Below are 54,975 nucleotides of genomic sequence, written 5' to 3'. Positions count from 1 at the left end.
GCAGGGCGCATCGATCAGGATGCCGTCAAAACCCTCGGCAGGGCCGGTCCATTCCACGGCGTCGGCGACGACAGTCTCGGCCTGGAACGACAGCCGCGTCAGATTCTCGCGCAGACGCGCCACCCGGGCGGGTGAGCGGTCAATCGCCGTGACATGCGCGCCGGCCTGTGCCAGTTGCGCGGTCTTGCCGCCGGGGGCAGCGCAGAGATCGGCAACGGCCTTGCCCTTGATGTCGCCGAACAGCCGCGCCGGCAGCGCGGCGGCGGCGTCCTGCACCCACCATTGTCCCTCGGCAAAGCCCGGCAGCACCGTCACCGAGCCGTGCAGCAGCATCCGCACCGTCCCGGTCGGCAACGTTTCGCCATGCAGGCGGCTTGCCCATTGCGCGGCATCCGACTTGACGGTGAGGTCGAGCGAGGGCTCGTGGCCGAGCGCCAGCGCCATGTCCCTCGCGGTCGCCTCGCCGTAATGCGCGCTCCAGCGCGCGAGCAGCCAGGGCGGCAGGTCCAGCGATTGGTTGGCAACTTCATCCACCAGCGCCTTGCCCTCGCGCGCGCAGCGGCGCAGCACGGCATTGACGAGGCCGGCATAACGCGCGGCACGCCGGTCGGATTGCACGAGACGGACGGAGAGATCGACCGCGGCGTGATCGGGCACGTCCATCCAGAGGATCTGGGCGGCGCCGATCAGGAGTGCGCTCTGCGCGCGCGGCGCTTCTGAGGGAATGCCCTTGTCGAGCAGCCGGGACAGCACGTGGCCGAGGGTGCCGAGCCGGCGCAGCACAGTCGCGACCAGGCGGCGCATCAGCGCGCGGTCGCGGTCGGCAAGCGTCTTCAATCCGGGATGGGCACCGCCGCCGTCGAGCTGATCGTCAAGCGTGCGGTGCTTGTGCAGGACGCCGTCGACGATGTCGGCGGCAATCCGCCGCGCCGCGAGACCGGGCACTTCGGACGGAGGGGCAAAACGTTGAGAGGGCATGCGGAGGCAAGGTTCTGTGCGAGCGGCAGTTCCGCCGCAATGGGCGCATGCCTCGAGAAACCGATCTCTGGCACGCGAATATGCCAAATGTAAGAATGGCCTCTCGCCTTTACAGCCCGTCACGACCATTTCAGCAATGCGATATTGGACCTCGCACGCCCCGTGATCCTGCGCTAGGAACCGCCGAGATGAGTGACCAGCCGCCCGTTCCCGATCGCAAGCAGCTCACGCCGGCCGCCCGGCGTGCGCTGGCCGAAGCCGAAGCGCGCCGGCAGGCTGCGGCGGCCCATGCCGAGGCGGCCCCCAAGGAATTGCAGGGACCGAAGGGACCCGAGCCCACCCGCTACGGCGATTGGGAGCGCAAAGGTATCGCTTCGGACTTTTGAGGCGCCTCTCTCTCGAGGCGCCCTTGCCGGTTCAGCCGACTCAGCCCTAGCGTGCGCCGATGCCGCGCTTCGATCCCAGCCATCCATACCGGCCCTCATACAGTGGCTCGCCGTTCGGCCGCCGCTTCTCCGGGTTGTTGCCGTGGATGTTCGTGGTCGGCGTCGTGGTGGCGGCCGTGCTCACCTTTCGCCACGGGACCAACTGGCCCATTCCGCATGCGGATGACGGACAATCGCGCGATGCTGAAATCATCCTGCAGCAGTCCGGCAATTCCGACAGCCGTCAACCGGTCGACGTCGTCCGCACCGTTGACGGCGACACTTTCCTCGCCCGCGTGCATCAGCGCGACGGGCGCGATCTCGTCGCGCGGGTTCGCCTGCGCGGCATCGACGCGCCTGAAATGAAAGCGTCCTGCCAGGCCGAGCTGGACAAGGCCGAAGCCGCCAGCGACGCGCTGCGCAACCTGCTCGGCCAGGGCGGCGTCACGATCTATAATCTTGGCCAGGACAAATATGGCCGCGTTCTCGCCGACGTCGCGACCAAACGTACCGCCAATGTGTCGGCAGCGCTGCTCGCGGGCGGCTATGTGCGCAGCTACAAGGGCGGCCATCGCGACGGCTGGTGCGCGCGCAGCTGGCGCTTCTGGTAACAAAAAGCCGCGTCGTAAGACGCGGCTCTCGCCGTCCTGCCCTGATCCCGGCGATCAGCGCGTTACGACCACCGTCGTGCCGATCGAGACGCGGCCGTAGAGATCGGTGATGTCGTCGTTGAGCATGCGGATGCAGCCGTAGGACACGAAGCCGCCGACCGAGCCCGGCACGTTGGTGCCGTGGATTGCGTATTCGCCGCCGGCCAGCGTCATGGCGGCGACGCCCATCGGATTGCGCGGCGAGCCGCCCGGAATGACGTCGGGGATGTTGGGCTTGTCGCGCTTCACTTCCGCAGGCGGCGACCAGGCCGGGTTGCGATATTTGCCGTCGATGCGGGTGGTGCCGGACCATTGCTTGCCGGACTTGCCGACGCCGACCGGATAGCGCACGGCGTGGCCGTTATCGAGGATGAAATAGAGCCGCCGCTCGTTGGTCTTGACCACGATGGTGCCCGGCGAATAGTCGGCCAAATGCGCCCCCACCATTTCCGGCCGCGCCTGCGCCGCCGTCGACATCAAGACCCCTGCCCCGATGGTGGCGGCGAGCGCCACAGCAATCCTTATCGACATCAATTTTCCCCTACCCCGAACGGATCGTCCAAAATTACGCAGAACCGGCAATTGCCCGCTTGCCCGGATATTCTTAACCGCGCCCGTTAACCGGATGGTTTCCACGCACCGTCACCAGGGGCCAGCCAGCACGGGAACAAAGAAAATGTTCAAAATAAAGTAAATGACAAGAAAACAACACTCGACTGGAAAGATGCGGGCGCCCCGCCGTGCGTCCTGACAAGTGCGTGAGAGTGTGAACGGCTGTTATTTCGGGGAGACGTCAGCGCGTGACGCGATCTCATGTTCCGGCCGCGGGCTAAACGGCCGCCGCTCACTCTCCCGCTCCGGCTGGGATAATTTGGCCGCACAACTGTCGAAAAGTGCTCGCCGCCCTATATTGTCGGTAACCGCTCTCGCCGTAAGCCCGAGGTGTCCATGACAAGCGATGGCTCGCGTACCCCAAGCGGGGGAATCGTCATCATCGGGTCGCTCTCGCCCGAGACCCAGGAACAGCTTGCGAAGGTCGCCGACGGCAAGATCGCAACCGTCTCGGGCGCACCGCAAACCCACGTCCTGGAAACGACCGGGGTCGATCTCCGCCGGTTGTCCGAACGCGTCAACAAGGTGGTCGGCACGGAGGGGGTGGTCGCCCCGATCCTCGCCGACGACGAAGGTAACCAGTTGCTGCCCACCGGCCGGATGCAAGTCCGATTCAAGGAAGCGCCGACGGACAAGGTTTTGCAGTCCTTTGCCAGGAAGCACAAGGTTGCGCCCGGCGAACGCAACAAATGGTCGCCTCAACAGGCCGAATTCGCCGTGCGCACGGACGACACGCGCTATTTCCCGGACGTTGCCGCGGAGATGGAGAAGGACAGCAAGGTTGCGACAGCATGGCCTGATGTCCGGGCGGCGTTCCGGCGTGAAAGCACGTGACTATCGAAAGTCGCGGGCTATGATCCCCTCAACCGTTGGACGATCGGGAGGGGTCCATGAAATTGCGATTTGGAAAGGACGACTGGCTCGAGCTGGAGCCGGTGTCGCTGGATTCGCATGTTCAACGCGGCATGCGGACGTTCTCGCTTGGGCCGGAGGTGGCGATGGCATCGCCGACGGAGCGCGCGGCCGCGAGCCGCGCCGCCGTAGTCGCCAATCGTGTCGTGCAACAGGTCTTTCAAAAGAGCGTTCCCGCCTACGCGTCGCCGGCTCAACGCGCGGCAGCCGATCTGGACAAGGTCCAGACCGCCGTATTCTCCGATCCGCGCGGCACGCTGCGCGTGGTCTACCGCGAAGTCGTGCTCAGGTTCGAGCCGAATCTCGCGGAGGCGAAACAGAAAGCGCTGCTCGACAAATACGGGCTGCAAATCCGCGTCCGCAACGCATTCCAGTCGGATCAGTTGATCGCATTCGATCCCACGCGCAAGTACATTGCCGAAAGGATGGTCGAGCTCGCCAACGAGCTGACGGAAACCGACGAAGTCGTGTTTGCCTTTCCGAACTTCGTTTCCGAGTTCAAGCGCGGATTGCAAGCTCCCAAGCCAATCGCTGCGCAATGGCATCTCGCCACGGTCAACGCGCGCAGGGCCTGGAGCAAGTCGCAAGGAGGCGGCATCGTGATTGCTGTCCTCGATGATGGTGTCGACGTCGACCATCCGAATCTCGCGGCCAACATCAAGCGCAAGCCCGATTCCAGTGAACCGCGTGACCGATTCGGACGTGATTTCTTCGTCGGAGAAGCTGCGCCCGATCATTTCGATCCGACACCAAAACGGTTTCGCGCACCGTTCGACATGATGGCGGGGAATGACATTCACGGGACCTGCTGTGCCGGTGTCGCGGCGGCATCGGGCAAGAAGGGCGTTTTCGGTATCGCGCCGAGAGCAAGCATCCTTCCAGTCAAGATTTTCCATGCGGATGACCTCGCCACGGAATCGCAAGTCGCAAATGCCATCCGGTATGCTTCGCGCTTTGCCGACATCCTGTCCTGCTCGTGGAGCGGACCGGCCTCGCCCGATATCCGGTTCGCGCTCGAAGAGGCAGGTGCCGGCCGCGGCGGAAAGGGCTGTCCGATATTTTGCGCGACTGGCAATGATTTCCGGGATCAGGTCGGATTTCCGGCCCAATCCCCCTTCTCGATCGGTGTTGGCGCATCGACCGACCAGGGAGACCTCGCAGATTATTCCAATCGGGGCCCCCAGGTCTCCGTGGTTGCACCGTCAAGCGGCGGCGCGAAAGGAATCTTCACGACCGATGTGAGCAACCCCGGCCGCGGATTCAATATCGGCAACGCCGCGGCCGGCGGCGCCGACGGACTCAACACCAACGTCTTCGGCGGGACCTCGTCAGCAACACCCCTGGCGGCAGGAATCGCGGCCCTCGTCCTGGCGGCGAATTCCAGTCTCAGCCGCGACGACGTTCGCAATATTCTCCAGAGCACGGCGGAGAAGATCGGGCCGGCCGCATCATACGACGCCAACGGCCACAGCGACCGTTTCGGCTTCGGCCAGGTCGATGCCGCGGCCGCCGTCGACGCGGCGCTGGCGGCGGCCGCCGCCGCCAAGGTGTCGCCGGATGCGCAGAAGCCGGTCAAGAAAGCCGCAAAGAAGACTTCGAAAAGCAAGAAGGGGTCGAAGAAAAAGTCTCCGAAGAAGGCGGCCAAAAAGAGCGGCCGCAACACCGCCAAGAAGAGCGCCAAGAAAGCGGTCAAGAAAGCCGCGAGAAAATCCGGCTAGACCTCTGCTCTGGACCGGTGCGGCCGACAGCCTTGGCTATCGACCGCGTGTTGTGTGCCTCAGGCGCTCTTGGTCCGGTTCTGCCGGTTCTTCACGAGGTCGTCGACCACGGCGGGATCGGCGAGCGTCGAGGTATCACCGAGGCTGCCCGGCTCGTCCTCGGCGATCTTGCGCAGGATGCGGCGCATGATCTTGCCGGAGCGGGTCTTGGGCAGGCCGGGCGCGAACTGGATCTGGTCGGGCGAGGCGATCGGGCCGATCTCCCTGCGCACCCAGGTGACGAGCTCCTTGCGCAGATCCTCGGTCGGCTCGACGCCGGCCATCAGGGTCACATAGGCGTAGATGCCCTGGCCCTTGATGTCGTGCGGGAAGCCGACCACGGCCGCTTCCGACACCTTCTCATGCGCGACGAGCGCGCTCTCGACTTCCGCAGTGCCCATGCGGTGGCCGGAGACGTTGATGACGTCGTCGACACGGCCGGTGATCCAGTAATAGCCGTCGGCATCGCGCCGGCAGCCGTCGCCGGTGAAATACTTGCCCTTGTAGGTCGAGAAATAGGTCTGCTCGAAGCGGGCGTGATCGCCATAGACCGTGCGCATCTGGCCCGGCCATGACCGCGTCAGGCAGAGATTGCCTGATGTCTCACCGTCCAGCACCTTGCCGTCGGCATCGACGATCTCGGGCACCACGCCGAAGAACGGCTGCGTCGCCGAGCCCGGCTTCAGTTTGGTTGCGCCCGGCAGCGGCGTGATCAAGATGCCGCCGGTCTCGGTCTGCCACCAGGTGTCGACGATCGGGCAGCGGTCATCGCCGACGACGCGGTGATACCACTCCCAGGCTTCGGGATTGATGGGCTCGCCGACCGAGCCGAGCAGTCGGAGCGAAGCGCGCGAGGTCTTCTTCACGGGCTCGTCGCCGCTCTGCATCAGCGCGCGGATTGCGGTCGGCGCGGTGTAGAAGATGTTGACCTTGTGCTTGTCGATGACGTTCCAGAAACGGGAATTGTCCGGATAGTTCGGCACGCCTTCGAACATCAGCGTGGTCGCGCCATTCGCCAGCGGCCCGTAGAGGATATAGCTATGTCCGGTGACCCAGCCGACGTCGGCGGTGCACCAGTAGATGTCGCCGTCGTGATAGTCGAACACGTATTGATGCGTCATCGCGGCGAATACGAGATAGCCGCCCGAGGTGTGCAGCACGCCCTTGGGCTGGCCGGTCGAGCCTGACGTATAGAGGATGAACAGCGGATCCTCGGCGTGCATGTGCTCGGCCGGGCATTCCGTCGTCACCATCTTGGCGGCGTCGTGATACCAGAGATCGCGTGACGGATTCATCTCGACCGTGCCGCCGGTGCGCTTGACCACGACGACCCAGTCGACGCCGTCGGCCTTGGCGAGCGCCGCGTCGACATTGGCCTTCAGCGGCACCTTCTTGCCGCCGCGCAGACCTTCGTCCGCGGTGATGATCACCTTGGACTGGCAGTCGTTGATGCGCTGGGCAAGGCTGTCCGGCGAGAAGCCGGCGAACACCACGGAGTGGATCGCGCCGATCCGCGCACAGGCCAGCATCGCGTAGGCCGCTTCCGGAATCATCGGCAGGTAGATGGTGACGCGGTCGCCCTTCTTGACGTTGCGGGTGCGCAGGATGTTGGCCATCCGGCAGACCTCGTCGTGCAGCTCCTTGTAGGTGATGTGCCGGGACTGCGAGGGATCGTCGCCCTCCCAGATGATCGCGGTCTGGTTGGCGCGCTTGTGCAGATGCCGGTCGATGCAATTATGGGCGACGTTGAGGACGCCGTCCTCGAACCATTTGATCGAGATGTTGCCTGGCGCGAAGGAGACGTTCTCGATTTTCGTCGGCGCCTTCATCCAGTCGATGCGCTTGGCCTGCTCGGCCCAGAAGGCGTTCGGGTCCGAGATCGAGCGGGCGTACATGTCCTTGTACTTGGCCTGGTCGACCCAGGCGCGCTTGGCCCATTCCGCGGGGACGTCGTAGATCTTCTCGGACATGCTTCCCTCCAGATACGGCAAGCCGAGCCCAGGTGACTGGCGAGCCGACGTCGTCGTTGAACCGATTATGCGTCGGGCTAACCGGACCCGACAAGGAGCACAAGCTGGACCTTCGGCGAGCGGCCGGCCATGCGGAGGATCAAGACCAGTTGAGGCGACTGTCGCAGATCTGAAACAGGCCGGGGCGGCTTTCCAAGTCTTTACCTAGATCCTCGGAACGGGCTGCGCAGGCCCCCCATGCATATCATGGAGGTATTTAGAGACCGCCTTTCACTGATTCGGGACTCGCAATACGGTTCGGAACACCCTAAATGGCCAACCCGGGGTCCAACGAGGCCCCTGGAACAAAAATCAGAACAATTGCATTGACCGGTAACAGGCAGGGCTAAGGCATAAGACTATGATGGATCAGCAGAATCTCGGGACGATGCGGCCCGCTTCAGCCGATCCTTCAGCCGTTGCACTGGCCAAAGCCCTCGGACAATGGCCGAAACCGGCCCCTTTCAGGCGTTCGAGCCCGAAAAGGGCCTTCGACACGGCGCCCGCGGCGACGGTCGAGGCGCTCGCCAAGGAACTCGGCCTGCGGCTCGGCGACCAGAACGAGCTGACCATCCGCCGTATCAGGCGCGGCAAGGGCTATTCCTTCGTCCGCCCCAATGGCGCGCATATCCGCGACGCCCGCATCATCCGCCGGCTGCACGCCATGGCGGTGCCGCCGGCCTATCGCGAGGTGCGTTACTCGGCCGATCCGAGCTCGCATCTCCAGGCGGTGGGACGCGATGCCGCGGGCCGGCTGCAATACCGCTATCACGCCGATTGGGAGAAGGTCCGCGAGCACCGCAAGGCGCACCGGCTGGAAAAGCTCGTCGGCGCGCTGCCCAAGATCCGGCGCAAGGTCTCGGCGTTCCTGTCGGGCGACGAGCCGACGCGTGAATTCGCACTCTCGGCCGTGATCGAGCTGATCGCGCGCACCGCGATCCGTCCCGGCAACGAATCCTATGCCCGCCTCAACGGCACCCGGGGCGCCACCACGCTCCTGAAATCGAACGTCACGCTGGAAGACGACTGCTTCGTGCTGACCTTCAAGGCGAAGGGCGGCAAGGCGGTGCGCAAGGAGTGCGACGCGGCCAAGCTGGTGCGTGCCATCGGCATCCTGAACGGGGTTCCCGGCAAGCGCATGTTCCAGTATCGCGACGCCTACGGCATCGTGCGTGCGGTCAGCACCACGCAGGTCAACGCGTTTCTGCGCGAGATCGCCGGCATCAAGATTTCGCTGAAGGACTTTCGCACGCTGATGGCGTCCGCCGTCGTGGTGGAATCGCTGTCGCGGATCACGCCGGCCACCAGCCAGCGCGGCCGCAAGAAGCAGGTGCTGGACGCGATCCGCGCCGCCGCAGACAAGCTCTCCAACACGCCGGCGATCTGCCGCAAGAGCTACGTCCACGACACCATCGTCACCGCCTTCGAGGACGGTATCCTCGAACGCTTCGCGGCCACCATGAAGGGCCAGCGTTCGCAGGCCAGGCGCGAGCAACTTTTGCAGCAGGTGGTGGCGACCGCGGCGGTGTGATCCGCCCGCATCGCTACGTCTTCTCTGACACACCCTTGTCCGGACCGGGATCGCTGCCCGCGGCTGCGGTGGTTAGCCGTTCCAGATAGTGCCCCCACCCTTTTGCGTGCGCGGCCGCCTGTTCCTCGGTCGGCAGTCCGCTATGGGTCATGCGCAGCAGCGTGCCGCCGTCGCGCTCGATCAGGTCGATCTCGATCAGGCTCGAGCCGGGCGGCACTTCCTGGCCGCCCTCCCAGCCGAACGTATAGGCCAGACGGTGCACCGGCACGACCTCGCGGAAGGCGCCGCGGGCGACGCCGCCGCGCGGGCCGATGCCCTTGAGGAGATAGAGCCCGCCGGGATGCGGCTCCGTGGTCGCATCGGAGCCCATCCAGCTCAGGATTTTCTCGGGGTCGGTCAAATAGGCGAAGACGGTGGCGCGCGGGGCTGCGATCTGGGTTTCGCGTCGCACTACGAACGGCTCGGTCATCGGCGATCATCCCTGGGCTGACACTGGCACATGGCGGCGGTGGAGCGGTGCGTCAAGGATTGCCCGTGACAAAGACGGCCCACCTTCGCCATCATCGGACCATGCAACTCTCCCGGACCCTGACCTGGCTCGTCGATGCTGCCTCAGATTGTTCCGGGGCTGACCGTCTGCTCGCGGAACTCGGCGCTCATCTGGTTGCCGATGGCGTGCCGGTTGCGGCAGGCAGCCTGACGCTGGAGGTGCCGCATCCGCTGATCGCGAAGCGGACCTGGCTGTGGCGCGCGGAGACCGGCCGGGTCATCGAAGCGCTCGGCTTCGCACCAAGTGGGCTGGCGCCCGACCCGCCCCATGATGCCGGTCGCCGCTGGCTGCGCGACATCGCGGGTGGCGCGGTGCACGAAGAGGTCGTCGGACGACAAGATGGGCCGCAGCTCGGTTGGATCGGGCCGCGTCCGTTCACCTCAGACGAGATCGAGCAATTGCGCCAGGCCGCGCGCTTCGCCGCGACGCCCCTTGCCGTGCTCGCTGCGCGCGCCACATTGCGCGCAACGCTCGATGCCTATCTCGGCAAGCGCAGCGCGGAGCGGGTGCTGGCGGCGCCCCTGCGGCGCGATCTCGGCGAGACCATTCAAGCCGCCCTGCTCTATGCGGATCTGCGCAACTTCACGTCCTTGTCCGAGACCAGTTCGCCGGCCGACGTCATCGCGGCGCTCGACGCCTGGTTCGATCGCATCGCCGGTGCCGTTCATGCCTTCGGCGGCGAGGTGCTGAAATTCATCGGCGACGGCGTGCTCGCGATCTTCCCGGTGGTCGAGGCGTCACCGCGCCGCGCCTGCGATGCCGCTCTGCGCGCCGCAGGCGCTGCCGAAGCCGGCATGGCATATCTCAACGGGGAGCGCCGGGCCCAGGCGCTTCCGCCGCTCGCGTTCGGTGCGGCCCTTCATCTCGGCGAAATACTCTGGGGCAATATCGGCGCCGCCAACCGGCTCGATTTCACGGCGATCGGTCCCGCCGTCAATCTCGCCAGCCGCCTCGAGGGACTGTGCAAGCCCTTGGGACGGACCGTGCTGGTGTCGGGGGCGCTTGCCGCGGAGACCGACATGGCTCTCGTCGCGCTTGGATCGCATTCGCTGCGCGGCATCGTCGCGCCTTGCGAGGTGTTTACGCTGCCGGAGGCGCAAGCTCGGACATCGTAGTCCGGATGGCGCGAATCGTTACCGGGGTCGTCCCCCAATCCAGACTTTCCCGGATTGCGCTTCGCGCGACAGCACCTGCAACTAAACCCCGCCCATCTTGCAGACGAGCTTCCATTCCTCCGCCGTCACTGGCTGCACCGACAGGCGCGAATATTTCACCAGCGCCATGTCAGCGAGCTTCTTCTCGGCCTTGATCGCGGCCATCGTCACCGGCGTCTTCAACGGCTTGTCCGCCTTGATGTCGACGCAGACGAATTTTTCGGTCTTGTCGGTCGGGTCAGGATAGGCCTCCTTGATGATCTCCGCGATGCCGACGATCTCCTTGCCTTCGTTGGAATGATAGAAGAACGCCTTGTCGCCCTTCTTCATGTTCACGAGGTTTATGCGCGCGGTGTAATTGCGTACGCCGGTCCAGGCTTCGCCCTTGGCGCCCTTCGCGACCTGCTGGTCCCAGGACCACACCGACGGTTCGGATTTCACCAGCCAGTACGCCATGTTCATTCCTCTGCCTTGAAGGGGCGCGTCAACAGCCCCGAGATCGCGGCGTCGATCGTGCTTCGGCCGCTCAGGATCGAAGCGACCGCTTCTGATACCGGCATCTCGATGTTTTGCGAAGCTGCGAGTTCGATCAGCACCGGCGCGGTGAACTCGCCCTCGGCAAGCTTGCCCGCGGGCGGCTGCTCGCCGCGGCCCAGCGCAAGGCCGTGCGCGAGATTGCGCGATTGCGGGCTCGAGCAGGTCAGGATCAGGTCGCCGAGGCCGGACAGGCCCGCAAGCGTCTCGCTGCGCGCGCCGAGGGCGCGGCCGAGGCGCGTGAGTTCGGCAAAGCCGCGGGTCGTCAGGGCAGCCTGGGCGGAGGCGCCGAGCTTGCGTCCGACCGCGATGCCAACTGCGATCGCCAATACGTTCTTGGCAGCACCACCGATCTCGACGCCGCGGATGTCGGTGGTGTGATAGGGCCGGAAGGTCGCCGAGCCCAGCGCCTGCACCAGCGCGCTCGCCAGCGCTTCATCCTTCGCCGCCAGCGTCACCGCGGTCGGCAGACCGCGCGCGACGTCGTCGGCAAAGCTCGGGCCGGACAGGATTGCCGGCTGCGTGTGAGGTGCGGCCTCCGCGATGATTTCGGTCATGAATTTATGGGTGCCGTGCTCGATGCCTTTGGCGCAGGCGACGATCGGCACCGGCTTTGACAGATGCGAGGCCAGCATGTTGACCGCGCCGCGCAAATGCTGCGCGGGCGTCGCGATCAGCACCATGTCGGCGCGCGCGGCCTCCGCAAGCTCGTGCGTGACGACGATCTCCGGCGGCAGCCGCACACCGGGCAGCCGCGGATTGTCACGGGTCGAGGCGATTCGCGCGACATGCTCGTTATTGCGTGCCCAGAGCGTCACGTTGCGTCCGGCGCGCGCCGCCACTGTCGCCAGTGCCGTTCCCCATGCGCCCGCACCAATCACCGCGACGGACCGGAACGCCGTCATGGCTAAAATCCCGCCCGTGTTTTGCCGTAACCGGCCGGCGCCGTGGCGTTGGCATCGAGCAGCCAGCGTGCGCGGGGTTGGGCTTCCATCGTGTCGGTCATGCCAAGCGCCAGGCGCTCGGCGCCGGCCCAGGCGATCATCGCGCCGTTGTCGGTGCAGAGCGCGGGCGGCGGCATGATCAGTTGCGTCCTGGCCTGCCGCGCGACGTCATGCAGGGCGCCGCGGATCGCCTGGTTGGCGGCGACACCGCCGGCGGCGACAAGGGCACGCGGTGCGCCGAACTGCTCGCGGAAAAGCTTGAGACCAACGCTCAGCCGGTCAGCCGTCGAGTCGAGCACGGCGGCCTGAAAACTCGCGCAGAGATCGCTGATATCCTGTGGCGCGATCTCAGCCAACCGGCTCGCCTCGCTGCGCACCGCCGTCTTCAATCCCGACAGCGAGAAATTGGCATCGGGCCGTCCCTGCATCGGGCGCGGGAAGGCGAAGCGCGTGGCATCTCCGCTTGCCGCGGCGCGTTCGACCTGCGGTCCGCCCGGATAAGGCAGGCCCAGCATCTTCGCGACCTTGTCGAAGGCTTCGCCGATCGCGTCGTCGACGGTGGTGCCGAGCCGCACATATTGGCCGACACCGGTGACGGCGACGATCTGGGTATGCCCGCCCGAGGCGAGGAACAGGCAGTAGGGAAATTCAATTCCGTCGGTGAGGCGCGGCGTCAGTGCATGCGCTTCGAGATGGTTGACCGCGACCAGCGGCGTGTCATGCACGATCGCGATCGCCTTCGCGGTGGTGAGCCCGACGATGACGCCCCCGATCAGCCCGGGCCCCGCCGCGGCCGCGACGCCGTCGAGCTGTGCGTAGTCGATGCCGGCGTCGTGCATGGCGCGGTCGATGATGCCGTCGAGCAGGTCGACATGCGCGCGCGCGGCGATCTCCGGCACCACGCCGCCGAAACGGGCATGCTCCTCGACCTGAGACCGCACGATGTCGGACAGGATCTTGCCGGTGCCGTCGGGCGCGCGCTCGACGACGGCCGCGGCGGTCTCGTCGCAGGTGGTTTCGATGCCCAGTACCAGCATTGGCGAATTGTTATCCAATTTGCGCCCTTGCGCTCATCCGTAAAGCAGAGTTCTGGTACGTCGGGTAGCATTCCGGGGTCGACTTGCGCAATCGTCACGCGCAGCCGCCCTCGCAAATGCGTCACCGCCACGTGGTTCGGGAACACAAGCGATGTCCATTCTTGTCACACGGCCGCATCCCGACAATGAGGCGACGGCGGAAAATTTGCGGGCGCGGGGTCATGTGGTGCTGCTCGCCCCGATGCTCAAGTTCGAGCCGGTCGCCTTCCATGACGAGAGTGAGGCGGGCTACGGCGCCATCATCGTCACGTCGGCCAATGCGATCCGCGCCGTCGCACCGCAATTGCAGGATCTTGGCCTAAAGAACCTTGGCCTGCTGGAGCTGCCGCTGTTTGCGGTCGGCGAGCACACGGCTGCCGCGGCGCGCGACGCCGGCTTCGCCGAGGTGATCGTCGCCGGCGGCGATGCCGCGGCCTTGCGCGACAAGGTGATGCAGAGTGCGCGCGATAAGGTGCTGAAGAAGAACAGCACGCTGCTTTATCTCGCTGGCGCGGATCTGTCGCGCGATCTCGGCGGCGAGCTCGGCGCGGAGGGCTTTAGCGTGTTGACGCAGACCACCTATCGTATGGCTCCGGTCAAGATCCTGCCGCGCGATGTCTGCGATGGCTTTGCCGCGCATGGTATCGAGGCGGTGCTGCATTACTCCCGTCGCAGCGCGCGAGCCTTCCTGGATGCGGCGCGGGACGAAGGCGTCGAAATCTCGGCGCTGGCGATCCCGCAATGCTGCCTGTCCGAGACGGTCGCCAGCGTGCTGCGCGATGCCGGCGCGTCACAGGTTCTGGGGGCCGCGACGCCGGACGAAAATGCCCTATTTGATACCTTGGAGCGTGCTTTGCGGACCCGTTTGGCGTAAGAGGTCGGGCCGAATCCGACGCGATCGGGTCCGTTTAGGACATGTAAGTGTGAGGAACCGTCACGATGGCCGACGACAAGCCTGAAGACGCAGGATTGGCTCCCGAGTCCGGCCGTGCCAAGCGCACCCCGCCCACCATCGACCTCGAGGCAACCGAAGTCTCCACGCAGCCGCAGGAGGTGCCGGCCGAGCCCGAGGCTCAGCCGGCTCCGGAGCAGGCCACGGCCGAAGAGTCCAAATCCGAAGAGGCCCAGCCCGACCCGCAGCCCGAACATGCGGAAGCCGCGGCTGCTTCCGCTCCGACGTCGGCGCCGATTTCGCCCTGGGTCATTGCGCCGTTCTCCGGCGTGGTCGCAGCCGCGATCGTGATTGGGGTCGGTTGGATGCTGGGCTGGCCCGCCGTGCAGGCGCCGCCGGCCGCTCCCCAAGTGACGAGCGCGACGGTCGATGCGCTGAGCGGGCGCGTCGCCGCGGTCGAGGCCAGGGCGGGCAAGCCCGCGGCCGACCCGGCCATGGCGGCACGGATCGACGCGCTGGAGAAATCCGTCAGCGCCTTGCGTGGCGACGTGGCCAATCTGCGCGCGCAGTCCGACAAGACCGCGAGCGCGTTGAACGACGCGAAATCCGCGCCGCGCGACGTCGCGGCATCGTCCGATCTCGCCAACCGCGTCGCGCAGCTCGAGCGCGCAAGCAAGGCAGAACGCGCCGAACTCGCGCAGCAGGGCGAGAAAATTGCCGACGACAAGCCGCTGCGCCAGGTCGTGGCGGCGTCGCTGCTCGACGTCGCCGTTCGCCATGGCGATCCCTATCAATCGCAGCTGTCCGCAGCGCGGTCGCTCGCCGCCAAGCCCGATGTGCTGAAGCCGCTCGACGCCTTTGCATCATCAGGTATCCCGACGCCGGTCGCGCTGAGCCGCGAGCTGCTCAACATCGTGCCAAAGCTCTCTCCGCCGGCGGAAGTCCCGGCGGCCGGTGCCGGCATCGTCGAGCGTCTCCAGGCGGGGGCCTCAAAACTCGTTCGTATCGAGCGTACCGACGGCGTCGGCAATGATCGCGGTGCCATCGTCGCACGGGTGACGGCGGCGGCGCTCCGCAACGATTTCGCGGAAGCGCGGCGCGAGCTGAAGACGCTGCCCGAGGCCGATCGCGCACCGGCGCAGGCCTGGCTCGACAAGACCGATGCCCGCGAGGCTGCGCTCGCGGCCTCCCGCAAATTCGCAGATGATGCCATGGCGGATCTCGCCAAGCCTGCTCAATAAGGTTCGCGCAATAATCAGCGCGTAATAGGGATCGCCATGCTTCGCATCGTCCTCTTCCTCGTCCTGATTGCGCTGGCGGCGGCCGGCGCGGCCTGGGTTGCCGATCAGCCCGGCGATCTCGTCCTGACCGCGGGCGGTTTCCGCGCCTCGACGACATTGCCGAGGTTCGTGTTTCTGCTCGGTGTCTTTGCAGCAGCGGTCGTGCTTGTCTGGAGCATCCTGACGATGGTCTGGCGCGCGCCGGGACGCCTGCGCCGCCGCCGTCATGAGAAACGCCATGCGCGCGGCCGTCACGCCATCACCCACGGCCTGCTCGCGATCGGTCATGGCGACATGGCGCTTGCCCGCCGTCACGCCGATACCGCGCGGCGGCTTGCGGCAAACGATCCGCTCGCGATGCTCTTGCACGCGCAGTCGGCGCAGCTCGAAGGCAATCGCGACGAGGCCCAGCGCGTCTTCCGTGCCATGGCCGAGCGCGAGGATACTCGCCTGCTCGGCCTGCGCGGCCTGTTCATCGAGGCGCAGCGTGCCGACGATGCGGTCGGCGCCGTGATGATCGCAGAGGAAGCGATCAAGCAGTCGCCGTCATCGACCTGGGCCTCGCATGCGGTGCTCGGCTTCCGGTGCGCGCGCGGCGACTGGAGCGGCGCGCTCGCGATCCTCGATTCGAATCTGTCCGCGGGCCTGATCGACAAGGCGGCCTATCGCCGGCAGCGCGGCGTGCTGCTTACTGCGCGCGCGCTGGAATTGGAAACCATGGACCGCGACGTCGCGCGCGAGAGCGTGGTGGAGGCGATCAAGCTCGCGCCGACGCTGGTGCCGGCCGCGGTGCTCGCCGCCAAGTTCGAGAGCGAAGCGCATCAGGTGCGCCGTGCCATGAAGCTGGTCGAGGCCGCGTGGCTCGCCAATCCGCATCCGGATCTTGCCGACGCCTACGCGCATGTGAAGCTGGGCGATTCCGCGCGGCAGCGCTTGCAGCGGGTCGAGACGCTCGCGGCCAAGACGCCGGCCGACAAGGCGGGCCATGTCGAGGGCCAGCTCGCGATCGCGCGTGCCGCGATCGACGCCTCCGAGTTCGCCCGCGCGCGCGCGGTGCTGGCGCCTTACGTCAATGATCCGACCCAGCGCGTCGCGCTGCTGATGGCCGAGATCGAGCGCACCGAGCACGGCGACGGCGGCCGTGCCCGCGCCTGGACCTTGCGCGCGGTGCGCGCCCGCCACGATCCGGCCTGGACCGCGGACGGCTATGTCAGCGACCGCTGGCGTCCGGTTTCGCCGGTCACCGGCCGTCTCGATGCCTTCCAGTGGCAAACGCCGGTCGCGAGCCTGCCCTCCGACAAGGGCGCCACGATCGAATCCTCGGCCTTCGAGGAAGCCATGCTGGCCGCTCCGCCGCCGAAGCGGGTGGCGGCAGCGCCGAGCGAAGCCCCGGTGGAACCGACCGTGGTCGCACCGGATCCCGTCCCCGCCGCACAGGACAATTCGCCCCCTGAGGCCAAGGAGGCTGTCAACGAAGCTGCCAAAGAGACCGTCAAGGAGACCGTCAAGGAAGAGCCCGCGGACACGCCTGCCGAGCCGGCCAAGACGGTCCCTGAGGCCGCCGAATCGTCGCCGGTGGCGGCAACCCCGGTGTTCCGGACCCGCGCCGACCTCGGCAAGCCGGCGCAGGCGCCGATCCAGGCCGTCATCCCGATCGTCCGCGCCCCCGATGATCCCGGGATCGATGACGAGGGTCCGAGCGATGAATTTACGGAACAAATCGGCACGCCCAAGGCCCATGCAAAGGCCCAGGCCGGCGGCTGGCGTGGATTCTGGTCCCGCTGGGGCGCGTGAGGCGCATTTCGGCACCCGCTCCACCTTGCCAATTCGGGCCATGCCCGATATCAGGGGCGCGCGTATCGGGACCGGCATTGCGCGGGTTCCGGCAGGGTTCGCCGCAATAGCTCAGTCGGTAGAGCACGTCATTCGTAATGACGGGGTCGGGGGTTCGAATCCCTCTTGCGGCACCAGCGCTCCCCATCCATCCGATCGTCATAAGTCAGCGTTTTGACCGAGGCATCCGGCCGGCATGAGCGAGCGCAGGTTCGAAATCGCGCGGCAGCCTGAGTGACCCCGGTCACATCATCTCCAACGTGAACTCCCCTAGTGTCCCGGTCTCGCAAACACGGGGAGATTTCACATGCGCAAGATCATTCTGGTTGCCGCCATGGTCCTTGCTTCTGCATCTGCCCATGCTGGCGACCGCAGCCTGTCGCTGTCTACGGCAACGGCCGCTCCGCAAGCCGCCACGACCACGCAAATCAGCGAAGTCGCGCCAGCCACGGAAGCTCCGAGATACGTCGAACGTCCACCGGCAGTCTCGGCCCCCGCTCCTGCCGTGGCGACGGATCCTGCCGTGACCGCGACAAGCAAGCCCGCCACGAAGACGGCAAAGGCGGGCAAGCCGAAGCACAAGCGCAGCTGGACCGAAGGCCGCATCATCAGTGAGCTGCATCGCCACGGCATCTACTGGTAAGCCGCTGCTCGCTACAAAAGCAAATGGCCGGGCAAGAGCCCGGCCATGCGCGTATTGAGGAAACGTTTCGGGCTTACTGCGACACCGTCTGCACCACGCTCGAGATCGGACGCGTGTTCGTGCTTGCGGTCGGCACCTTCATATCCTTCAGCAGCGCTTCGTCATATTCCGGCAGCGTCTGGAGCGTCGTCTTCGCCTTCATCTGCACGACCTTGTATCCGCCGGCCTTCAGCCGCGCGAGCAGCGCCGGCATCGCTTCGCCGGTGTGCTTCTGGAAGTCGTGCATCAGGATGATGCCCTTGCCGAGCTTGTCGAGCCGCGTCATCACCGTCTCGATGATCTTCTCTGGCGTCGCGCCCTTCCGGAAGTCGAAGGAGTCGATATCGGTCGAGAACATCGCGACATTGCGGGTGCCGAAATAGCTCACGATCGCCGGATTGTGCTGCAGCTGCGGGAAGCGGAAGAACGGCGCCGGGTTGGCACCGAGTGCGAATTTCACCGCACTGATACCCTTTTCGACCTCGTCCTTGGCCTGCTGCTCCGTCATCTTCTTGCCGTTCAGGTTGACATGCGACCAGGTGTGGGTGCCGACCGTGTGGCCCTGGGCCAGCACCTGGCGCAGGATTTCCGGATGATAGGTCGCGTGCTTGCCGACCGAGAAGAACAGACCCTTGGTGCATTCATCCGCGAGCGCCTTCAGCACCGCGGGCGTGTTCACCGGCCAGGGACCGTCGTCGAAGGTCAGCACGACCTCCTTGTCGGTGAGGAAGTCGAACTGCTTGAAATGGTCGAAGCCGAAGCCGGGTCCGCCGGTGGTGTCGATCTCGACCACGCGGGCAACGCCCAGCGCGTTCGGATTGGCACAGGCCTGTTTCGGCTGCACGGGCATGGCCGGAGCGGGCGCAGGCGCCGCTGCCTGAGCAAGTGCCGCCGGCTTGCCGGCGATCGCAGCGGTGGTCTCGACGTCATCCTTGGCGGCGAGCTTCGCCTGTGCCGGCAATGGATCGGCGGCACGGGCGGCCGTTGTTTTGGGAGCGCCCTGATCGGCGCGCGAAGAATAATAAAACCAACCGCCGGCGGCAATCACGACCGCCGCAACTACACTGGCCAGCATCAGGCCCAACGCATTACGCATCGCTGTTCTTTCCAATTACGCAACCAACCCGGCGGAATCTCCCGCGCGACGAGCCATTAATGCGAAGGAACAGTTAACGTGACACCAACACGACAGCGTTTGCTCCGGATTTTCAGCGAGGTGCAGCAAAGTGACGGAAGTCACAGAGGGCGAGCCGCCCGTGACCGTCATCACGGTGGAAACTGTTTTGCCGGAGCATCGTAGTTCCCATCAACAACGGGCTCCGCTGCCGCGGTGCCAATCGGAGCTTCAAATGACCAGGTCGTTCTCTGCCAAGTCCTTGACGAGTAAGATCCGCGACACCAGCCTGGCGCTGGGCATCGCCGCCATCGTCTCGATCGTCTCGACGACCTCGAGCTTCGCCTTCTCGGCCGAGGCGCAGCAGCAGTGCACTGGCGATGCCTTCCGCCTGTGCTCGTCGGAAATCCCCAACATCCCGAAGATCACGGCGTGCATGATGAAGCATCGCTCCGACCTGAGCGCCGGTTGCCGCGCGGTGATGGACAAGGACCTCGCCAAGGGCGCCTCACGCAAAGTCGCTGACGCCCAGGACAGCCGGTAACAGCAACGCAGCGATCGTTGCGTCGGTCAGCTCCCCTCGCGATGTGCCCCGGCGTCAAGCCGGGGCCACGCGGCGGCGTCATGCAGCCTGCCAATAAAGCCGTTGCGGCTCCGGGATCGTCGCACTAGCTTCGCCCGCACATCCTTGGGGCAAGAGGCATTACGCGATGACCAGATTTCTTTTCATTGTTTCTTTGATCCTGGGCGCATCGGGTGCCTCCGCGCAACAGCAGCCCGGACACGACGCCTGCGCGCGCGACGTCACGCGCTTCTGCCGGGCCGTGATGAACAATGGCGATGGCGTCGTGCTCGCTTGCCTCAAGCAGAACCGCACCCGCCTCAGCAAAGCCTGCGACAAGGTATTGACGGATCACGGGCAGTGATCGTCATTCCGGGCTCGCGCCTAACGGCACGCCCCGGAATGACAAGAGTTACGTGCTGCTCCCCGCCGCCGTGGCGACCACCGGCAGCACCTCGGCGCCGGCACGATCCGGCGTCTCCTCCTTCCAGCGCACCGAGCCGAACGGACGCTCCAGCATGCGGCGGATCCGCACCGGATCGGGACCGATGTGGAAGGCGATCGCCTCCTGATGCAGCGCGCGTTCGGACTGCGTCGAGCGGTTGCGCTGGCGCAGATAATCGAGCCAGGTCGGACAGTGGTAGCGCTCGGTCCACAATTCGGGGTCGGCGATGTCGCGCGCGATCGACCAGCCATAGGCGCCGTTGCGCTGCCGGGAGAGCTGCACGTCCTGCATCACATTGTGGAAGGCGCGCGCGTTCTCCTGGCTCACCCTGTATTCGATCTCGACCACCAACGGCCCGCTGCGCGCCGTGAGCGACAGTTTCACTTCCGGATCGGCGAGCACGTCCGCGTCCTCGTTGCGGGCGCCGACGCGCGGCATCGCCAGCCAAATGCCCAGCACCGGCGAGATCAACATCAGGCCGGCGGCCGTCAGCAGCGCGACCTCGACGCCGGCATAGTCGGTGAGATGGCCCCAGCCCCAGGCGCCGATCGCGATGCCGCCGGAAATCGAGGCCTGGAACGCCGCGAGCGAACGGCCCGCGACCCAGCGCGGCGCCGAGAGCTGCACGCCGATGTTGAACAGCGCGACGGCGGCCATCCAGACCGCGCCGGCGAGCACAAGTGCAGCCGCGGTCAGCACCGGCTCCGTGCTCACCGCAAGCGCGGCCATCGCGAATGCCATCGAGATGGTGCAGGCGCGGATCGCGGCCTCGCCGCTCATGCGCTTGCGCAATTCATGGATGTTGAGCGCACCGACGACGGCGCCCATGCCGAAGGCACCCAGCATGATGCCGTAGGTCTGCGCGCCGCCATGCAGCAAATCGCGCGCGATCAGCGGCATCAGCGCCATGATGGCACCGCCAATCAGGCCCATCACCAATGTGCGCAACAGCACGATCTTGATCGGCGGCGAATTGGTGATGTAGCGGAAGCCCGAGACCATCGCGCGGTTGAGCTTCTCCCGCGGCAGGCGCGAGGGCTCGGTGCTGCGCCGCCAGAGCAGCAGCACCACCAGCAGCGGCAGATAGAGGATCGCGTTGCAGGCAAACGCCGCCACCGCGCCGAGCGAGGCGACGATGACGCCGCCGACCGCGGGGCCGAAGCTGCGTGCAATATTGTAGCTGATGCCGTTCAGTGCGACGGCTGACGGCAGCGCTTCGGGCGGCACCTGCTCGCTGACCGAGGATTGCCATGCCGGTCCAAACAGCGCATTGCCGCTGCCCACCACGAAGCAGAAGACGAGCAGCGTTTCCGGGGTGATCAGCTTGAGCCAGGCCAGCACCGTCAGCGCAGTCGCGCCCATCAGCGCGATCGCGAGCGAAATCAAGGTGACGATGCGGCGGTCATACATGTCGGCGATGGCGCCGGCCGGCATCGAGATCAGCATGATCGGCAGCATCAGCGCGGTCTGCACCAGGGCCACCTTGTCGGCCGAGGCCGCCATCTGCGTCATCGCCCAGGCCGCGCCCACGCCCTGGATCAAGAGGCCAAGATTGGAGAGCAGGCTGGCGAGCCAGATGCGTCGGAATACGGTGTACCGCAGCGGTGCGGCGATGCCGTCGCCGGCGAATTTCTGACGGTTCGGCTGCTCGGTCATATCCCCTTCCATATGGGCTGGCAGAAGTGGTCTCGGGTGATTCCGGCATATTCAGTGATGCCTGCGAAAGTCCTTCGCTGTCCAGTGGTTAGGCCGGTATAAGCGATACAAAGACGTGGTTTTGCCGGAGAAACATATGAAGCTGTCGCGACGGTCGATCTTGCTGGGGACAGGCAGCTTGCCGTTCGCAATTGCGAGCTTGAGGACAGGCGCGCTGGCCCAGACCGCGCCTGCGGCGCAGAATGCCGAGGTGCCGCCGGTCCTGTTCGTCCACGGCAATGGCGACTACGACGCGCTCTGGATGACGACGCTTTGGCGGATGGAGTCCAACGGCGTCGCGCGGGATCGCATGGCGGCAATCAATTTCACGGATCCGCTCGCGCGCAGCGACGACAAGGTCGAGCAGGCGGGCCGCTCCTCGACCGAGGACCAGCGCCGTGAGCTTGCCGCAGCTATCGCGGAATTGAAGCGCCGCACCGGTGCGGCCCGCGTGGCGCTGGTCGGCAGCTCGCGCGGCGGTTACGCCATCCGCAACGTCATCAGGAACGGCGGTGCCGGCGATGTCAGCCACGCCGTCTTGTGCGGCACCCCCAATCACGGCGTGTTCGCAACCGACGATCAGCTCGGCAACGAGTTCAACGGCCGCGGAGCATTCCTGCGTGGCTTGAACGAGGGCGAGAGCGAGGTGACACCGGGCGCGGCCTTCCTCACCTTGCGCAGCGACGGCATGGACAAATACGCGCAAGCCGACGGCCGCTTCATCGGCAAGCCTGGCACGCCGACCGGTGTCACCAATGAGGGGCCCGAGCTGAAGGGCGCGACCAACCTCGTGCTCGGCGCGCTCGACCATCGCGAGGTGGCGTTTCACCCGCGCGCCTTCCGCGAGATCTACAAATTCATCGCGGGACGCGAGCCCGCACGCATCGCAATTGTGCCGGCGCGGAGCGTCTCGTTAAGCGGGCGCGTCACTGGCACGCCGGGCGGTGTGCCGACCAACCGACCGGTGGTGGGCGCAACGGTCGAGATTTTTCGCATCGATTCCGAGACCGGCGAGCGCTGGGGTGAGGCGGTGCACAAGTCGCAGACCGGTGCCGGCGGTCGCTGGGGGCGCGCGCATGTCGACCCGGACTGGTCGCTCGAATTCGTCCTGACGACGCCGGACGCGCCCACGACGCATATCTACCGCTCGCCTTTCCCGCGTTCGTCCGACGTCGTGCATTTGCGGCCTGCGCGCCCGCTTGGAGCGGCGGACAAGGACGCTGGGGCTGTCGTGATCATGTCGCGTCCGCGTGGCTATTTCGGCCTGCCGCGGGACGTGGTGCTGCTCGACGGCAAGGAGCCCGCCGACGTCAAGCCGGGGGTGCCCACGGATTCGGCAGCAACCTTGCGGCTTCCGGCCGCCGAGGTCGGACGTAACGTCGTGGCCGAGTTCGGCGAAGAACGAATTGTGGCTCGCGCCTGGCCCGCCTCCGAGAACAGGATTGCGATTGCCGAACTGACTTACTAGCTATTTGCCTGCGTCACATCTGCGGGAGAGAGCCATGAATATCGCCAGTGTGCGTCGGCCCATCATCCCTCCGACCCCGCCGCGTGCGCCCGACGACATGTCGTTTCTCGGTCGTGTTGCGGTGATCCGCCGGAACATGATCGCGACCTGGGGTCAGCGCGCCTATGAAGAAGAGGTCATCAAGGGCCGCTTCTTCCTCCGCAACAGTTTCATCCTGAATCAGCCGGATGCAATCCGGCATGTCCTGCTCAGCAATTATGAAAATTACACGCGCACGCCAGCGGGCATCCGCATGCTGCGTCCCGTGCTCGGCGAAGGACTTCTGATCGCGGAAGGCCATGCCTGGACGCATCAGCGCCGTACGCTCGCGCCGGCCTTTACGCCGCGTGCGACTGCAAATCTCGTCCCACACATGACCGCGGTGCTCGACGAGACCATCGCAAAGCTCAATGCGCGAACAAGCGAGCCGGTCGACCTGCGCGAGGTCATGCAGCGCATGACGCTCGAGATCGCCGGGCGCACGATGTTCTCGTTCGGCATGGATCAGCATGGCGCCACCTTGCGCAACTTCGTCATGGAATATGGCGAGCGGCTCGGGCGTCCTTATTTCCTCGACATGCTGCTGCCGGTGTCCTGGCCGACCCCGATGGACCGGGCTCGCGCTCGTTTCCGCAAGCGCTGGACCGAATTCGTTTCGATGCTGATCGCTGAGCGGCGCCAAATGGGCAAGAAGGACGGGGCACCGCCGCGCGATCTGTTCGATCTCATGGACGAGGCGCGCGATCCCGAAACGGGTAAGGGCTTTTCCGACGCGCAGCTCATCGACGAGGTCGCGACCATGATCCTCGCCGGCCACGAGACCACGGCGACGGCGCTGTTCTGGGCGCTCTATCTGCTCGCGCTCGATCCGGAGACGCAGGAGGAGGTGGCGTCCGAGACGCACGGCGAGCATCTCGACAGCATGGCCGACATCGATCGCCAGAAATTCACCCGCGCGGTGATCGAGGAGACCATGCGGCTCTATCCGCCGGCCTTCCTGGTCGCGCGTGCCGCGCGCGAGAAGGACAATGCGGCCGGCGTCGAGATCGGCAAGGGCGACATCATCATGATTGCGCCCTGGCTGCTGCACCGGCATGAGAAGCTGTGGGATCAGCCGAACGCCTTCATTCCAAAACGCTTCATGTCGAAAGATGCGCCCGATCGTTTCGCTTATTTGCCGTTCGGCGCGGGTCCGCGCGTCTGCATTGGCGCGCCATTCGCGCAAGCCGAATCCGTGCTGGCGCTGGCCCGGTTGATCGGCGCGTTCCGCATCGAGCTTGCCGACAGGGTTCCGGTGATCCCGCTCGGCGTCGTGACGACCCAGCCGGACCACTCACCCTTGTTCCGCATCACGCGTCGGTGACAGACATTCGTCTGCCCGATGGCGCAATCCACCCCAGATAGAGCCTCCGCCATGAGCGACATCCAGGCCCAGTTTTCCGTTCTGAAGCAGACCGCCGATGCCAAGGTGGTCGACGCGATCGCGCGCCTCATCGAGGACGGTGAGGATCACGAGCTCAACCGCGTCAATGTCCTCGATTTCTCCAGGCAGCATGGCCTCGACGAAGAGCACACGATCTCCACCTTCCTGCATTCGGCGCGGCTCGGACTGTTCGATCTCGGCTGGAACGTGCTCTGTCCGGGCTGCGGCGGCGTGCTGGGCGCCCACTCGACGCTGAAGGCGCTCAAGCCGGACGATTATCACTGCGCGCTCTGTGCCTGCGGCTACAAGGCGTCGGTCGATGATCAGGTCGAGGTCTCCTTCACCGTGAATCCGCGCGTGCGTCGCATCGCAGCGCACGATCCCGATACGCTTCCGGTGTGGGAATATTTCAAGCAGGTGTTCTGGAGCTCCGGCGTCGACTTCAACAAGGAATCGTTTGCGACACTCGCCAACGAGGTGACGCTGGATACCATGGAGCTGCCGGCCGGCGAGAAGGCGACCATGTCGCTGCAACTGCCGGGCGACTTCATCATCATCTTCGAGCCGGTGACGCACGCCGCCCATTTCATCGACGTCCAGGGCGAGCCGACCAAGGAGCGCCAGCAGCTCGCGATCATGTACAACAAGGTGCAGGCCCCGACGGGGACGACGACCATGCGGCCGGGTCCGCTGCGGCTGTCGCTGGAGAACCAGGCCGGGGTGCGCGTGTTGCCGTCGGTGTTCATCGCGGCCGAGGCGCTCCATCATCTCATCGGCAAGCGCAAGCCGTTCCTCACCGCCAAGCGCATGCTGTCGAACCAGACGTTTCGCGATGTCTTCAAGGCGGACAATCTCAGTCTCGACCAGCGGCTCCAGATCACGTCGCTGACCTTCCTGTTCACCGATCTGAAGGGCTCGACCGCGCTCTACGAGCGCGTCGGCGATCTCGCCGCCTTCGATCTGGTGCGCGCGCATTTCCACGCGCTGCTCGAGATCATCTCCTCCGAGAGGGGCGCGGTGGTGAAGACGATCGGCGACGCCGTGATGGCGACCTTCGTCCGCCCCGAGCATGCCATCGTCGCGGGCCTGCGGATGCGGGCCGCGATGGACGAGCTCAACAGGCAGCGCGGCACCGACGATCTCATCGTCAAGATCGGCATCCATGAAGGCCCGTGTCTTGCGGTGATGCTCAACGAACGTCAGGATTATTTCGGCCAGACCGTCAACATCGCCGCCCGCGTGCAGAGCCTGTCGACGGCGCAGGAGATCCACATCACAGGCCCCGTGCTCGATGCGCCCGCAGTCGCCGAGGTGCTCGAGCAGCGCGCGATCAAGCCGATCCAGAAGCAGGCGGCGCTCCGCGGTATCGCCGACAAGATGGTGGTGTACGAGATACCGTGAGGACGGCAGCCGGGCACCATTGTCTCACGCCATCACGGTGGGTCCGAAACGGACAGATTGCCGAAAGGTAATGCGCGCGCGAAACTGACGCACGTTGCGGCGATAGAGTTTCCTGCTCATATAATGCTGGTAGCGGCCGCGCCCCGCGGCTTCATCGATTTCGGTAGGATCTAATGCTCGACGGCCTGCGCCAATTCATCGCCGACATTGTTGCTCCCCATGCCGGGGACCGTGCATTCGGCGATGGCGATTACCGGCTTGCGGCCACCGCGCTGCTGGTTCACGTGGTCTCACTGGACGGCCAGCCGACGGTAACCGAGCAGCGCAAGCTGCACAGCCTGATCGAAAGCCATTTCGGGCTGGATCGCGGCACTGCGGATCGCCTGATCGCAGACGCCACCCAGGTCGAGGGCGAGGCCGTCGACCTCTATCACTTCACCAGCGTCATCATGCGCTCGCTCGACGAAGAGGGCCGCAAGCGCATCGTCCAGATGATGTGGGAGCTGGTCTATGCCGATGGCCAGGTGTCCGAGTTCGAGGACAACGTCGTCTGGCGGGCCTCCGACCTGCTCGGGATCGCCCAGCGCGACCGGATCGACCTCAAGCATGCGGTCGCAAATCGCGCCGGTGGTCAGGTCAAGGACGGTGTCGTCGGGGGGTGAGCCGTCCCGACGCGGTATTATCGCCGGTTGTGCGGACCACATGACGAAACTTTAATATACCCGCGTCGGCCACCCCGGCCCCGGATTTCCCCGTAAAATCCGTGGTTTTCCCGCTTCCCTGTTGCCTGCTCAAGCAGCCATGCTGCCGGTGACGCTTGCCTGTCGCGCTCGGCCTATGCTCTCGTTCCGCCATTGCGGGGCCAAAAAACTTCAATTCAAGAGACTTCGATCGTGACTGAGCGGGTAACGTTGATCACCGGTGCGTCGGCGGGCATCGGCACGGAGCTGGCGCGTGTGTTCGCCGCCAACGGGCATCGCCTCGCGCTAACGGCGCGACGCGTGGACCGGCTGGAGGCGCTTGCGAACGAGCTCGCCGCCAAGGGCGGCAAGAAGCCGATCGTGATCGCCTGCGACCTGCAGGAGGCAGATGCCGGCGAGAAGATCGCCGCCGCGCTCGCCGCCGAGGGCGTCGAACTCGACCATCTCGTCAACAATGCCGGCTTCGGTGTGTTCGGCGATGCGATCGAGCGCGACCGCGTCGAGCAGGTCGGCATCGTCGATGTCAACGTCCGGGCTCTGACGGATCTGTCGCTGCGCTTTGCCGATCAGCTCATCAGGAACAAGGGCGGTCTTCTCAATGTCGGATCGGTCGCGGGCTTTCTACCCGGCCCCGGCATGGCCGTGTACTACGCGTCCAAAGCCTATGTGATTTCCCTCACCGAGGCCTTGCGGGCGGAACTCGCGCCGCGCGGCGTTCGCGTCACCGTACTTTGCCCGGGTCCGGTGCCCACCGAATTCCAGGCGCGCGCCGGCGTCGGGTCCGGGCATGACACGGCTCTTCTCAATGTGTCTGCCGCCGATGTCGCGCAACAGGCCTATCGTGGCCTGATGGCCAACAAACGGGCAGTGCTGCCTGGTCTCGGCATCAAGATCGTGCCATTCGCGCTGCGCTTCTTCCCGCGCGGCTTCATCCTGTCCGCCACCAGCCGGTTCCAGAGGCAGAGGCAATAGATTTCCTGTTTTGACGCGTTTTGCTTGCGCGAACCGGTATCCCCTTCGCTCGAAAACGCTTTGAAGAGGGTTCGAAGTGCCCGTAGTGGCCCGGAGCTTGCTTCAATATCGGGGCGTGTGTGCGCAAACTCACGCGAAATTAACGATCGCTTAGTTATGCTGGCGGTCTGAACCGATAGCACTCGCAGAGGCCATGTTGTTCCGGACGGACAGGTTTGGTGGCGCAGAGGTGGTGCCCTTCCCCAGAAGGACGCCGAGCGTCGCCGCCTCCGAAACCCGGTTGCCGGTTCTGATCGTCCTGCATCAGGAATCCTCGACACCCGGCCGCGTCGGCAATGCGTTGCGCGCGCTCGGCCATCGCCTCGACATCCGCCGTCCCCGCTTCGGCGATCCCCTGCCCGAGACGCTCGATCAACACGCCGGCGCTGTTTTCTTCGGCGGTCCCATGAGCGCCAACGATCCCGACGACTACATTCGCCGCGAGATCGACTGGATCGAAATTCCGCTCCGCGAACAGCGACCGTTCCTCGGCATCTGCCTCGGCGCGCAGATGCTGGCGATGCAGTTAGGGGCCCGCGTTGCGCCGCATGCGGAGGCACTGACCCAGATCGGCTACTATCCGATCCGCCCGACCGCCGCGGGCCGCGCGCTCTGCCCGAATTGGCCGGCGCAGGTCTATCACTGGCATCGCGAAGGATTTGAGCTGCCTGTCGGCGCCGAACTGCTCGCGGAAGGCGATGATTTTCCGATCCAGGCGTTCCGCACCGGCAACGCTTTCGGGGTGCAGTTTCATCCTGACGTGACTTACGCGATGATGCATTGCTGGACCACGCGCGGTTATGACGGCTTCAGCGCCCCCGGCGCGCGGCAGCGGCATCACCATTTTGCTGATCGTGCCGTGTACGACGCGGCGGAACGCGCCTGGCTCGATCATTTCATTGCCGGCTGGCGGGCGCGCCGGCCGGCGCTGGCGCAAGCCGCCGAGTGATCGCGCCTTCGCGCAGGTGCTTCGCCTAATTCCTCGGCGCAAGCCCTTGCCTCATCCCTTTATATGCTAGGCTCGCTGCCAACGAGCGCGCGTGAACGTGCGCCGATAAACAAAGGGAGAGCGTCATGGCCTATGAACACATTCTCTATGAGGTGAGCGACAAGGTCGCGACCATCACGCTCAATCGCCCTGATCGCATGAATGCGTGGACGCCGACGATGGAGCGCGACGTGCGTCACGCGATGGAGGCATCGAGCGCCGACGACAATGTCCGTGTCATCGTGCTCACCGGCGCGGGCCGCGCCTTCTGCGCCGGCGCCGACATGGATGCGTTGAAGGGGCTCGACCCCAACGACGTCAGGCGTGCCTCGAATTTGCCGCCCTTCGACATGAACCGGCGGCCGGACTGGCAGACGCGCTACGGCTTCTATCCGTCGATCGGAAAGCCCGTCATCGCCATGCTCAACGGCGCGACCGCCGGCATCGGCCTCGTCCACGCGCTCTATTGCGACCTGCGCTTTGCCGCCGACAACACGGTGTTCACGACGGCTTTCGCGCGGCGCGGATTGATCGCCGAACATGGCATGTCCTGGATGCTGCCGCGCATCGTCGGCCACGCCAATGCGATGGATCTCCTGCTCTCGGCCCGCCGCGTATCGAGCGAGGAGGCGCTGCGGATCGGCCTGGTCAACCGTCTTTGCTCGCCGGAAAAGCTGCGCGAAGAAACCTACGCCTATGCGCGCGACCTCGCCGATTTCGTCTCGCCGAGCGCGATGGCCGTGATCAAGCGGCAACTCTACGAGGTGCCGTTCCAGACGCTGGCGGAGGCGACGATCGAGGCCAACCGCGAGATGATGGTCGCGTTGAACGGCAGCGATTTCCGGGAGGGGGTCGCGAGCTTCATGGAGAAGCGGCCGCCAAGGTTTACGGGGAAGTAGGGGCTGAACTCGGGGAAAAGGTCCGCCGTCGCCCTTCGGGCTATGGCGGGACAGCCTTCGCTCGCTTCGCTACGAGGGAGCTCGGCTGGCTTGCCTAGCCGTAGCTCGCGAAGCGAGCGAAGGCTGGTGGAGCCAGGCGGGATCGAACCGCCGACCTCGTCATTGCGAACGACGCGCTCTCCCAGCTGAGCTATGGCCCCTTTGCAGGCCGCTCTGGTGAACGCGGCCGACAACCGGGCGCCATTTAAGTCCCCGCCAAGGTCAAGTCAAGGACGCGTGTAACCCGGTTTTAGCCATCCCGGCACCGACTTCCCTTGTTTGGGCCGGGGGGAACCGATATCTAGCAAAAGGGGTCAATCCCGACCGGAAGCCAGAGTTTTCAAAAGCCATGCGTGCCGTTCTCGACATCGTCATCATCGTGCTCGACCTCTACGTCTGGCTGCTGATCGCTTCCGCGATCCTGTCCTGGCTGATCGCCTTCAACGTCGTGAACACCCGCAACCAGTTCGTTTCGGCGGTGGCGGAGTTCCTGTACCGGATCACCGAGCCGGTCCTGGCGCCGATTCGCAATTTCCTGCCCAGCCTCGGCGGCCTCGACATCTCACCGATCATCCTGATCCTGCTCATCATGTTCATCGAGCGGGTGATCCTGTATTACATCTACCCGAACGTGATCTAGGCAGGCTGGAGCGCCTTGATTGCCAAAGAACCTTGTTTGCAAGGAACCTTGGCGTTACTCGGCCGCGGGAATCAGCATCGCGCTGCGGGTGACGCCGCGCGGGGGCCGCGACGACATCGACGGGATCGAACAGCTGGCCGATGGCCGCAGCGTGCTCAAGGTGCGGGTGCGCGCCATCGCTGATGGCGGCGAAGCCAACAAGGCCGTTCTGGCCCTGCTGGCGAAATCGCTTGGCGTGCCCAAGGCCAGTCTCAAGCTCCTGTCCGGGGCGACCTCGCGACTGAAGCAGATCGCGGTCGACGGCGACCCGGCGCGGCTCGGCGAAGCCCTGCGCAAGCCAAATCGGCAGACGCCAAATCGACAGACCAAGGGAACTGACATGACGGCCAAGATCATCGATGGAAAAGTGATTGCCGCGGAACTCCGCGCCCGCGTCGCTGATGAGGTTGCCCGCGTCAAGCACGAGCACAATCTGGTGCCGGGCCTCGCGGTGGTCCTGGTCGGCAACGACCCCGCCAGCGAAGTTTATGTGCGCTCCAAGCACACGCAGACCCAGGCTGCCGGCATGGCCTCGTTCGAGCACAGACTGCCCGCCGACGTCTCGCAAGCGGACTTGCTGGCCGTCGTGGCAAAGCTCAACCGAGATCCAACCGTGCACGGCATTCTCGTGCAATTGCCGCTGCCGAAGGGACTGAACACCGAGGCCGTCGTCAACGCCATCGATCCCGCCAAGGACGTCGACGGCCTGCATCCGAACAATGCCGGCCGTCTCGCCGGCGGTTTCGAAGCGCTGTCGCCCTGCACGCCGCTCGGCTCCATCATTTTGACCAAGAGCGTGCATGCCTCGCTTGAAGGCATGAACGCCATTGTCATCGGCCGCTCCAACCTGGTCGGCCGTCCGCTGGTGCAATTGCTGCTGAACGAGAACGCCACCGTGACGATCGCGCATTCGCGCTCGCGCGATTTGCCCGGGCTCGTGAAGCGCGCCGATCTCGTCTACGCCGCGGTCGGCAAGCCTGAGATGGTGCGCGGCGACTGGCTGAAGCCCGGCGCGACCGTGATCGACATCGGCATCAGCCGGATTCCAAAGGAGGACGGCAAGACGCGCCTCGTCGGCGATGTCGCCTATCAGGAAGCGCTTAACGTTGCCGGCGCAATCACGCCGGTGCCGGGCGGCGTCGGTCAGATGACGGTTGCCTGCCTGCTGGTGAATACGCTGCGTGCCGCTTGCGCGATCGCGGGCCTGCCGAAGCCGGCGGTTTAACTCTAGGTCTCGCGCCCCGGACGCAGCGCAGCGTGCAACGATGCGCTGCAGAGCCGGGGCCCATTGCAAGTGGCGCCACGGGTTCCGGCTCTGCGGCGCATCACTTCGTGATGCACCGCGTCCGGGACACGCAATCTCACGCCTTCTTTTTCTTCTCGCGCTCGATGCCCTCGAGGATCAGCTTCTGTGCGTCTTCCGGGCCGCCCCAGCGCAGGATCTTCACCCACTTGCCCTTCTCGAGATCCTTGTAGTGCTCGAAGAAGTGCTGGATCTGCTGGAGCGTGATGTCGGGCAGGTCGGAGTACGACTTCACCTTGTCGTAGCGCTGCGTCAGCTTCGACGACGGCACCGCGAGAATCTTCTCGTCGCCGCCGGCTTCGTCTTCCATGAACAGCACCCCGACCGGGCGCACGCTCATGACGGCGCCGGGTATGATGGCGCGGGTGTTGATGATCAGCACGTCGCAGGGGTCGCCGTCATCGGACAGCGTGTGCGGGATGAAGCCGTAGTTACCGGGGTAACGCATCGGCGTGTAGAGGAAGCGGTCGACGACGAGGGTGCCGGCCTCCTTGTCCATCTCGTATTTGATCGGTTCGCCGCCCACGGGGACTTCGATGACGACGTTGACGTCGTGGGGTACGTTTTTTCCGATCGAGATAGCATCGATACGCATTCAAGGCTCCGTTGTTGCCGAGGTTAAATCGCGCCCGGCAGCGATTTTGGCGCTGTCATACGCGGGCTTGGCGCGCCAATCCATCGTGTTTTTGTGAAAAAATGAATCCAGCGACTACCGGCTCAAAGGCAACGGTATCGACGGATGGGAAACGCTGCCGGCTAGGCTTTCAGCAGCTCAATTGGTCCAAGCGAAGGCAACCTTGTCGAGCGACTTCGGCCCAAAACGCTCGGAGGAGCGCGCCACCATGCGGCCGCCCAGGGCGCGATAGAACTCGGTCGCCGGATCGTTGTCCGAGAGCGCCCACACCACCATGCTCTTCAGGCCGCTCTGCATCAGGTCGCGGCGGGCCGCAGTGAACAGGCGGCGGCCGAAGCCGAGGCCCTGAAACTCGGGGCGCAGATAGAGTTCGTAGATCTCACCGTCGAAATGCAAGCTGCGCGCGCGGTTGCGACCATAGTTCGCATAACCGGCGATCTTGTCGCCGAACACGAGCACGCTGACGCGGCTGCCTTTGCGGATCGCACTGTCCCACCACTGCGGACCGCGGCGGTTGATCAGCTTTTCCAGCTCGCCGCCGGGAATGATGCCCTGATAGGCGGAGCGCCAGGCTTCGTCATGGGTGGACGCCACCGCAGTTGCATCTGCAGCTTTGGCCGGCCGGACCTCGATCAGGGTTGTGCTCATGGACGCAATCAAACCAAGTCGCCGCGCCGGCGGCAAGACCTATCGTTAATTATCGGTTAACGTGTGGATTTTGTGCATCAGTATTTTAACCATGTTGTACCGAAAAAAGACAAGACGCCATTTCGAACGGCACAGGCCTGCCACCGCCGGTGCAAAACTGCGTTGCGGCACCGATGAACCGCGCTGGCAACGCAAAAAGTCCGCCGATAATGATTCGTTCCTACTGGTCTCTCGCTGTCCGTGTTCGCCTTCGGCAATTCATGCGGCTCTTCAACATCTTCGCCCTCCTGCCGCCGCTGGCCTTGCTGATGGCGCAGCCTCTGTGCGCGCAGGTCACGTTCGGGTCATCGGGTGAGGAGGGCGAGCCGTTTCGCCGGCAACAATGGCGCGTGCCATCGCCGGATACCGACATTGCCGCGCATGCGCTGATGTTTCGCCCCGCCGGCGGCGGTCCGTTTCGGCTCGCGGTCATCGCACATGCCTCGACACAGAACGTGTTGCGCCGGGCGCAAATGTCGCAGCCGGAATACCGCGCGCTGGTCGCGTTTCTCGTCGCACGCGGTTTCGCCGTGCTGGTGCCGGAGCGGCTCGGCCATGGTGCGACCGGCGGCCGCTATGTCGAGGACCAAGGCGGCTGCGACGAAGCGGACTACGCGAGCTCCGGCCGAGCGACGGCCGACGAAATTTCACTCGCGCTGGACTATTTGCGAAGGCAGGATTTTGTCCGCAAGGATGCCGCGATCGTGATCGGCCATTCCGCCGGCGGCTGGGGCGCACTGGCGCTCGCCAACGCCGATCCGAAGGCGATCGCAGCGATCATCGCGTTTGCACCGGGGCGCGGTGGTCACGCCAATGACGAACCGAACCGGATCTGCGCGCCGCAGACGCTTCTGGCGGCGGTGGCCGCGTTCGGCAAGGCGGCGCGCATTCCCGTCACGTGGCTCGTGGCGACCAATGACAGCTATTTCACGCCGGTGTTCTCGCGGCAATTGGCCGATGCGTTTCGCGGCAGTGGCGGCAAGGTTGACTTCCGCATCTTGCCGGCCGTCGGCAGCGAGGGTCACTGGATGATCGAGACCGAGGCCGGTGTCAAAGCTGCAAGCGGCGAACTCGCGCGTGCGCTGAACCTGCCAAAACCTGTGGCGACCAAGAAGCCATGACGCTGTATCTCCTGGTCAAATACCTCCATGTGCTCGGCGCCATCGTCATTCTTGGCACCGGAACCGGAATTGCCTTCTTCATGCTGATGGCGCATCGCACGAACGACGCCGAATTCATCGCGCGCACCGCTTCGGTGGTGGTGATCGCGGACGCGATCTTCACGCTGTCGGCCGTGATTCTCCAGCCGGTTACGGGCGGCCTGCTGATGATGCTTTCGGCCATGCCGATCACGGAGCGCTGGCTGCTGGCCTCGCTTGGGCTCTACGTCTTTGCCGGCCTGTTCTGGATCCCTGTCGTCTTCATGCAGATCGAGATGCGAGATCTCGCGCGCAAGGCGGCCGAGCAGCGCGGCGCTCTGCCTGAACGCTACTTCGTGCTCTACCGCCGCTGGTTCGCGTTCGGCTTCCCCGGCTTCGGCGCGACGATGTTGATCCTGTGGCTGATGATCGCGAAGCCGTTTTGAGAGATGCGATGACCCGGCGAACCATTCTGGTGCTCGGCGCCTCCGGCCTGATCGGCCGCTTCGTCACCGACGATCTGCGCGCGCGGGGATTTCGCGTGGTCGGCGTGGCACGCAGCCTGTCGTCGGCGCAGAGGATGAGCGCGCTGGATATTGAGCTGCCGATCCTCTCGCTCGAAGCGGCGGCTTTGAAACGGCTCCTGAGTGAGCATGACGTCGATGTCGTCGTGAACTGCCTCGGTGTGCTCCAGGATGGCCCGGGCAGCGACACAGGCGCCGTGCATCGTGATTTCGTCGCGCGCCTGCTTCAGGCCATCGCCGACAGCGGTCGCGCAATACGGCTGGTGCATATTTCGATCCCCGGGACCGCGGAGGCTGATCGTACCGCTTTCGCAACGACCAAGCGCGAGGCCGAACGCCTGATTGCAGCCTCCGGCATTCCCCACGCCATCCTGCGGCCCGGCTTTGTCGTCGCACCGTCAGCCTATGGCGGCAGCGCCATGCTGCGCGCGCTCGCCGCCTTCCCGCTCGACCTGCCGGATAAGGAGATGTCGACGCCATTCCAGTCCGTTGCAGTCGAGGATATTTCGGCCACCATCGCCTGGCTCGCCGCGCGTAATATCGACGACGCCTCAGTCAAAGCCGTGACGTGGGACCTGATGCAGGCCGAGGCCGTCACCATGGCAGGTGTGATCAAGCAGTTCCGTCGAGCCTTTGGCACGGCCGGCCGGCCGCGTTTCGCGATGCCGCCCCTCATGCTCGATCTCGGCGCGAAAATCGGCGATCTCGCCAATTATCTGGGCTGGATGCCGCCAATTCGCTCCACCGCCATCGCCGAGCTGCGCCGTGGCGTAACCGGCGATCCCTCGGCGTGGATCGCAGCCACGGGCATCGCGCCGAAGACGTTGGCTGAGACGGTCGGGCGCCATCCCGCCACGATCCAGGACAAATGGTTCGCGCGGCTGTTCCTGATCAAGGCACTGATCTTCGCCAGCCTGGTCGCGTTCTGGCTCGTCTCCGGCTTCATCGCACTGTTCGTGTCCTATCGCGCCGCCGCTGGCATTTTGACCGCGCACGATTTTCCGTCTGCGTTGGTCGATCCCATCACCATCGGCACCAGCCTGATGGACATGAGCATCGGCGTGCTGATCGCGTTCCGCCGCACGGCGGCGATCGGGCTGGTCGCGGGTATTGTCGCATCGCTCGGCTATATGTTCGGCGCGGCGATCCTCACGCCCGACCTGTGGATCGAGCCGCTCGGCGCGCTGGTGAAGACCGGGCCGGCCATCGTGCTGATGCTGGTCGCGCTGCTGATGCTGGATAACAGATAGCGTTTTCAAGCGAAGCGGATCCCGGTTCGCGTGGAGAAAACGCGTCGAAAAGAGAACCTGATGCCCAAATGGCCCGACGATGACGTTATCCTGTTCGACGGCGTCTGCATCTTCTGCTCGCGCTGGGTGCGGTTCGTTGCCAAGCGCGACACGGCGAACCGGTTTCGATTCACGCCGGTCCAGTCGGATTATGGAGCACGGCTTGCACGTAGGTTTGGCATCGATCCTGACGATCCCGATACCAACGCCGTAGTGCATGGCGGCGAGGTGTTCTTGAAGTCGGATGCGGCGTTGACCGTGCTGTCTCAGCTACCCGGCTGGGGCTGGGTGCGCGCGTTGTTCGTCGTGCCGAGGTCGCTGCGGGACCCCGTCTACAGCCTCATCGCGCGCAATCGCTACCGCATCTTCGGGAAGTACGACGCCTGTTTCGTGCCCGATGCCGATTTGCGGTCGCGAGTGATTGAGTGATAAATCTGCCGTCGGTCGATAAGAAGCTAAGACTCGAGAGCGATAAGTCCAAGGAATGTCGAAGGCAGTCCTCACAACCAAAGTAACTCCCGGTTACAAAGACCTGCCCGAGGTCCGCTACCATTTTCCTCGTACCTATCTCAATCAAGTTCGGCAGGCGGTTGGCGATTATGTCCTCTATTACGAGCCCAGGCGTACGACGGTTGAGCTGTCGAGTTTCGGTGGACGACAGTCGTATTTCGGAGTCGCTCGCGTCGTCGATCTCATCGAAGACAATGACGAAGCAGATCACTACTACGCCCTCGTAGATGACTATTTGGACTTCGATCGACCAGTTCCTTTCGCCGAGGGCGGCCACTACTACGAAAGCGCTCTAAGAAAATCAGATGGAAGTACCAATAAGGGTGCCTTTGGCCGTGCTGTCCGGCTGATTCCTGATGCTGAGTTTGATCAGATTTGGAAGGCTGGGTTCGCGCCGATCCTTGGCGAGGAGACGCCGCGTCATCAACCGCGTCATTTCGAAATATCAGAGCCGACTGTTCCCTTTGAGCGCCCGATCATCGAGATGACAATTTCTCGGCCATTTCGCGAGAAGTCATTTATGTACAACGTTCGCGCTGCGTACGAGAATCGATGCGCGATGACCGGACTTCGACTTATCAATGGGGGTGGTCGGCCGGAGGTCCAGGCGGCGCACATTCAGCCCGTCGCAGAGAAGGGGCCGGACTCGGTTCGTAACGGGTTAGCGCTTTCCGGCACTGTACACTGGATGTTTGATCGAGGTTTCATCTCGATAGGAGATGATTACAAAATCCTAACTGCAAAAAATCACGTTCCCGACGATGCCCTGCGGCTTCTCAATCAAAGCCGAACGATCAATCTCCCAAATGACTCAGCATTCTATCCAAACGCACTCTTTTTAAAATTTCACAGAGACAAGATATTTAAGGGTTAGCGCTTCCCAGTCGCCGCCAGCACTTCCTTCGCCGCGCGCTCCCCGCTGTCCCTGGCCCCGTGCGCCGTCGTAAAGAAGCTTGGCGACGTCGCCTCTCCGGCGAAAAACAATCGCCCGCCCACCGGCGCTGCGAGCACGGCGCGGTCTCCAGCGTGCCCCGGCAGTGCGTGTGAATACGATCCTCGCGCGAAGGGATCGTGCGCCCAGCGGGACTCGTACAGCGGCTTCAGCTTTCGCCTGATGTCGTTGCCGAGAAAACCTGCGATCTCGTCGATGCTCTGCGCGGCAATGGCGCCTTCGCCGGCGTTTTCCAGCTCGCGGGCAAAGCTGCCGCCGAAAAAGCCTTCGATGCAGGGCTGGCCGAACGGGCGGATGTGGTAGGTGCCCATCTCGGTGCGCATGGTGGCGCCGCGCAGATTTCCCTCCTTCGGGAAGGCCTCGGCATCGTCGAGCGCCAGCGTCACCTTGTCGTCGACGCCGAGCGGCAGGCCGGCTGCGGCGCTCACCTTTGAAGGGAGCGGCGGGGAGAATCGGATCGCCTCATCGGCGATCAGATTGGTCGGCACGGTGACGATCACCTTGTCGGCGGTGAACGTGCCCTGCGACGTCTCGATGCGGATGCGCTTTGCGGAATGATCGATCAGCGTGACATTGCAGCCCAGGGCCACCGGGCAGGGGGCGCCATAGGCCGCGACAAGCGCGCCATAACCGCGACGGACGCGCCAGTTGAGGTCGCTGTCCTCATAGGCGTCCCAGTCCAGTGTCGACATGTCCTTCAGCTCGCAGCCATTGATGTAGGTCGAGACCGCGTCGATCATGGGATTCCAGCGATTGCCGGGCTCCAGGCTCAGGCTCGCGGATTGGTCCTTGCCCTTTTGTGCGGCCTGCCACAGGCGCTCATAGAATGCGTCCATCGCGTGCATGAAATCGTCGCGCTCGGCCTGCGGAAACGCGTTGCCGAAGGCGCGCTCGCGCCAGGGCGGGAGGTCCTTGTTGACCTCGAAATCGAGCTTTCGCGCGATCGTGACGAAGGAATTCTTGTCCGCCGAGTGAAGCCAGCCACAGCCGACGTCGAACGTCACATCAGGCGAGGCCTGCACGGTCCAGGCCCGGCCGCCGAGCCGGTTGCGCGCCTCCAGCACGATCACGGAGAGGCCGGAGCCTGCCAGCGCATGCGCCGCGCCGAGGCCGGCGGCACCGGCGCCGATGATCGCGATGTCGACGGAGGAGGGAAGGGACATGGGTGGGCTCTAGCACGTTCGCTGAGCGTGCTGAAGCCACCACAAAGTGAGCTGTCATCACCCGCCTTGTGCGCGATTGCGCACCGGAGCGGGTGATCCAGTATTCCAGGGAAGGCTGTTATCGAATCGAAAGGCCGCAGCGTACTGGATGCCCCGGTCAAGCCGGGGCATGACAGAGAGAGAAAGCAGTGGCCTTACGCCACCGCTTCCTTCGACTTCTCGGCGCGCTTGCGCTCGTTCGGATCGAGGTGCTTCTTGCGCAGGCGGATCGACTTCGGGGTGACCTCGACGAGCTCGTCGTCCTCGATATAGGCGAGCGCCTTTTCCAGCGTCATGCGGATCGGCGGCGTCAGGCGCACGGCTTCGTCCTTCGACGTCGTGCGGATGTTGGTGAGCTGCTTGCCCTTGAGCACGTTGATCTCGAGATCGTTGTCGCGGGTGTGCTCGCCGACGATCATGCCCCTGTAGACCTTCCAGCCCGGCTCGATCATCATCGGGCCGCGGTCTTCCAGCTTGAACATGGCGTAGGCCACCGCGTCGCCCTGGTCGTTGGAGATCAAAACGCCGTTGCGGCGGCCCTGGATCTCGCCCTTGTACGGCGCATAGCCGTGGAACAGGCGGTTCATGATCGCGGTGCCGCGGGTGTCGGTGAGCAGTTCGCCCTGATAGCCGATCAGGCCGCGGGTCGGCGCGTAGAACACCAGGCGCTGGCGGTTGCCGCCCGAGGGCTTCATCTCGATCAGCTCGGACTTGCGCTCGCTCATCTTCTGCACGACGACGCCGGAATGCTCCTCGTCGACGTCGATCACGACCTCCTCGATCGGCTCCATGGCGCCGCCGGTGGCTTCGTCCTTCTGGAACACGACACGCGGGCGCGAGACCGAGAGCTCAAAGCCCTCACGGCGCATGGTCTCGATCAGGATCGCGAGCTGCAATTCGCCACGGCCCGACACTTCCATCGCATCCTTGTCGGCGGCCTCGACGACGCGCAGCGCGACGTTACCCTCGGCTTCGCGCAGCAGACGATCGCGGATCATGCGGCTCGTCACCTTGTCGCCTTCGGTGCCGGCGAGCGGGGAGTTGTTGACGATGAACGACATCGACACGGTCGGCGGATCGATCGGCTGTGCCGGCAGCGGCACTTCGACGGTCGGATCGCAGAAGGTGTCGGCGACGGTGCCCTTGGTGAGGCCCGCGATGGCGACGATGTCGCCTGCTTCGGCTTCCTCGAGCGGCGTGCGCTCAAGACCGCGGAACGCCAGGATCTTGGTGATGCGCCCGGACTCGACCAGCTTGCCCTCGGCGTTCAGCACCTTGACCTGCTGGTTCGGCTTGAGGACGCCGGACGAAATGCGGCCGGTGATGATGCGGCCGAGATAGGGGTTGGCTTCCAGGATGGTGCCGATCATCTTGAACGGACCTTCCTCGACCTTCGGCGGTGCGACGTGGCGCAGGATCAGGTCGAACAGGGGCTCCATGCCCTTGTCCTGCGGACCCTCCGGGCTTTCGGCCATCCAGCCCTGCTTGGCCGACCCGTACAGGATCGGGAAGTCGAGCTGCTCCTCGCTGGCGTCGAGCGCCGCGAACAGGTCGAACACCTCGTTGATGACTTCGGTCGGGCGCGCGTCGGGACGGTCGACCTTGTTGATGACGACGATCGGCTTTAGGCCGACCTTGAGCGCCTTGGAGACCACGAATTTGGTCTGCGGCAGCGGACCTTCGGCGGCGTCGACCAGCACCAGCGCGCCGTCCACCATGTTCAGGATGCGCTCGACCTCACCGCCGAAATCGGCGTGGCCTGGGGTGTCGACGATGTTGACGCGGGTGTCCTTCCACTGCACCGAGGCCGCCTTGGCCAGAATGGTGATGCCGCGCTCACGCTCCAGGTCGTTGGAGTCCATGGCGCGATCCGTCACCTTCTGGTTCTCGCGGAACGTGCCGGACTGCTGGAGGAGTTTGTCGACGAGGGTCGTCTTGCCGTGGTCGACGTGGGCGATGATGGCGACGTTACGAAGATTCATGGGTGAGCTTCTTTGCGGTCGGACAATGGGTTAAGCGCGATCTCGCCGGTCAAGCCGGGACCTCTTCACGGACAACGCTGAAACGTGGAAAACGGGGCCTGCTTCGCCCAAAAAGGAAACCCGGCCATATCGACCGGGCACCCTACGCGTTTGCGGCGCAATATAAGCAAAAAACCCCAAAAAACAATGCGTTCTTTCGGGGTTGGTTGATTGAATTTTGTCCGGGGATCACCGGCGCTTAAGGGAATTCCTCATCAAATCGGCCCTTTTCATCGGGCGCGGGGGCCTCGATCAGCCCCGTGCAGAGCTGGGGCTTGTCTCCTCGGTCGGATAGACCCCCCGCAGCACCTCCTCGAAGTGCATCTTCACCGCGTCGTTGCACAGGCAGGCGCGCAAGTGCAGGCCGTCGAGATTGCGGACCAGGATCGCGCCACGCCGTGTATCAAGCACGCCCTCGGCCTTGAACGACTGGAGCACGCGGCTCGCATAGCTGCGGCCGACCCCGAGCAGCGTTGCGAGCTGCTCATGCGTCAGTGGCACGCTGCTCTCGTCGCCGGTCCGCTCCATCGCCGCGATGATCCACTTTGCCGTACGCTGTTCGATGGAGTGGATGGCGTTGCAGGCGGTGGACTGGAAGATCTGCGCCAGCATGCAGTCGGCATAGCGCGCGAAGATGTTGCGCAGCGAGGCCGAGCGCATCTTGGCAGCTTCCAGCTTGGCGACGTGAATGCGCGCAAAGGGTCCGCCGAATTTCACGCAGATGCGGGTATAGGCCGGCAAGAATCCCTCGCTGACGATGCCGCCCACTGCGCCTTCGCGGCCGACCAGGATGGTCTCGACGTCGCGACCGTCCTCATTGGGAACGAGAAATGTCGCGAGCGACGGCCCGCAGGGGAAGTGCACGACCTGGACATCGTCGCCGGGACTGTAGAGCAGCTCGTTGGGCCCGGCGACATCCAGGGTGACGTGCGGTGCCAGCAGCGCGTAGTCGGCCGGGCTCAAGCGCCGCAGCAGATTGTTGGCTGGCCGGCTGCCGGCCTCGGTTGTCTTGCTGATCCGCGCATCCATCGTAAATCCCCTGCTCTCCTTTCAACACTAGCGAGGTCCGATCACGGGCTATGTGCACAAGTGGACAGACGTAAAAACTGTTCTGTGGTGAGTTTCGTTCCTGGAACCCTCCGATGCGCTGGGCGCAGGTGTCGGGATGAGGCTGTCCTAGATCGATAAGAACATGCAGCCCTCGATATCCAGCATCATGATACCTGCTCCCACGGACGACCCCGCCGGCATGCCCGCCGATGTTCTGATCGTTGAGGACGATCCGATCATTGCGATCGATTTCGAGGATCGCCTGCTCGGATTTGGCGTGAAGACCGTGCGCACCGTGGGGTCGGTGGCGCAGGCGCTGGCGGCGATCGCTGCGCGCGCGCCGGATTTCGCGCTGCTCGACGTCGAACTCGGCCGCGAGAAAAGCTTCGCCGTCGCCGAGCGGCTCGCGGCTGCGCAAATTCCCTTCGTCTTCGTGACCGGCTATGGCGCCGAGGCGCGGATCGCTTCCGAATTCAAGGCGCGGCCGCGGTTGCAAAAGCCCTGCTCGAGCGAAGCGCTGGAGGCCGCACTGCGCTCGCGCGGTGCCTGATCGCCCGTCGGCGTTCTCCCGGCTTCAGGTAAATTTCGGATCGAGCGTGGTCGCCCACAGTGCGACGTCGGCGCGGTCACGCAAGGTCACCGTCATCTGGCCAGATGCGCCGTCGATCTTGACGTGACCGAAGAATTGCATGCCGGCGGACGGCGGCAGGTTCTGGTTGTCCTTGCCCGGCGCCTTGACGAAACGCACCTCGGGCCCAAAGGTGTTGTCGAGCGCGTTCGGACCGAATGTGCCTGCGTGCAACGGACCCGACACGAATTCCCAGAACGGCTCGAAATCCTGGAATTGCGCCTTGTTCGGATCGTAATAATGCGCGGCGGCGTAGTGCACATCCGCGGTCAACCACACCGTGTTGCTGATCGGCGCCATCTTGATGAAGCGCAGGATGTCGGCGATCTCGAACTCGCGGCCGCGCACCGGGCCGTCGCCCTGCGCAATGGCTTCCGATCCGCCCTTCGGCGTGTCCGAGACGACGAGGCTGAGCGGCATGTCGGAGGCGATCACTTTCCATGTCGCGCGCGAGTTGAGGAGGCTGCGCTTGAGCCAGGCGATCTGGTCCGGGCCGAGGAAGTAGCTGGCGGGCCCGTAAGCGGTTTCGAGATTGGCGCCGTTCGGGCCGCGATAGCTGCGCTCGTCGAGCATGAACACGTCGAGATGCGGGCCGTACGAGATCTGGCGATAGACCCGGCCCGGCTCAACGATGCTCTCCCGCATCGGATACATCTCGTGGAAGGCGCGGCCCGCGCGGGCTGCCAGCAGCGAGATGTCGCGCACCTTATAGGACGCCGGCAGTTCTTTCGACAGCGACCAGTTGTTCGTCACCTCGTGATCGTCCCACTGCACGAAGATCGGCACTTCGGCATTGAAGGCGCGGACGTTGTCGTCGGTGAGATTGTATTTGTGCGCGGCGCGGTACTCGTCCAGCGTCTCCGCGACCTTGGCCTTCTCGGGGATGGTGACGTTCTTCCAGATCGTGCCGTCGGCGAGCTTCACCTCGGATTCGATCGGGCCGTCGGCATAGATCGTGTCGCCGGAATGCAGGAAGAAATCCGGGCGATGCTTGCGCATGGCAGAGAAGGTGAACATGCCGCCATCATCGGGATTGATACCCCAGCCTTGCCCTGCGACGTCGCCGCCCCAGACGAAGCTGACGTCGCGACGGTCGGCCGGCGCGGTGCGGAAGCGGCCGACCACCGGCTCGCCCTCGATCGCGCTGTGCGAGAGATCGCGGAAGCGGACGCGATAGAAGATATCCTGTCCGCCCGGCAGGTTCTCGATCAGCATCTTCGCGGTGAAATCGCTCTCGGGCAGCGCCGCGATCGGTGGCAGCGCGCGGGCGTTCTTGAAGGACTCCGTCGTCGCGACGTCGACCAGCATCTGCGATGGCCGGTCAGTGCGCGCCCAGACCACGCCGCCATCGACCGTGACGTCGCCCGACTGCACCCCATGCGTAACCGCCGGCCGGTCGGCCGCGCGCGAGAGATAGGGCATCGCGATCGTGCCAAGCGCACCGGCGCCAGTGGTGAGGAAGTGGCGGCGGGAGAATTTGATGTTCATGAAGGATGGCTCCGAAACCGCGGCCGCGGGAAGGCTCGTCATTCCGGGGCGCGCCGTCAGGCGCGAGCCCGGAATCCATTTCTCCTCGCGTATGCGGCTCGATGGATTTCGGGCTCGCGCGTTGCGCGCCCCGGAATGACGGTGGACCTATATTGAGACAATGTGACGCAGCATTAACGCGGCAGGCATTTACGCGTTGCTCGCGGCCCTGAACTGCGCACCGGCGCGTTGCAGGTTCTGCGGCAGGCTGAACAGCACCGCCTTGCGGTCGGCCACGGCGGCGTGGAACTGGTCGAGCACGATGTTGATGGCGGTGAGCCCGCCCTCTTCAATGGCGCCGTGATCGAAGCAGCGCAGCGTGTCACGCAGAATCTCGTCGGCCTCAGCCTGCATCTGGTCGAGCTCCTCGGTCGTCTCGCTCTTGCGTGCTGCCGCAATCATGTCGAATAGCCGGTCGCGCAGATGGCTGTTGTTGTCGCGCTCGTCCTTCTTCAGGTAGCCCGCGAACCAGGCGCCGAGCGAGCCCATCGCCGAGAGCGCCATCAAGGTCCACCAGATGTAATCGCTGTATTTGTCGAGGAAAGTCTTTTCCTCGCCGTCGACGAAGGCGGCTGCGCCGGGATGTACGGGGATCACCGCATCCTTGTCGGTGTCGGGCGTCTCGATCTTCGCCGCCATCGGGAATTCCGCCACCAGTTGCTGGCGAACGGCGAAGAGCTGACGCGTGAACGCCGCGATGGTGGTATCGGACACGCCTTTGCGCGCCACGATGTGGTGCGAGAAGCTGATGGTCTTGACCTCGTCATCGGGGCGGTCGGGCGAGCCGCCATAGGTGCCGGCGGGAATCTCCGATGCTTCGTAGACGGGATGGTTTTGCGCGATCGCGTCCGCGGAATCGATGGCGAGGAAGGTCGGCGTCCCGCTGTCCTTGGCGGAAGCCGCGATCGCATCCGACGTGATCTTGCTGTTGACAGGGCCGGCTGCGAGATAGGCATCGGCCTTTTGGGCCTTGATCGCCTCGGCGGCTTCATTGGCCGGGAACTGTATGACCTCGACCTTGGCGGGGTCGACGCCGTACTGCTGGAGGATCACCTTGAGTAAATTGACGTTGGCCTGGGTTCGGCCGATCACCCCGACGCGATGGCCGGCGAGCTGCGCGATCTTGGTGATCTTCGCGCCCTTCTTCTTGCCCTTGCCGGGCACGGACCACAGCACCACGACGTTCTTGCGCAGGGTCGCGACCGCTTGCGCGTTCTTCGGCACATCGACGTCGCCGCGCACGATGGCGAGATCGGCCTTGCTTTCCGCGAGCGCATCGGCGCTGGCGGTGGCGCCGTCGGTCTGGATCGGGCGTAGCCGCACATAGCTCTTGTGCTGCGCGAAAGCCTGCGTCAGCGCCTGCACCACCTTGAGGTCGTCGCTATTGGCCGGACCGACCGCGATCTTCAGCGTCACCGGCCGCATCGCGAAGTAGTAGCCGCCAACAAGCGCGCCGATGATCGCAAGCACCAGCGCCAGAGACACGAGCGCCGTCTTCCGCGCCGCTGATCGCGGCGAAGGCGGGGTGGGCGCTTCGGCCAGGTCCAATCCCCCGGTCATCGATCTCCCAGACAGGCGCTTGAGACTCAGTTTCATCTTGGCCGGCGATTTACGCCCGCAATTGTAGCAAATTTCTTGTTCGGCGGGGTTACATCTCCGTCATGGTTAGCGGATGGACGAAATCCCGTCTGAACCCGGGCCATATGCACGGTGTTAGGGTAAAGTTCCCCTGAAAGCGGAGGCGATCATGGCAGAGCGGTTGACGGCGGAGGCACGCAAGCAGGCGCTGGGCGCGATCCCGGGATGGACCGAGGTTCAGGGCCGCGACGCCATCGGGAAGACCTTTGTCTTCAAGGATTTCAACGAGGCGTTCGGGTTCATGACCCGCGCGGCGCTGTTTGCCGAAAAAATGGATCACCACCCCGAATGGCGCAACGTCTACAAGACGGTGGAGGTGGTGCTGTCGACCCATGACGCCGGCGGCGTCACCAAGCTCGACATCGAGCTTGCCGGGACGATGAATGCGATCGCCAAGCTGACACCTGCGTGACACCTTGCGGGGACCGGCCGCATCCCCATGTTGTGATCAGCAGGAGATGCGGCCATCTGCCGCCCTGGCTGAACGGGGAGTTTGTCGAACATGGCTGCCGAACACAGCGTCGGCTTCGAGCCGGCCGATCGGCTCGCGGAGGATCATGAGAGCGTGCGTCGCCGCTTCTGGCGCAAGCTGAAGCGTGTCGCCGTGCAATTGCCGTTCGCGGAAGATCTGGTCGCTGCTTATTACTGTGCGTTCGACCGGCAGACGCCGCGCCATGTCCAGGCGTCGCTGCTCGGGGCGATCGCCTATTTCATCCTGCCGTTCGATTTCGTTCCCGACGTGATGCCGATCCTCGGCTTCACCGATGACGCCGCCGTGCTCGCCACCGCCATCCGCATGGTCGCTGGCCATATCACGACTGAGCACCGCGAGGCCGCGCGCGCCGTGCTGAAGCGCGGGGTGGATGACGCGGGGGAATAGCGCGGGCCGCTTGTTCGCTGTCATGCCCCGCGAAGGCGGGGCATCCCGTACGCGGCGGCTTCTCGATTCAATCGCTGGCGTCACGGAGTACTGGATCGCCCGGTTCAAGCCGGGCGATGACAGTGAGTGTGGCTAGCGCAGGCGACACCATCGGTCGCAACGACGGCCGCTACTTCTTCTCCGCCCGCGCCTTGTCCGCGTCCCACGCCTGGAATTGCCTGAACAGCGTCTCCCTGTCTGCGTCGGACACTTTTGCGGCCGCAGGATTCTCCTTCAGGAACGCCTCGAAGCGCTGGCGCGTCACCGGCTCGATGCCGTGCTTGTCGAGCCATTGCTGCGCCACCGGCAATCTGCTCCAGCCGGACAGGGGGGCCGCAAGCGAGACCTCCTTCCACTTGGGATGGAAGGGCGGGTTCTGGAGCGCGGGGAATTTCGTGAAGAACGCGTCCACGAACAGCGCGAGCTTGCGATAGCGCTCGGTGTTCGGGGCCCAATTATAGGCGGCAAGCACCGCGGGCACCGCGATCGTGTCCACGCTCTCGCCCTCCTTGATCAGGTTCGGATAGTCCTTAGGCGTCAGCGTCGCCGGCAGATAGTCGCTCTGGAGCGGCTTTGCATAGTCGACCCCCGCAAGATGGAAGCGTCCGTCATTGACGAAGTTCGAGACCGATTTGTAAGGCTTGCCTCCGACCACGATGACGGCGTCGATCTCTCCGGCCTTCAGCTTCTCCATCGCGATGCGCTGCTCGACATAGACGAATTTCGCCTTGATCCCGAGCCGTTCGAACACGGTGAGCGCGGTGACGAAGGTACCGCCGTTCGGCAGGTCCACGCTGACGGTCTTGCCTTCGAGGTCTTTGAGCGTCGCGACCGATTTCGGCGCGATCACCTGCATCTCCTCGTTATAGAGCTTGCTCACATAGGTGAACTGCTTCTTGATGTCCTTGGCAAAGCCCTTGCGTTCGAGATAGTCGAGCGTATCCGCCCGCACGATGCCGAGATCGACTCCTTGCAGGAACAGGATGTCGGCGACGCTCTGCACCGAGCCGCGGCCGACGATCGGCAGCACGCGGATCTTGTTGCCGTCATCGAGCACGGAGGCGAGGTCGGCGCCGAACTGAACATAGGTGCCGCCGATCGTGCCGGTGATCAGCGTGACCGTGTTGGCGTTCAGCGCCTGCTTGGTCGAGGTCGAGCCGAACTGGAAGATGGCCTTCAGACCGTCCGAGACCTTGGCCGGATCGTATTCGGTCTGCTCGGCGCGTGCCGCGAAGGCACAGATCGTCATGATGGCGGCAACCGCCATGCTCAAAGCGTTACGCATGATGTCCTCTAAAAAAAGCTTTAGTTCCGAAGCTGGGCGAGGCGCTGCCGCGCCTCCGCCGATCCGAGTGCCGCGGCCTTCTGGTACCAGTCGCGCGCGACGGTCGCGTCGCCGGCGATGCTCCGCGCGTCGCTGGTGCCCAGCACGGCCGGGTCATGGGTCTGCGCCAGCAGAAACGCGGCCGTTGCATCCTGTGCATTCGCCGCGCGTTCGAGCAGCAGGCGGGCTGCAACGATATCGCCGACCTTCAACAGGTTCTTCGCGCGCGTCATCAGCCCGGCCAGCGTGTCGGCGTCGAGCGTCTTGGCGGGCGGAGGCGGTGCAGGCGGCGCCGCGACGGGCGCAGGCGCGGGCGCCTGGGCTTGCAGCGCCGTCTGATAGGCGGTCGCGATCGCTTCGCGGCTCGGCGTTGACGGTGCAGGGAGATCCCGCGTGTCGGCGCTCGCCAGCCTCGGGTCAGTCACGCGGGCCGAATCCTTGAGCGGGGTCTGCGGTACGGCCGACGCGCTGGCCGACGCCATGGCCTGGTCCGTCGCGATGCCCACCCAGCTACCGGCATTGGCGACGAGGAGGCCGCGAAAGTCGGACTGAAACAATGTGACCAGAACTGCCAAGGTGGATGCCGCCAGAACGGCCGCGAGAACACGCGGGACAATTCTGGAGCGCAACTCCACTGGTGCATATTCGCGTGGGTCCGGCGCGCCGAGCGGATCGGACAGGAAGAGTGGGATTGGATCGTCCTGCGAAAGGTCGGCCCGCGTGGCGCGCGCACGGATAAAGGACGCGGTCGGCGGATGTGATGATGTGGCTCGATCGGAGTCGAACGCCTTCGACTCCTTCGACGGGCGATGCGCCGTCGTCTCCATGGTCATGCTCCCCATTACTAACGCAACGCAGGGGCAATTCGGCTTAAGTCTTCTTGCTTTTGTCCAAAGTGCCCCGCAAATGGAACCGGTAAAACGCCGCTGGAATCAGCCCAAAAAACGACAACGGTTTGCGCGAATCAGGAAATATTTGGGTTTGATTGAGGCGGAGCGGGGGAATGCACCACGATTTTGGTGGTGATGATTGAGGAAGGTTTTCCTAGACTCCGCTGGCTTTAACCCCGGGGCATCCAGTGGGCCGCGGCGTCTCTGCTGAAATCTCCGGCGTCTCTGAAATCTGGACCGCCCGCCTCAGTACGCAATTGCGCACAAGGCGGGCGATGACAGTTGCATGTGTGGCGAGTGCGTAGCAGGCGACGCCGTCGCCGACATCGTCACGGATGCAGGATCACCTTGCCCATGGCCTGGCGTCCCGCCAGGACCTTCAGTGCGTCGGCGGTTTGTGCCAGCGGGAAGGTGCGGTCGACATGGGAGGAAATCTTTCCTTCCGCGGTCCACTTCACGAGCTTCTCGAGATTGGCGCGATTCTTGGCCGGGTTGAGCCGGGTCCATGCGCCCCAGAATACGCCGCGGATGTCGCAGCCTTTCAGCAGCGCGAGGTTCAGCGGCATCTTCGGAATGTCGCCGGCGGCAAAGCCGATGACGAGGAAGCGGCCTTCCCAGGCGATCGAGCGCAGCGCCTGCTCGGCATACGCACCACCAACCGGATCGAAGATGATGTCCACGCCCTTGCCGCCCGTGAGCTTTCGCAGGCCTTCCTTCAGATCTTCCTTGCCGTAGTTCAGCGTCAGCTCGGCGCCATGCGCCTTCGCGAATTCGAGCTTCTCGTCCGACGAGGCGCAGGCGATCACCTTCAGGCCCATCAGCTTGCCGAGCTCGCAGGCAGCCAAGCCGGTGCCGCCGGCTGCGCCCAGCACCGCGAGCGTCTCGCCCGGCTTCGGGCTCGCGCGGTCTTCCAGCGCATGCAGCGCGGTGCCGTAGATGATGATGATGCCGGCCGCGCGATCATAGTCGAGATTGTCAGGAATTTTCACGATCGATGCCGCCGGCAGCGCGATCTTTTCGCGCGCACCGTTGTGGCCGCAGGACGCAACGACGCGATCGCCGACCTTCAGATCGGTCACGCCGGGACCGATGCTCTCGATCACGCCGGCAACTTCGGCTGCGGGCGAGAACGGGAACGGCGGCTTGATCTGGTACTTGCCCTGGATCATCAGGATGTCGAAGAAGTTCAGCGCCGCCGCCTTGATCGCGATCACCGCTTCACCGGGACCTGCCACCGGATCCGGTACGTCGGCAAGCACGAGATCGTCGGGCTGGCAATATTGCGAGCAGAGGATGGCTTTCATGGCGGCACCTTCTTGAGAATACTGGGCGTTTCGAGGCGGAATTATAGTTGAGTGGGTTTTGCCGGATTTAGGCACGGGCGACAATCCAGATTCTTTGTCTGAGGCAACGCGCCGGCTTATCCTCGTCATTGCGAACGAAGCGAAGCAATCCAGAGTCCGTCCCGCGGAAATAGTCTGGATTGCTTCGTCGCTTCGTTCCTCGCAATGACGGCTTACGTGGGAAAGAGGATTCAAACGATGTTTGAAACAGGTCTGCTCAAGGGCAAGCGCATCCTCGTCACTGGCGGCGGCTCGGGTCTCGGCGCCGCGATGGGGCGCCGCTTCCTCGCGCTCGGCGCCGAGCTCGTGATCTGCGGTCGCAAGCTCGACCGGCTGGAAGCAACGGCGAGCGAGATGCGCGCGCAGACTGGCGGCAAGGTCACGACGATGGCTTGCGATGTTCGCGACGGCGCTGCCGTCGACGGCATGATGGATGCGATCTGGCGCGAGGCGCCGCTCGACATCCTTGTCAACAACGCTGCCGCGACCTTCATCGCGCAGAGCGAGCATCTGTCGTTCCGAGCGGCCGATGCGATCCTCGCGCCGACGCTGCATGGCGCGATGTATTGCACGCTCGCCGCCGGCAAGCGCTGGATCGACGGCAAGCATGGCGGTGTCGTGCTCTCGATCCTCTCGACCTCGACCATCACCGGCCGTGCCTTCACCGTTCCGTCGGCGATGGCGAAATCGGCGGTGCTGGCGATGACTAGGAGCCTTGCGGTGGAATGGGGTCCGAAGGGGATCCGCACCGTCGCGATCGCGCCGGGCCCGTTCCCGACCGCCGGCGCATCCGGGCAGCTCCGCCCCGAGGGCCGCGACGAAGGCTGGACCGCGCGCAACCCGATGGGGCGTACCGGCGAGCACAGCGAGCTCGCCGACCTCGCCAGCTTCCTGGTCTCGGACCGTGCCGGCTACATCAATGGCGAGATGGTTGTGATCGACGGTGGCGCGCATTTGCGCAGCTCCGGCGCCGAGGATTTGCTGCGCTGGACCGATGCGCAATGGGCCGAGCAGCGGGCTGCGCGATCCAAAGGTTGACCCGCTAACTGCCTTCCCAAATTGGACTTTCCCGGCTATCCCTGCCGGGGGACAAAGCGCGGCCGGGCCATCTTCCAGTCACAATATTGAGGGAACCACTCCAGCATGTGGCGGGTGCTGATTTTATCCTTGATGACTGGCGTTACGGCCGTGGGAATCACTGATTCCGCGCGGGCGCAGACGGCGCAACCGGCGCCCAAAGCCGCACCAAAGGCGGCTGCACCGGCGGCAAATACGACTGCAAAGACAGCAGCAAAGCCCGAGAGCAAGCCGGTGGCTCCAGCCGCCGCGGTTGCGGGCGGCGCGGAGCCGACCCTGATCGGCCAGTTCGGCACCTGGGGCGCCTATTCGGCCACCCCCAACGGCAAGAAGGTCTGCTTTGCTCTGGCCAAGCCGTCGTCGTCGAAGACCAACCCGCCGAACCGCCCGCGCGATCCCGCCTATGCCTTCGTCTCGACCCGGCCGGCGGAAAAGGTGAACAACGAAGTCTCGGTCATGATCGGCTATGCGCTGAAGCCGGGCTCGGAATCCTCGGTCGAGGTCGGCGGCGCCGCTTTCGCGATGTACACGCAGGGCGACGGCCTCTGGATCAAGAACGCGGCCGAGGAAGAGCGGATGGTCGAGGCCATGCGCAAATCCGCCGATCTCGTGGTCAAAGGCGTCTCGGCCAAGGGAACGGAGACAACCGATACCTTCTCGTTGAAGGGCCTCGCCCAGGCGCTGGACCGGATTTCCCAGGATTGCAGGCGTTAAGCCTGCGAGAGGTATCGCGGTCGCAATCGGCAATTCCGGTTGCTATATAGGGCCGGTTCCAAGTTTTTCCGTCATTCCGGGATGGTCCGAAGGACCAGGCCGGAATCTCGAGGTTCCGGGTTCGACGCTTCGCGCCGCCCCGGAACGACCACGTAATCAGGTCCATTCAATGCAACCGACGACCGAGCCGCACAACGCAATCCTGGTGGAGAAAACTCCGCTCGAAACCTATGTGCCGCCGGCAAAGCCGTCGCTGATCGGCCTGTCGCGCACCGAGCTTGCCGATCGCCTCGGCGAGATCGGCGTCGCGCCTGCACAGCGCAAGATGCGCGTGCAGCAGCTGTGGCACTGGCTCTATTTCCGCGGCGCCCAGAGCTTCGACGACATGACCTCGATCTCGAAGGGCATTCGCGCCGAGCTCGCGCAGCATTTTACGGTCAACCGGCCCGAAGTCGTGGCCGAGCAGATTTCCAACGACGGCACCCGCAAATGGCTGCTGCGCCTGCCGAGCGGCGACAATGTCGAGAAGGCGCATGAAGTCGAATGCGTCTACATCCCCGAGACCGATCGCGGCACGCTCTGCGTCTCCTCGCAGGTCGGTTGCACGTTGAACTGCTCGTTCTGTCACACCGGCACGCAACGGCTGGTGCGCAACCTCACGGCCGGCGAGATCGTCGGACAGGTGATGGTCGCGCGCGATCGCCTGAACGATTGGGCCGATCGCGAGGACGGCACGCGCCGTGTCACCAACATCGTGATGATGGGCATGGGCGAGCCGCTCTACAATTTCGACGCGGTGCGCGATGCGCTTTTGATCGTCGGCGACAATGAAGGCATCGGCATCTCCCGCCGCCGCATCACGCTGTCGACGTCGGGCGTGGTGCCGAACATCGTGCGCGCCGGCGAGGAGATCGGAGTCATGCTCGCGATCTCGCTGCACGCGGTGCGCGACGAGCTGCGCAACGAGCTGGTGCCGCTCAACCGCAAATATCCGATCAAGGAGCTGCTGCAGGCCTGCCGCGACTATCCGGGCGCCTCGAACGCACGCCGCATCACCTTCGAATATGTGATGCTCAAGGGCGTCAACGATTCGCTCGACGATGCAAAGTTGCTGGTGAAGCTGCTCAAGGGCATTCACGCCAAGATCAACCTGATCCCGTTCAATCCCTGGCCCGGCACCGCCTATGAATGCTCGGACTGGGATCAGATCGAGAAATTCTCGGAATACATCTTCAACGCCGGCTATTCCTCGCCGGTACGCACCCCGCGCGGCCGCGACATCCTCGCCGCCTGCGGCCAGCTCAAGTCGGAGACCGAAAAGCTTTCGGCCCGCGAGCGCCAGGCGCTGCGCGCCATGGCGATGACGGATTGACGATGCGTGCCCATGCTCTCGCATCCTCGTCATTGCGAGCGAAGCGAAGCAATCCAGAATCTTTCAGCGGCGGTAGTCTGGATTGCTTCGCTGCGCTCGCAATGACGGTGAGAGTGGCGTCATGTCCCTGATCGGTCGCCTCATCGTCATCTTCTTCGGCTTCCTCGCTGCCTGCTTCATTGGCGGCATGATCGTGGTCGTCGCGCTGCTGTTTCCGGAATTCGCCGATCTGGGCGCCGGTCCCGTCGACCAGGGCGCGATCGACATCCTGCTCGGCTTCGGCTTCATCTTCGTCTCGGGCTTCGCGCTGGTCCCTGCGGCGGTGATCGTTGCGATCACCGAAGCGCTCTACATCCGCAGCGCACTCGCCTATGCCGCCGGCGGCGGCCTCGTCGGGCTCGCCTGCTATCTCGGCCTCATTCCTTTCCACTCCGACACGCTGCAGTTCGAGGGCATCGTGCGGCGTCACCTCGAGATCATGACCGGAGCCGGCATTGTCGCCGGCGTCGTCTACTGGCTGATCGCCGGCCGCAACGCCGGTGCCTGGCGCGAACCGCCACCCCCGCGCAAGCCGCCTCCGCCATTGCCGGCGAATTCAAGGCCGGATGCGCGGTGATTTGCTTACCCTCCCCTGGAAGGGGGAGGATGGATCGCGCATCGCGCGAGCGGGGTGGGGTGACAGACTATCGGCGACGTCGGTGCGCGTGGCTTCACCCACCTCGGCTCGCATTTCGCTTCGCTACATGCGAACCGATCCTCCCCCTCCAGGTAGGGGAATCGCATATGGCGGCGGATGGGCGTTGCGAAGCGGTTGGAACTGGATTCTTTGGGTGTCTCCCACTTCCCGAGGGAGACCAGAATGCGCCAACTCAAGCGCCTGCTTCGACCGCTCAAGGATCCGCGCGCTAGCAACGTCCGACACGATCTGCTGGAGATCATCGTCATCGCCTTGGCGGCAACATTGGCCGGGGCCAAGACCTGTACGGAGTTCGAGTTCTTCGGCAAAGGCCGAGAGGAGCTGTTGCGACAATTTTTGCAGCTCAGATACGGCATTCCCAGCCACGATACGTTCAGCAACGTCTTCCGTGCTCTGGACCCCAAGGGGTTGGAAGCGGTTTTACGCAAGTTCAGCAAGAGCTTCGGCGTCAGGGGCGTGGTCAGCATCGACGGCAAAGCGTTGCGCGGAGCCTTCGCGCGTGGCCGGCAGGCCACGCCGCTGCATATGGTCAATGTCTGGGCAGCAGGCACGCGCATGGCGTTGGCTCAGAGGAAAGCCCCCAATCGCAACGAGGTTGCCGGAGTTCTCGAAGTCCTCGCTCTGCTTGATCTGGACGGCGCTCTTGTCACCGCTGATGCCTTGCATTGCCGTCCCGACATCGCCCAGGCCATCCGCGACCGGAACGGCCACTACGTATTGGCGATCAAGAGCAATCGTGGCCGGCTCTTCAAAGCCGCCAAGGCGCTGCTGGATACCGCCCACAAGCCAGCACGAGCGGCTCAGCCAAAGACGCCCGCTCACGGCCGCATCGAGCGTCGGCAGGCCATCGTCGCGCCAGCGCCAGACCTGGCAAAGCAATACGCCTTTCCCGCTATTGCTGCCGTCGGCCGTATTGACAGTTGGCGCGCCAATGGCGGCAAGACGGCCAAGCACACGGCTCGATACTTTCTGGCCTCGCGCTTGCTGTCAGCCAAGAAGCTGCTCGAGGTCGTACGTGCCCATTGGAGCATCGAGAACAACCTGCACTGGGTTCTCGACGTCCTGTTCGACGAGGACGCCTGCCGCAGTCGCAAAGACCATGCCCCCGAAAATCTCGCCGTCATTCGCAAGCTGGCCATCAATGCCCTGCAAGCTACGCCTGGTCCGGCCCGCACCAGCCACAAAATGCTCCAGGCGAGGTGGAATAACGACTTTCTCCTCTCCGTCCTTGCCCATATGCGATAGCCCTACC

At 64.6% G+C, this 54,975-nt stretch carries 53 protein-coding genes, 2 tRNA genes and 1 pseudogene (1 of these 56 only partly in view); 36 read left to right on the top strand and 20 right to left on the bottom strand.

The window, feature by feature from the left end:
• A protein-coding gene (locus JQ627_RS14540; protein ID WP_212484871.1) for an RsmB/NOP family class I SAM-dependent RNA methyltransferase crosses the window boundary here: on the bottom strand, positions 1–978 show its 5' portion. It extends 369 nt beyond the left edge of the window; 978 of the gene's 1,347 nt are visible here — the first part of the coding sequence; its start codon is at positions 976–978; its stop codon lies beyond the left edge, outside the window.
• A 188-nt stretch (positions 979–1,166) separates the two neighbouring features.
• On the opposite strand from JQ627_RS14540, the gene JQ627_RS14535 reads away from it, so the two are divergent.
• The gene (locus JQ627_RS14535; RefSeq protein ID WP_212484870.1) at positions 1,167–1,364 is read left to right on the top strand and encodes a DUF1674 domain-containing protein; all 198 of its coding nucleotides are present in this window, start codon (positions 1,167–1,169) and stop codon (positions 1,362–1,364) included.
• 59 nt (positions 1,365–1,423) lie between these two features.
• Complete coding sequence (locus JQ627_RS14530) at positions 1,424–2,014, top strand: thermonuclease family protein (protein ID WP_212484869.1); 591 nt, start codon at positions 1,424–1,426, stop codon at positions 2,012–2,014.
• Positions 2,015–2,068: 54 nt separating this feature from the next.
• Here the strand turns inward: JQ627_RS14530 and JQ627_RS14525 are convergent, their stop codons facing one another.
• The gene (locus JQ627_RS14525) at positions 2,069–2,584 is read right to left on the bottom strand and encodes a L,D-transpeptidase (RefSeq protein WP_212484868.1); all 516 of its coding nucleotides are present in this window, start codon (positions 2,582–2,584) and stop codon (positions 2,069–2,071) included.
• Positions 2,585–3,001: 417 nt separating this feature from the next.
• On the opposite strand from JQ627_RS14525, the gene JQ627_RS14520 reads away from it, so the two are divergent.
• Positions 3,002–3,499 (top strand): hypothetical protein, encoded by a 498-nt coding sequence (locus JQ627_RS14520; protein WP_212484867.1) that lies wholly within the window; start codon positions 3,002–3,004, stop codon positions 3,497–3,499.
• 56 nt (positions 3,500–3,555) lie between these two features.
• Positions 3,556–5,295 carry a S8 family serine peptidase gene (locus JQ627_RS14515; RefSeq protein WP_212484866.1) on the top strand — a complete coding sequence of 580 codons (1,740 nt, stop codon included), beginning with the start codon at positions 3,556–3,558 and terminating at the stop codon, positions 5,293–5,295.
• 59 nt (positions 5,296–5,354) lie between these two features.
• Here the strand turns inward: JQ627_RS14515 and acs are convergent, their stop codons facing one another.
• Positions 5,355–7,304, bottom strand: a complete 1,950-nt coding sequence (gene acs, locus JQ627_RS14510; protein ID WP_212484865.1) for an acetate--CoA ligase — start codon at positions 7,302–7,304, stop codon at positions 5,355–5,357.
• Positions 7,305–7,704: 400 nt separating this feature from the next.
• Between acs and JQ627_RS14505 the strand changes: the two genes are divergently transcribed.
• Entirely contained in the window at positions 7,705–8,874 is a 1,170-nt protein-coding gene (locus JQ627_RS14505) for a DNA topoisomerase IB (RefSeq protein ID WP_212484864.1), read from the top strand.
• Positions 8,875–8,887: 13 nt separating this feature from the next.
• Here the strand turns inward: JQ627_RS14505 and JQ627_RS14500 are convergent, their stop codons facing one another.
• On the bottom strand, positions 8,888–9,343 hold the full coding sequence (locus tag JQ627_RS14500) for an SRPBCC domain-containing protein (RefSeq protein ID WP_212484863.1): 456 nt from the start codon (positions 9,341–9,343) through the stop codon (positions 8,888–8,890).
• A 101-nt stretch (positions 9,344–9,444) separates the two neighbouring features.
• On the opposite strand from JQ627_RS14500, the gene JQ627_RS14495 reads away from it, so the two are divergent.
• Positions 9,445–10,539: an adenylate/guanylate cyclase domain-containing protein gene (locus JQ627_RS14495; protein ID WP_212485104.1), complete on the top strand. Its 1,095-nt coding sequence runs from the start codon at positions 9,445–9,447 to the stop codon at positions 10,537–10,539.
• An 81-nt stretch (positions 10,540–10,620) separates the two neighbouring features.
• On the opposite strand, the gene JQ627_RS14490 is transcribed toward JQ627_RS14495, so the two are convergent.
• The 3 genes from JQ627_RS14490 to tsaD are packed head-to-tail and all read right to left on the bottom strand — an operon-like array spanning position 10,621 to position 13,093.
• Positions 10,621–11,034 carry an EVE domain-containing protein gene (locus JQ627_RS14490; protein WP_212484862.1) on the bottom strand — a complete coding sequence of 138 codons (414 nt, stop codon included), beginning with the start codon at positions 11,032–11,034 and terminating at the stop codon, positions 10,621–10,623.
• Between the two features lie 2 nt (positions 11,035–11,036).
• Complete coding sequence (locus JQ627_RS14485) at positions 11,037–12,017, bottom strand: NAD(P)H-dependent glycerol-3-phosphate dehydrogenase (RefSeq protein WP_212484861.1); 981 nt, start codon at positions 12,015–12,017, stop codon at positions 11,037–11,039.
• A gap of 2 nt (positions 12,018–12,019) precedes the next feature.
• Positions 12,020–13,093 (bottom strand): tRNA (adenosine(37)-N6)-threonylcarbamoyltransferase complex transferase subunit TsaD, encoded by a 1,074-nt coding sequence (tsaD, locus tag JQ627_RS14480; protein ID WP_212484860.1) that lies wholly within the window; start codon positions 13,091–13,093, stop codon positions 12,020–12,022.
• Between the two features lie 151 nt (positions 13,094–13,244).
• Here tsaD and JQ627_RS14475 point away from each other — a divergent pair, with 151 nt between their 5' ends.
• From JQ627_RS14475 to JQ627_RS14455, 5 genes are all read left to right on the top strand, one after another.
• Positions 13,245–14,006, top strand: a complete 762-nt coding sequence (locus JQ627_RS14475; protein WP_212484859.1) for a uroporphyrinogen-III synthase — start codon at positions 13,245–13,247, stop codon at positions 14,004–14,006.
• Positions 14,007–14,071: 65 nt separating this feature from the next.
• Complete coding sequence (locus JQ627_RS14470) at positions 14,072–15,265, top strand: COG4223 family protein (protein ID WP_212484858.1); 1,194 nt, start codon at positions 14,072–14,074, stop codon at positions 15,263–15,265.
• A 36-nt stretch (positions 15,266–15,301) separates the two neighbouring features.
• Complete coding sequence (locus JQ627_RS14465) at positions 15,302–17,098, top strand: heme biosynthesis HemY N-terminal domain-containing protein (RefSeq protein WP_212484857.1); 1,797 nt, start codon at positions 15,302–15,304, stop codon at positions 17,096–17,098.
• Positions 17,099–17,198: 100 nt separating this feature from the next.
• Positions 17,199–17,274, top strand: a tRNA-Thr gene (locus JQ627_RS14460).
• 170 nt (positions 17,275–17,444) lie between these two features.
• Positions 17,445–17,780: a hypothetical protein gene (locus JQ627_RS14455; RefSeq protein ID WP_212484856.1), complete on the top strand. Its 336-nt coding sequence runs from the start codon at positions 17,445–17,447 to the stop codon at positions 17,778–17,780.
• Positions 17,781–17,853: 73 nt separating this feature from the next.
• Here the strand turns inward: JQ627_RS14455 and JQ627_RS14450 are convergent, their stop codons facing one another.
• Entirely contained in the window at positions 17,854–18,915 is a 1,062-nt protein-coding gene (locus JQ627_RS14450) for a polysaccharide deacetylase family protein (protein WP_212484855.1), read from the bottom strand.
• A gap of 253 nt (positions 18,916–19,168) precedes the next feature.
• Between JQ627_RS14450 and JQ627_RS14445 the strand changes: the two genes are divergently transcribed.
• Positions 19,169–19,477, top strand: coding sequence for a hypothetical protein (locus JQ627_RS14445; RefSeq protein ID WP_212484854.1), 309 nt, complete (start codon positions 19,169–19,171; stop codon positions 19,475–19,477).
• 166 nt (positions 19,478–19,643) lie between these two features.
• Positions 19,644–19,859 carry a hypothetical protein gene (locus tag JQ627_RS14440; RefSeq protein WP_212484853.1) on the top strand — a complete coding sequence of 72 codons (216 nt, stop codon included), beginning with the start codon at positions 19,644–19,646 and terminating at the stop codon, positions 19,857–19,859.
• A gap of 48 nt (positions 19,860–19,907) precedes the next feature.
• On the opposite strand, the gene JQ627_RS14435 is transcribed toward JQ627_RS14440, so the two are convergent.
• Positions 19,908–21,596, bottom strand: coding sequence for an MFS transporter (locus tag JQ627_RS14435; RefSeq protein WP_212484852.1), 1,689 nt, complete (start codon positions 21,594–21,596; stop codon positions 19,908–19,910).
• 136 nt (positions 21,597–21,732) lie between these two features.
• On the opposite strand from JQ627_RS14435, the gene JQ627_RS14430 reads away from it, so the two are divergent.
• From JQ627_RS14430 to JQ627_RS14400, 7 genes are all read left to right on the top strand, one after another.
• The gene (locus tag JQ627_RS14430) at positions 21,733–23,103 is read left to right on the top strand and encodes a hydrolase (RefSeq protein ID WP_212484851.1); all 1,371 of its coding nucleotides are present in this window, start codon (positions 21,733–21,735) and stop codon (positions 23,101–23,103) included.
• 34 nt (positions 23,104–23,137) lie between these two features.
• Positions 23,138–24,505, top strand: coding sequence for a cytochrome P450 (locus JQ627_RS14425; protein WP_212484850.1), 1,368 nt, complete (start codon positions 23,138–23,140; stop codon positions 24,503–24,505).
• A 51-nt stretch (positions 24,506–24,556) separates the two neighbouring features.
• Positions 24,557–25,966, top strand: a complete 1,410-nt coding sequence (locus tag JQ627_RS14420; protein ID WP_212484849.1) for an adenylate/guanylate cyclase domain-containing protein — start codon at positions 24,557–24,559, stop codon at positions 25,964–25,966.
• Positions 25,967–26,139: 173 nt separating this feature from the next.
• Positions 26,140–26,628, top strand: coding sequence for a TerB family tellurite resistance protein (locus JQ627_RS14415; RefSeq protein WP_212484848.1), 489 nt, complete (start codon positions 26,140–26,142; stop codon positions 26,626–26,628).
• A 231-nt stretch (positions 26,629–26,859) separates the two neighbouring features.
• Positions 26,860–27,639, top strand: coding sequence for an SDR family oxidoreductase (locus JQ627_RS14410; RefSeq protein ID WP_212484847.1), 780 nt, complete (start codon positions 26,860–26,862; stop codon positions 27,637–27,639).
• A gap of 193 nt (positions 27,640–27,832) precedes the next feature.
• Positions 27,833–28,627 carry a glutamine amidotransferase gene (locus JQ627_RS14405; RefSeq protein WP_212484846.1) on the top strand — a complete coding sequence of 265 codons (795 nt, stop codon included), beginning with the start codon at positions 27,833–27,835 and terminating at the stop codon, positions 28,625–28,627.
• A 125-nt stretch (positions 28,628–28,752) separates the two neighbouring features.
• Positions 28,753–29,565 (top strand): enoyl-CoA hydratase, encoded by an 813-nt coding sequence (locus JQ627_RS14400; protein ID WP_212484845.1) that lies wholly within the window; start codon positions 28,753–28,755, stop codon positions 29,563–29,565.
• Between the two features lie 124 nt (positions 29,566–29,689).
• Here the strand turns inward: JQ627_RS14400 and JQ627_RS14395 are convergent.
• Positions 29,690–29,765 (bottom strand) — tRNA-Ala (locus JQ627_RS14395).
• Positions 29,766–29,953: 188 nt separating this feature from the next.
• Between JQ627_RS14395 and JQ627_RS14390 the strand changes: the two genes are divergently transcribed.
• The 3 genes and pseudogenes from JQ627_RS14390 to folD all read left to right on the top strand — a co-directional run bounded on the left by JQ627_RS14390 (position 29,954) and on the right by folD (position 31,508).
• Positions 29,954–30,244 carry a YggT family protein gene (locus JQ627_RS14390; protein ID WP_007598721.1) on the top strand — a complete coding sequence of 97 codons (291 nt, stop codon included), beginning with the start codon at positions 29,954–29,956 and terminating at the stop codon, positions 30,242–30,244.
• Between the two features lie 19 nt (positions 30,245–30,263).
• Positions 30,264–30,569 (top strand): annotated as a pseudogene (locus JQ627_RS39035) (DUF167 domain-containing protein); the annotation flags it as partial.
• 54 nt (positions 30,570–30,623) lie between these two features.
• Positions 30,624–31,508, top strand: a complete 885-nt coding sequence (folD, locus tag JQ627_RS14385; RefSeq protein ID WP_249143108.1) for a bifunctional methylenetetrahydrofolate dehydrogenase/methenyltetrahydrofolate cyclohydrolase FolD — start codon at positions 30,624–30,626, stop codon at positions 31,506–31,508.
• A 136-nt stretch (positions 31,509–31,644) separates the two neighbouring features.
• Here folD and ppa read toward each other — a convergent pair whose 3' ends face one another.
• On the bottom strand, positions 31,645–32,181 hold the full coding sequence (gene ppa, locus JQ627_RS14380; protein WP_195801544.1) for an inorganic diphosphatase: 537 nt from the start codon (positions 32,179–32,181) through the stop codon (positions 31,645–31,647).
• Between the two features lie 177 nt (positions 32,182–32,358).
• Positions 32,359–32,868: a GNAT family N-acetyltransferase gene (locus JQ627_RS14375; protein WP_014490714.1), complete on the bottom strand. Its 510-nt coding sequence runs from the start codon at positions 32,866–32,868 to the stop codon at positions 32,359–32,361.
• Positions 32,869–33,128: 260 nt separating this feature from the next.
• On the opposite strand from JQ627_RS14375, the gene JQ627_RS14370 reads away from it, so the two are divergent.
• The 5 genes from JQ627_RS14370 to JQ627_RS14350 are packed head-to-tail and all read left to right on the top strand — an operon-like array spanning position 33,129 to position 37,243.
• The gene (locus JQ627_RS14370; RefSeq protein WP_212484843.1) at positions 33,129–34,028 is read left to right on the top strand and encodes a dienelactone hydrolase family protein; all 900 of its coding nucleotides are present in this window, start codon (positions 33,129–33,131) and stop codon (positions 34,026–34,028) included.
• The gene (locus JQ627_RS14365) at positions 34,025–34,492 is read left to right on the top strand and encodes a DUF2269 domain-containing protein (protein WP_212484842.1); all 468 of its coding nucleotides are present in this window, start codon (positions 34,025–34,027) and stop codon (positions 34,490–34,492) included. The genes JQ627_RS14370 and JQ627_RS14365 overlap by 4 nt, the downstream gene beginning before the upstream one ends.
• An 8-nt stretch (positions 34,493–34,500) precedes the next feature.
• Positions 34,501–35,820, top strand: a complete 1,320-nt coding sequence (locus JQ627_RS14360) for an SDR family oxidoreductase (RefSeq protein WP_212484841.1) — start codon at positions 34,501–34,503, stop codon at positions 35,818–35,820.
• Between the two features lie 60 nt (positions 35,821–35,880).
• Positions 35,881–36,288 (top strand): thiol-disulfide oxidoreductase DCC family protein, encoded by a 408-nt coding sequence (locus tag JQ627_RS14355; protein ID WP_212484840.1) that lies wholly within the window; start codon positions 35,881–35,883, stop codon positions 36,286–36,288.
• A 55-nt stretch (positions 36,289–36,343) separates the two neighbouring features.
• Positions 36,344–37,243 carry an HNH endonuclease gene (locus JQ627_RS14350; protein WP_212484839.1) on the top strand — a complete coding sequence of 300 codons (900 nt, stop codon included), beginning with the start codon at positions 36,344–36,346 and terminating at the stop codon, positions 37,241–37,243.
• Here the strand turns inward: JQ627_RS14350 and JQ627_RS14345 are convergent.
• The 3 genes from JQ627_RS14345 to JQ627_RS14335 all read right to left on the bottom strand — a co-directional run bounded on the left by JQ627_RS14345 (position 37,240) and on the right by JQ627_RS14335 (position 41,573).
• Positions 37,240–38,484: an NAD(P)/FAD-dependent oxidoreductase gene (locus JQ627_RS14345; RefSeq protein ID WP_212484838.1), complete on the bottom strand. Its 1,245-nt coding sequence runs from the start codon at positions 38,482–38,484 to the stop codon at positions 37,240–37,242. The two genes, JQ627_RS14350 and JQ627_RS14345, sit on opposite strands and share 4 nt — an antisense overlap.
• A gap of 194 nt (positions 38,485–38,678) precedes the next feature.
• The gene (gene typA, locus JQ627_RS14340) at positions 38,679–40,505 is read right to left on the bottom strand and encodes a translational GTPase TypA (protein ID WP_212484837.1); all 1,827 of its coding nucleotides are present in this window, start codon (positions 40,503–40,505) and stop codon (positions 38,679–38,681) included.
• A gap of 291 nt (positions 40,506–40,796) precedes the next feature.
• Entirely contained in the window at positions 40,797–41,573 is a 777-nt protein-coding gene (locus tag JQ627_RS14335) for a Crp/Fnr family transcriptional regulator (RefSeq protein ID WP_212484836.1), read from the bottom strand.
• A 163-nt stretch (positions 41,574–41,736) separates the two neighbouring features.
• Here JQ627_RS14335 and JQ627_RS14330 point away from each other — a divergent pair, with 163 nt between their 5' ends.
• Positions 41,737–42,144 carry a response regulator gene (locus tag JQ627_RS14330; RefSeq protein WP_249143094.1) on the top strand — a complete coding sequence of 136 codons (408 nt, stop codon included), beginning with the start codon at positions 41,737–41,739 and terminating at the stop codon, positions 42,142–42,144.
• A 24-nt stretch (positions 42,145–42,168) separates the two neighbouring features.
• On the opposite strand, the gene JQ627_RS14325 is transcribed toward JQ627_RS14330, so the two are convergent.
• Positions 42,169–43,710 (bottom strand): alkaline phosphatase, encoded by a 1,542-nt coding sequence (locus tag JQ627_RS14325; protein WP_212484835.1) that lies wholly within the window; start codon positions 43,708–43,710, stop codon positions 42,169–42,171.
• A 189-nt stretch (positions 43,711–43,899) separates the two neighbouring features.
• Complete coding sequence (locus JQ627_RS14320; protein ID WP_212484834.1) at positions 43,900–45,345, bottom strand: TAXI family TRAP transporter solute-binding subunit; 1,446 nt, start codon at positions 45,343–45,345, stop codon at positions 43,900–43,902.
• 151 nt (positions 45,346–45,496) lie between these two features.
• Here JQ627_RS14320 and JQ627_RS14315 point away from each other — a divergent pair, with 151 nt between their 5' ends.
• Together JQ627_RS14315 and JQ627_RS14310 are read left to right on the top strand one after the other, a co-directional pair.
• Positions 45,497–45,799, top strand: a complete 303-nt coding sequence (locus JQ627_RS14315; RefSeq protein WP_212484833.1) for a 4a-hydroxytetrahydrobiopterin dehydratase — start codon at positions 45,497–45,499, stop codon at positions 45,797–45,799.
• A gap of 90 nt (positions 45,800–45,889) precedes the next feature.
• Positions 45,890–46,267 (top strand): YkvA family protein, encoded by a 378-nt coding sequence (locus JQ627_RS14310; protein WP_212484832.1) that lies wholly within the window; start codon positions 45,890–45,892, stop codon positions 46,265–46,267.
• Positions 46,268–46,436: 169 nt separating this feature from the next.
• Here JQ627_RS14310 and JQ627_RS14305 read toward each other — a convergent pair whose 3' ends face one another.
• The 3 genes from JQ627_RS14305 to JQ627_RS14295 all read right to left on the bottom strand — a co-directional run bounded on the left by JQ627_RS14305 (position 46,437) and on the right by JQ627_RS14295 (position 49,824).
• On the bottom strand, positions 46,437–47,591 hold the full coding sequence (locus tag JQ627_RS14305; RefSeq protein ID WP_212484831.1) for a TAXI family TRAP transporter solute-binding subunit: 1,155 nt from the start codon (positions 47,589–47,591) through the stop codon (positions 46,437–46,439).
• A 20-nt stretch (positions 47,592–47,611) separates the two neighbouring features.
• Positions 47,612–48,457, bottom strand: a complete 846-nt coding sequence (locus tag JQ627_RS14300) for a hypothetical protein (protein WP_212484830.1) — start codon at positions 48,455–48,457, stop codon at positions 47,612–47,614.
• 392 nt (positions 48,458–48,849) lie between these two features.
• A complete protein-coding gene (locus JQ627_RS14295) occupies positions 48,850–49,824 on the bottom strand; it encodes an NADPH:quinone oxidoreductase family protein (protein ID WP_014490699.1) in 975 nt (324 codons plus the stop codon).
• A 237-nt stretch (positions 49,825–50,061) separates the two neighbouring features.
• Between JQ627_RS14295 and JQ627_RS14290 the strand changes: the two genes are divergently transcribed.
• The 5 genes from JQ627_RS14290 (at position 50,062) to JQ627_RS14270 (ending at position 54,968) form a co-directional block, all read left to right on the top strand.
• On the top strand, positions 50,062–50,901 hold the full coding sequence (locus JQ627_RS14290) for an SDR family oxidoreductase (RefSeq protein ID WP_212484829.1): 840 nt from the start codon (positions 50,062–50,064) through the stop codon (positions 50,899–50,901).
• 105 nt (positions 50,902–51,006) lie between these two features.
• Positions 51,007–51,654 carry an invasion associated locus B family protein gene (locus tag JQ627_RS14285; protein WP_212484828.1) on the top strand — a complete coding sequence of 216 codons (648 nt, stop codon included), beginning with the start codon at positions 51,007–51,009 and terminating at the stop codon, positions 51,652–51,654.
• A gap of 169 nt (positions 51,655–51,823) precedes the next feature.
• Complete coding sequence (gene rlmN, locus JQ627_RS14280; RefSeq protein WP_212484827.1) at positions 51,824–53,026, top strand: 23S rRNA (adenine(2503)-C(2))-methyltransferase RlmN; 1,203 nt, start codon at positions 51,824–51,826, stop codon at positions 53,024–53,026.
• Between the two features lie 121 nt (positions 53,027–53,147).
• Positions 53,148–53,642 carry a hypothetical protein gene (locus JQ627_RS14275; protein ID WP_212484826.1) on the top strand — a complete coding sequence of 165 codons (495 nt, stop codon included), beginning with the start codon at positions 53,148–53,150 and terminating at the stop codon, positions 53,640–53,642.
• Between the two features lie 243 nt (positions 53,643–53,885).
• On the top strand, positions 53,886–54,968 hold the full coding sequence (locus JQ627_RS14270; RefSeq protein ID WP_212484825.1) for an ISAs1 family transposase: 1,083 nt from the start codon (positions 53,886–53,888) through the stop codon (positions 54,966–54,968).
• Positions 54,969–54,975 lie beyond the last annotated feature (7 nt).

It is taken from the genome of Bradyrhizobium liaoningense, from assembly GCF_018130785.1.
Lineage (GTDB): Bacteria > Pseudomonadota > Alphaproteobacteria > Rhizobiales > Xanthobacteraceae > Bradyrhizobium > Bradyrhizobium liaoningense_A.
Note: the sequence above shows the minus strand (reverse complement) of the source record. Positions and strands in the feature narration are given on the sequence as shown.

Excerpts from the sequence above, each read along its gene's own strand:
- JQ627_RS14285 (WP_212484828.1), top strand. The coding sequence starts at position 51,007 with ATGTGGCGGGTGCTGATTTTATCCTTGATGACTGGCGTTACGGCCGTG.
- rlmN (WP_212484827.1), top strand. The coding sequence starts at position 51,824 with ATGCAACCGACGACCGAGCCGCACAACGCAATCCTGGTGGAGAAAACT.
- JQ627_RS14455 (WP_212484856.1), top strand. The coding sequence starts at position 17,445 with ATGCGCAAGATCATTCTGGTTGCCGCCATGGTCCTTGCTTCTGCATCT.
- JQ627_RS14300 (WP_212484830.1), bottom strand. The coding sequence starts at position 48,457 with ATGGAGACGACGGCGCATCGCCCGTCGAAGGAGTCGAAGGCGTTCGAC.
- JQ627_RS14500 (WP_212484863.1), bottom strand. The coding sequence starts at position 9,343 with ATGACCGAGCCGTTCGTAGTGCGACGCGAAACCCAGATCGCAGCCCCG.
- JQ627_RS14505 (WP_212484864.1), top strand. The coding sequence starts at position 7,705 with ATGATGGATCAGCAGAATCTCGGGACGATGCGGCCCGCTTCAGCCGAT.
- JQ627_RS14515 (WP_212484866.1), top strand. The coding sequence starts at position 3,556 with ATGAAATTGCGATTTGGAAAGGACGACTGGCTCGAGCTGGAGCCGGTG.
- JQ627_RS14355 (WP_212484840.1), top strand. The coding sequence starts at position 35,881 with ATGCCCAAATGGCCCGACGATGACGTTATCCTGTTCGACGGCGTCTGC.
- JQ627_RS14350 (WP_212484839.1), top strand. The coding sequence starts at position 36,344 with ATGTCGAAGGCAGTCCTCACAACCAAAGTAACTCCCGGTTACAAAGAC.
- JQ627_RS14360 (WP_212484841.1), top strand. The coding sequence starts at position 34,501 with ATGACCCGGCGAACCATTCTGGTGCTCGGCGCCTCCGGCCTGATCGGC.
- JQ627_RS14435 (WP_212484852.1), bottom strand. The coding sequence starts at position 21,596 with ATGACCGAGCAGCCGAACCGTCAGAAATTCGCCGGCGACGGCATCGCC.
- JQ627_RS14420 (WP_212484849.1), top strand. The coding sequence starts at position 24,557 with ATGAGCGACATCCAGGCCCAGTTTTCCGTTCTGAAGCAGACCGCCGAT.
- JQ627_RS14445 (WP_212484854.1), top strand. The coding sequence starts at position 19,169 with ATGACCAGGTCGTTCTCTGCCAAGTCCTTGACGAGTAAGATCCGCGAC.
- JQ627_RS14335 (WP_212484836.1), bottom strand. The coding sequence starts at position 41,573 with ATGGATGCGCGGATCAGCAAGACAACCGAGGCCGGCAGCCGGCCAGCC.
- JQ627_RS14390 (WP_007598721.1), top strand. The coding sequence starts at position 29,954 with ATGCGTGCCGTTCTCGACATCGTCATCATCGTGCTCGACCTCTACGTC.
- JQ627_RS14290 (WP_212484829.1), top strand. The coding sequence starts at position 50,062 with ATGTTTGAAACAGGTCTGCTCAAGGGCAAGCGCATCCTCGTCACTGGC.
- JQ627_RS14295 (WP_014490699.1), bottom strand. The coding sequence starts at position 49,824 with ATGAAAGCCATCCTCTGCTCGCAATATTGCCAGCCCGACGATCTCGTG.
- tsaD (WP_212484860.1), bottom strand. The coding sequence starts at position 13,093 with ATGCTGGTACTGGGCATCGAAACCACCTGCGACGAGACCGCCGCGGCC.
- JQ627_RS14370 (WP_212484843.1), top strand. The coding sequence starts at position 33,129 with ATGCGGCTCTTCAACATCTTCGCCCTCCTGCCGCCGCTGGCCTTGCTG.
- JQ627_RS14450 (WP_212484855.1), bottom strand. The coding sequence starts at position 18,915 with ATGCGTAATGCGTTGGGCCTGATGCTGGCCAGTGTAGTTGCGGCGGTC.
- JQ627_RS14520 (WP_212484867.1), top strand. The coding sequence starts at position 3,002 with ATGACAAGCGATGGCTCGCGTACCCCAAGCGGGGGAATCGTCATCATC.
- JQ627_RS14365 (WP_212484842.1), top strand. The coding sequence starts at position 34,025 with ATGACGCTGTATCTCCTGGTCAAATACCTCCATGTGCTCGGCGCCATC.
- JQ627_RS14465 (WP_212484857.1), top strand. The coding sequence starts at position 15,302 with ATGCTTCGCATCGTCCTCTTCCTCGTCCTGATTGCGCTGGCGGCGGCC.
- JQ627_RS14400 (WP_212484845.1), top strand. The coding sequence starts at position 28,753 with ATGGCCTATGAACACATTCTCTATGAGGTGAGCGACAAGGTCGCGACC.
- JQ627_RS14275 (WP_212484826.1), top strand. The coding sequence starts at position 53,148 with ATGTCCCTGATCGGTCGCCTCATCGTCATCTTCTTCGGCTTCCTCGCT.
- JQ627_RS14375 (WP_014490714.1), bottom strand. The coding sequence starts at position 32,868 with ATGAGCACAACCCTGATCGAGGTCCGGCCGGCCAAAGCTGCAGATGCA.
- JQ627_RS14535 (WP_212484870.1), top strand. The coding sequence starts at position 1,167 with ATGAGTGACCAGCCGCCCGTTCCCGATCGCAAGCAGCTCACGCCGGCC.
- JQ627_RS14495 (WP_212485104.1), top strand. The coding sequence starts at position 9,445 with ATGCAACTCTCCCGGACCCTGACCTGGCTCGTCGATGCTGCCTCAGAT.
- JQ627_RS14405 (WP_212484846.1), top strand. The coding sequence starts at position 27,833 with ATGTTGTTCCGGACGGACAGGTTTGGTGGCGCAGAGGTGGTGCCCTTC.
- JQ627_RS14415 (WP_212484848.1), top strand. The coding sequence starts at position 26,140 with ATGCTCGACGGCCTGCGCCAATTCATCGCCGACATTGTTGCTCCCCAT.
- JQ627_RS14330 (WP_249143094.1), top strand. The coding sequence starts at position 41,737 with ATGCAGCCCTCGATATCCAGCATCATGATACCTGCTCCCACGGACGAC.
- JQ627_RS14440 (WP_212484853.1), top strand. The coding sequence starts at position 19,644 with ATGACCAGATTTCTTTTCATTGTTTCTTTGATCCTGGGCGCATCGGGT.
- JQ627_RS14320 (WP_212484834.1), bottom strand. The coding sequence starts at position 45,345 with ATGAAACTGAGTCTCAAGCGCCTGTCTGGGAGATCGATGACCGGGGGA.
- JQ627_RS14305 (WP_212484831.1), bottom strand. The coding sequence starts at position 47,591 with ATGCGTAACGCTTTGAGCATGGCGGTTGCCGCCATCATGACGATCTGT.
- JQ627_RS14525 (WP_212484868.1), bottom strand. The coding sequence starts at position 2,584 with ATGTCGATAAGGATTGCTGTGGCGCTCGCCGCCACCATCGGGGCAGGG.
- acs (WP_212484865.1), bottom strand. The coding sequence starts at position 7,304 with ATGTCCGAGAAGATCTACGACGTCCCCGCGGAATGGGCCAAGCGCGCC.
- typA (WP_212484837.1), bottom strand. The coding sequence starts at position 40,505 with ATGAATCTTCGTAACGTCGCCATCATCGCCCACGTCGACCACGGCAAG.
- JQ627_RS14470 (WP_212484858.1), top strand. The coding sequence starts at position 14,072 with ATGGCCGACGACAAGCCTGAAGACGCAGGATTGGCTCCCGAGTCCGGC.
- JQ627_RS14270 (WP_212484825.1), top strand. The coding sequence starts at position 53,886 with ATGCGCCAACTCAAGCGCCTGCTTCGACCGCTCAAGGATCCGCGCGCT.
- folD (WP_249143108.1), top strand. The coding sequence starts at position 30,624 with ATGACGGCCAAGATCATCGATGGAAAAGTGATTGCCGCGGAACTCCGC.
- JQ627_RS14490 (WP_212484862.1), bottom strand. The coding sequence starts at position 11,034 with ATGGCGTACTGGCTGGTGAAATCCGAACCGTCGGTGTGGTCCTGGGAC.
- JQ627_RS14345 (WP_212484838.1), bottom strand. The coding sequence starts at position 38,484 with ATGTCCCTTCCCTCCTCCGTCGACATCGCGATCATCGGCGCCGGTGCC.
- JQ627_RS14530 (WP_212484869.1), top strand. The coding sequence starts at position 1,424 with ATGCCGCGCTTCGATCCCAGCCATCCATACCGGCCCTCATACAGTGGC.
- JQ627_RS14430 (WP_212484851.1), top strand. The coding sequence starts at position 21,733 with ATGAAGCTGTCGCGACGGTCGATCTTGCTGGGGACAGGCAGCTTGCCG.
- ppa (WP_195801544.1), bottom strand. The coding sequence starts at position 32,181 with ATGCGTATCGATGCTATCTCGATCGGAAAAAACGTACCCCACGACGTC.
- JQ627_RS14315 (WP_212484833.1), top strand. The coding sequence starts at position 45,497 with ATGGCAGAGCGGTTGACGGCGGAGGCACGCAAGCAGGCGCTGGGCGCG.
- JQ627_RS14310 (WP_212484832.1), top strand. The coding sequence starts at position 45,890 with ATGGCTGCCGAACACAGCGTCGGCTTCGAGCCGGCCGATCGGCTCGCG.
- JQ627_RS14325 (WP_212484835.1), bottom strand. The coding sequence starts at position 43,710 with ATGAACATCAAATTCTCCCGCCGCCACTTCCTCACCACTGGCGCCGGT.
- JQ627_RS14475 (WP_212484859.1), top strand. The coding sequence starts at position 13,245 with ATGTCCATTCTTGTCACACGGCCGCATCCCGACAATGAGGCGACGGCG.
- JQ627_RS14485 (WP_212484861.1), bottom strand. The coding sequence starts at position 12,017 with ATGACGGCGTTCCGGTCCGTCGCGGTGATTGGTGCGGGCGCATGGGGA.
- JQ627_RS14425 (WP_212484850.1), top strand. The coding sequence starts at position 23,138 with ATGAATATCGCCAGTGTGCGTCGGCCCATCATCCCTCCGACCCCGCCG.